The sequence below is a fragment of the Pseudoduganella sp. jia 9 genome, from assembly GCF_055502615.1.
Window position 1 is genome coordinate 57,672 of record NZ_JBUPWE010000008.1, and the last position, 57,671, is coordinate 115,342.

The window sequence follows — 57,671 nt, forward strand, 5'->3', positions numbered from 1 at the left end:
TCTTCCGCCGTTTCTTCGGTGGCCAGATGCCCACCCCGCGCCGGGAAGGCCAGCAACCGCGCGGGCGGCAGCAACCGCAAGCGCCGGTGGAGCGCGAAGTGCAGCGCGGCGTCGGCTCCGGCTTCATCATCTCCGCCGACGGCTACGTGCTGACCAATGCCCACGTGGTGGCCGGCGCCGATGAAGTTTACGTAACGCTGACGGACAAACGCGAATTCAAGGCCAAGGTGCTGGGCTCCGATGCCCGCACCGACGTGGCCGTGCTGAAGGTCGATGGCGCGAGCCTGCCCGTACTGAAGATGGGCGATTCGAACAAGATCCGTGTCGGCGAATGGGTGGTTGCCATCGGCTCGCCATTCAACCTGGAAAACTCGGTCACGGCCGGCATCATTTCCGCCAAGTCGCGCGATACCGGCGAATACCTGCCGCTGATCCAGAGCGACGTGGCGGTCAACCCCGGCAACTCGGGCGGCCCCCTGATCAATATGCGTGGCGAAGTCATCGGTATCAACTCGCAGATCGCCACCCTGAGCGGCGCCTACAACGGCATTTCGTTCGCCGTGCCGATCGACGAGGCGATGCGCGTGGCCGACCAGCTGAAGGCTACCGGCAAGGTCACGCGCGGCCGCATCGGCGTGCAGATCGGCCCGGTCACGCGCGACGTGGCCGAGTCGCTGGGCCTGAAGGAGGCGCGCGGCGCCGAGGTGTCGATGGTCGAAGAGGGCGGCCCGGCCGCCAAGGCGGGCCTGCGTGCCGGCGATATCGTCATCAAGTTCAACGGCACCGACATCTCCGGCTCGAGCGACCTGCCGCGCCTGGTCGGCAACACCAAGCCGAACTCCCGTGCCACGATCACCGTCTGGCGCCAGGGCAAGGCCGTCGACCTGCCGATCACCGTGGCCGAGCTGGAATCCGACCAGTCCGCCAAGGGCGCGCGAGGCGAGCGCAGCAAGCCGAAGGTCGAGGGTGCCAGCAACGCGCTGGGCTTGAAGGTGTCCGACCTGGACGCCGCCGAGAAGAAGGAACTGGGCGTGCCGGGCGGTGTCAAGGTGGATGCGGCCGAGGGTGTGGCCGCCAGCGCGGGCATCCGGCCGGATGACGTGCTGCTGCAGCTGAACAATGCGCCGATCACCGATGCAAAACAGTTCGCCGCGCTGGTATCGAAGCTCGATCCGAAGCGCGATGCGGCCGTGCTGGTGCGCCGTGGCGACGTGGCGCGCTTCCTCATCCTGCGCCCGGCACCGGCTCCGGCGCCGAAGTAAGCGGGCAGGGCAGCGGTACGGGTACCTGGCAACGACCGGTTGCCAGGTACCCGGCATGCCGCCGCCCGCCCTGCCACGGCACTTTATCCCGCCATGCACTTCATCCTCTATTCGCGCGGCTATTGCCACCTGTGCCAGGACATGCTCGATGCGCTCCTGGCATTGCGCACGCCCGCGCGGCCGTTCACCGTCGACGTGATCGACGTGGATGCCGACCCCGCCCTAGTCGCCCGCTTCGACGAGCTGGTGCCGGTACTGTTTGCCGGAGAGGAGCAGCTGTGCCATTACTTCCTCGACGAGCCGAAGGTGCTGGCCGCGCTCGGCGGCGCCAGCAAGCCAGGCAACAGCCAGCCAATAGCCACCCAATAAGGGCTTATTAAGCCACTTCCATCGCCCGGAACGTGGAATTCGGGCTTTCCCCTCTGAAATCCGGTAAAATGCGAGGGGTTTTTCCTTGCACGTTTTCTCGAAAGGCGCTCGGCAGGGCTTTCCGCCCAGGGCGCTTTTTTGTATTGGCGGCTTATTTGACAACTCGGTTGCCATCTCGGTTGTCAACCAGGTTGCTGGCCTTCGCGCCGTGCATTTGCCGCGCTGTGCTTTTCGCTGTATTGATCGCTGTATTTTTCGCCGTTTTATAAATGAACAACATTCGCAATTTTTCCATCATCGCCCACATCGACCATGGCAAATCCACGCTGGCGGATCGCATCATCCAGCTGTGCGGCGGCCTGTCGGACCGCGAGATGGAAGCCCAGGTGCTCGATTCGATGGACCTCGAGCGCGAACGCGGCATCACCATCAAGGCCCAGACGGCGGCGCTGAAGTACAAGGCGCGCGATGGCGAAATCTACAACCTGAACCTGATCGACACGCCGGGCCACGTCGACTTCTCGTATGAAGTCTCCCGCTCGCTGTCGGCCTGCGAAGGCGCGCTGCTGGTCGTCGACGCCTCGCAGGGTGTCGAGGCGCAGACGGTGGCGAACTGCTACACCGCGCTGGACCTGGGCGTGGAAGTGGTGCCGGTGCTGAACAAGATCGACCTGCCGAACGCCGATCCGCCCTCGGCGATTGCCGAGATCGAAGACGTGATCGGCATCGAAGCCGGCGACGCGGTGCACTGCTCGGCCAAGACCGGCCTGGGCGTCGAAGACGTGCTCGAATCGATCATCGCCAAGGTGCCGCCGCCGAAGGGCGATCCGGAAGCGCCGCTGCAGGCGCTGATCATCGACTCGTGGTACGACCCGTATGTCGGTGTCGTCATGCTGGTGCGCGTGGTCAACGGCACGCTGAAGCCGAAGGAAAAGATCCGCCTGATGGCCACCGATTCGGTGCAGCTGGTGGAAGACATCGGCATCTTCTCGCCCCGTTCCGTGTCGCTGCCGCAGCTGTCGGCCGGCCAGGTGGGCTTCGTGATCGCCGGTATCAAGGAACTGAAGGTTGCCCGCGTGGGCGACACCATCACCACCGCCGTCAAGCCGGCCGAGGCGCCGCTGCCGGGCTTCAAGGAAGTGCAGCCGCAGGTGTTCGCCGGCCTGTTCCCGGTCGAGGCGAACCAGTACGACGCGCTGCGCGACTCGCTGGAAAAGCTGAAACTGAACGACGCCGCGCTGATGTACGAGCCGGAAGTGTCGCAGGCGCTGGGCTTCGGCTTCCGCTGCGGCTTCCTGGGCCTGCTGCACATGGAAATCGTGCAGGAACGCCTCGAGCGCGAATTCGACATGGACCTGATCACCACGGCGCCGACCGTGGTGTACGAAGTCGAGCAGCGCGACGGCTCCATCCTGAAGGTGGACAATCCCTCGCGCATGCCGGATCCGTCGCACATCAACGACGTGCGCGAGCCAATCGTCACCGTCAACCTGTACATGCCGCAGGAATATGTCGGCTCCGTCATCACGCTGTGCATCGCCAAGCGCGGCGTCCAGCTGGACATGGCCTACCACGGCCGCCAGGTGAAGCTGGTGTATGAAATGCCGATGGCCGAGATCGTGCTGGACTTCTTCGACAAGCTGAAATCCACGTCGCGCGGCTATGCGTCGATGGATTACGAGTTCAAGGAATACCGCTCGGCCGACGTGGTCAAGGTCGACATGCTGATCAACAGCGAAAAGGTCGATGCGCTGGCCATCATCGTGCACCGCGCCAATGCGCCATACCGCGGCCGCCAGGTGGCGGCGAAGATGCGCGAACTGATCCCGCGGCAGATGTTCGACGTGGCGATCCAGGCGGCCATCGGCTCCAACATCATCTCGCGCGAGAACGTCAAGGCACTGCGCAAGAACGTGCTGGCCAAGTGCTACGGCGGCGACATCTCGCGGAAGAAGAAGCTGCTGGAAAAGCAGAAGGCCGGCAAGAAGCGCATGAAGCAGGTCGGCTCGGTTGAGATCCCGCAAGAAGCATTCCTGGCAATCCTCCAAGTGGAAGAGAAATGACATTGCAAAGCATCCTCGGTAACTTCGCGCTGATCCTGTTCGTACTGATGGTGGTAACCGGGATCGTCTGGGTCCTGGACGTGTTCTACCTGGCGAAAGGCCGCCGTGCCGCCGCCGACAAGGCGCTGGCCGAATACGATGCCCGCACCGCCAAGCTGACGGCCGACGGCATCAAGGTCGACAGCAATGCGCAGACCCGTGCCCAGATCGAGCAGGGCCTGCTGAAGCAGCCCACCTGGGTCGAGTACTCCGGCAGTTTCTTCCCGGTGATCGCCCTGGTGTTCGTGCTGCGCTCGTTCCTGTTCGAGCCGTTCAAGATCCCGTCGTCGTCGATGGTGCCGACCTTGCTCGTAGGCGACCTGATCCTCGTGAACAAGTTCACGTATGGCATCCGCCTGCCGATCGTCAACCAGAAAATCATCCAGCTGAACGATCCGCAGCGCGGCGACGTGATGGTGTTCAAGTACCCGATGGACATGAGCCAGGATTACATCAAGCGCGTCGTCGGCGTGCCGGGTGATAAGATCACTTATGAAAACAAGCGTCTGACCGTCAACGGCAAGCCGATCAGTTATGCACCGCTGGAAGACTATCTCGAAGACGAGACCCTGAATTACAAGAAGCAATTCACGGAAAACCTGTCCGGCACCGAGCACCGCATCCTGAACGACGACCGTGCCGCCACGCTGAACCTGTCGGATGTGCGCGATTTCCCGAACAAGGAAGCGTGCACGTACACGTACGAAGGATTTACCTGCACGGTGCCGGCCGGAAACTACTTCATGATGGGCGACAACCGCGACAACAGTGCGGACAGCCGCTACTGGGGTTTCGTGCCGGACCGTAACATCGTCGGCAAGGCGGTGGCGGTATGGATGAACCTGTCCAACCTGCGCCGTATCGGCGGTATCCAGTAAGCCGCCTTGTACCAGGCAAGCGGCAAGGGAAACGAGGGAGCATCGATGCGGGGAGTGCATTTTCCGGCCAGCAGGCAGCAGGGCATCTCGCTGACCGGCCTGATCGTGGTGCTGGCACTGGTCGGCATGGTCGGCGTGCTGGCGATGAAGATACTGCCCACGTACACCGAATACCGCTCGGTCGGCGCGGCGATCGCCAAGGCCAAGGCCGCCGGCGGCACGCCGCAGGAAATACGCGCCTCGTTCGACCGCAGCGCCGAGGTAAACTACATCAGCTCGATCAGTGGCCGCGACCTCACGATCGAGCGTATCGATGGCGAACTGGAAGTTTCGTTTGCCTACGACAAGAAAATCCACCTGGCCGGACCGGCCAGCGTGCTGCTCGAATACAGCGGCTCGACCGCCAAGGCCGGGGCCGCCACCAACAAGCCCGAGTGACACGACAGAGAGGACAGACAGGACGATGAATCTACAGTTATTGCAAACCAAGCTGGGCCACACGTTCGGGGATGCTGGATTGCTGCAGCAGGCCCTGACGCATCGCAGCCACAGCAGTTTGCATAACGAACGCCTGGAATTCCTCGGCGATTCGATCCTGAACTGCGTCGTGGCCTCGATCCTGTACGACCGCTACCTGCAGATCGACGAGGGCGACCTGTCGCGCCTGCGGGCCAACCTGGTCAAGCAGCAATCGCTGTACGAGATCGCCCAGAAGCTCGAACTGTCGCAATTCCTGCGGCTCGGCGAAGGCGAACTGAAGTCGGGCGGTTTCCGCCGCCCGTCGATCCTCGCCGACACGCTGGAAGCGCTGCTGGGCGCAATCTTCCTGGATGCCGGTTTCGATGCGGCGGCCAAGGTGGTGCGCTCGTTCTATATCCCGATCCTCGACACGGTCGACCCGCGCACCCTGGGCAAGGATGCCAAGACGCTGCTGCAGGAATTCTTGCAGAGCAAAAAGATTTCGCTGCCGCTGTACAACGTGGTGGCCACGCACGGCGCCGCGCACAGCCAGGAATTCGAGATCGAATGCCTGGTGCCCAAGCTGGGCATCCAGGTCTACGGCCGGGGCGGCAGCCGCCGCGCCGGCGAACAGGCAGCCGCCAAGCTGGCGCTGGAAGTGGCCGAGCAGGCCATGCAGAAGGCGCCGGCCGCCGCGCGCCGGGCCAGGCCGCGCGCCGCGCAGCTGAAGCTGGCGGGCATCGCCACCGTCCAGGGCGACGAACTGGCGGAAAAAAAGCTCGCCAACAAATAACCGAGAAACATCATGACCGACCCCACCACGCCCGCGGATTTTCGCTGCGGCTACATTGCCATCGTCGGCCGCCCCAACGTGGGCAAGTCGACGCTGATGAACACGCTGATCGGCGCCAAGGTCAGCATCACGTCGCGCAAGGCACAGACCACGCGTCACCGCATCACCGGCATCCAGACGCTGGCCGATGCGCAATTCATCTATGTCGATACGCCGGGCTTCCAGACGCGCCACTCGAACGCGCTGAACAAGACGCTGAACAAGACCGTCACCGGCACGCTCGATTCGTCGGACGTGATCCTGTTCCTGGTCGAAGCCGGCACCTTCGGCGAGGCCGACCAGCAGGTGATCGACCTGCTGCCGAAAAACGTCCCCGTGGTGCTGGTGATTAACAAGTCCGACCGCGTCAAGGACAAGGCCGTGCTGCTGCCGTTCGCGCAGCAGGTCGCGTCGAAATTCGACTTTGCCGCCGTGGTACCGGTCTCGGCCAAGCTGCGCTTCCAGCTCGACGGCCTGCAGAACGAAATCAAGCGCCTGCTGCCGGAAAACCCGCCGGTCTTCGGCGAAGACGACATCACCGACCGCAGCGAGAAGTTCCTCGCCTCCGAGATCGTCCGCGAAAAACTGTTCCGCTTCGTCGGCGACGAGCTGCCATACACGAGCACCGTGCTGATCGAAAAGTTCGAACAGGAAGGCAATCTGCGCCGAATCTTCGCGGCCATCCTGGTCGAACGCGATGGCCACAAATCCATGATCATCGGCAACAAGGGCGCCCGCCTGAAGGAAGTTTCCACCCAGGCCCGCCTGGACATGGAAAAACTGTTCGGCGGCCCCGTGTACCTGGAGATCTGGGTGAAGGTCAAGTCCGGCTGGGCCGACAACGAAGCCGGCCTGCGCGCATACGGTTACGAATAAGCGGATTATGGCTAAACGCCAACCCGCGGCCGAGCCCGTGTCCATCCCCATGGACACGGGCTCGGCCGCAAGCGCTTCCGATACCGCTACCGCGGAGCCCGCGCCGGCGACGGAGCCGGGCGCGCCACTGGCTGTGCGCGACAACGCGGTGGCCTATCTGCTGACACCCCCCGCGGTCGTCCCGCCCCCGCAGCAAGTCCGCAAGCGCACCGCGCCGCGCACGGTCGGCACCCGCGTCACCGAGCAGCCCGCCTTCGTGCTGCACAGCTATCCGTACAAGGAAACCAGCCTGATCGTCGAGCTGCTGACGCGCGATTTCGGCCGCGTCGCGCTGATCGCAAAAGGGGCGAAGCGGCCGCACTCGCAGTTGCGCGGCGTGCTGCAGACGTTCCAGCCGCTGTCGGCGGGCTGGACCGGCAAGAACGAACTGCGCACGCTGACCGATGCCGACTGGGTCGGCGGCCTGCTGCCGCTGGAGAAAACCGCGCTGCTGTGCGGCTTCTACCTGAACGAACTGCTGGTCAAGCTGCTGGCGCGCGACGATGCGCACCCGGCCCTGTTCGACCATTACGTGTCGACGCTGAACCAGCTGGCCCACAACGAACCGCCGCCGATCGTCTTGCGAAAGTTCGAAACGGCCTTACTTAAAGAGACCGGAGTGGCCGCGGACCTGGCACGTTGCGCGGACAGCCGCGGCAGGGTCAAGCCCGGCATCTCGTACGTGGTGGACCCCGAGCGCGGTCCGCGCCCCGCCCGCGACGACGACACGGCGCCGCGCGTGGCCGGCAAGACGCTGCTCGACATGGAGCGCGAAGACTACGCCGACCCGGCCACGCAGGTGCAGAGCAAGCAGCTGATGCGCTTCCTGCTGGCCCATCAGCTGAACGGCGCCCCGCTGAACACGCGGCAGATTTTGATCGACCTGATGCAACTGTAAAAGCAACCGAAAAAGAACAGACCATGAGCTTCCTGCACCCCTCCGGCACGATGATCGACCTGGGCGTCAACATCGACCACGTGGCCACGCTGCGCAACGCGCGCGGCACCAAGTACCCCGACCCGATCCGCGCCGCGCTGCTGGCCGAACAGGCCGGCGCCGACTGCATCACGCTGCACCTGCGCGAGGACCGCCGCCACATCAAGGATGAAGACGTGATCCGTCTGGCGCCGCAGCTGATCACGCGGATGAACCTGGAAGCGGCGGTGACGCCGGAAATGATCGACTTCGCCTGCCGCATCAAGCCGGCGGACGTGTGCCTGGTGCCGGAAAAGCGCACCGAAATCACCACCGAGGGTGGGCTGGACGTGGTGCGCTTCCACAAGGAAGTGGCCGCCGCGGTGAAACAGCTGCAGGGCGAGAACATTCGCGTCAGCCTGTTCATCGATGCCGATGAAGCGCAGATCCAGGCCGCCGCCGACGTCGGCGCATCCGTCATCGAACTGCACACCGGCGCCTACGCCGATGCCGAAGGCGAGGAGCAGCAGCGCGAACTCGAGCGCGTGCGCAACGGCGTGCAGTGGGGCGTGCGGCATGGCCTGAAGGTCAATGCCGGCCACGGCCTGCACTACACGAACGTGCAGGCGATCGCCGCCATCCCGCAGATCGAGGAGCTGAACATCGGCCACGCGATCGTCGCGCATTCGGTGTTCGTCGGCTGGGAGAACGCCGTGCGCGAGATGAAGGCCATCATGGTCTCCACCCGCCTGGGAGCACGATGATCCACGGGATCGGCACCGACATCTGCAAGGTTCCCCGCATCGGCGAAGCGCTGGCCCGCTCGGGCGAACGCTTCGCGCGCCGCGTGCTCGGTCCCGACGAAATGGCCGTGTTCCGCGAACGCAGCGAGCGCAACAGCGTGCGCGGCGTGCGCTATCTGGCCACCCGCTTCGCCGCCAAGGAAGCGTTCTCGAAGGCGCTGGGCCTGGGCCTGCGCCCGCCGATGACATGGCCCGCCGCGCAGCTGCTCAACGATGCGCTGGGCAAGCCGTGCATCGTCTGCAGCGGCGATCTGAAACAATACATGGAGCAGCACCGGCTGGCGGCGCAGGTGTCGGTCAGCGATGAAGAGGAATACGCGGTCGCTTTCGTGATCGTGGAGAAGCTTGATGAGTGAAATGAGCGAGGAAAAGACGGCGGAAGCAGTGGCGCGAACGACGGCGCAGCCAGCGGCACAAACCGCGGCGGATACGGCGGCGGATACGGCGGCGGGCATGCCGACGCCGACGGCGCGCGAGCAGGTACTGGCGACAGTCGCCAAGCTGCCCAACCTGCCGGGCGTGTACCGCTACTTCGACGCCGAGGACAAGGTTCTCTACGTCGGCAAGGCGCGCGACCTGAAAAAGCGCGTGTCGAACTACTTCCAGAAGAACCTGTCCAGCCCGCGCATCGCGATGATGGTCGAGCGCATCGCCAGGCTGGAGACGACCGTCACGCGCAGCGAAGCCGAAGCGCTGATCCTCGAGAACAACCTGATCAAGACGCTCCAGCCGCGCTTCAACATCCTGTTCCGCGACGATAAATCGTATCCCTACCTGAAGCTGACCGGCGACGCGGTGCCGCGCATGGTGTATTACCGGGGCGCGGTCGACAAGAAGAACCAGTACTTCGGGCCGTTCCCGTCGGCGTGGGCGGTGAAGGAGTCGATGCAGATCCTGCAGCGCGTGTTCATGCTGCGCACCTGCGAGGACAGCGTCTACCAGAACCGCACGCGCCCGTGCCTGCTGAACCAGATCGGCCGCTGCAGCGCGCCGTGCGTGGGCGCGATCAGCGCCGAGGATTACCGCGTCGACGTGAACAACGCCGCGCGCTTCCTGCGCGGCCGCACCACCGAGGTGATGGAGGAGCTGGAGCAGAAGATGCACGGCTACGCATCCGACCTGAAGTTCGAGCAGGCCGCGGCGGTGCGCAACCAGATCCAGTCGCTGTCGAAAGTGCTGCACCAGCAGAGCATGGAAACGTCGGATTCGGACGTCGACATCATCGCCGTGGTGGTGCAGGGCGGCCGCGCCTGCGTCAACCTCGCCATGGTGCGCGGCGGCCGCCACCTGGGCGACCGCGCCTACTTCCCCACCCACGTGATGGATGCGGAAGCGGTGGCCGAACAGCCGATGGATGTCGAGGTGCTGTCGGCCTTCCTGGTCCAGCACTACACGGAAAAGACCATTCCCGGTGTGCTGATCCTGAACATCGAGTTCGACCAGCCGGAATTGATCCTGGCCTTGCAGGAGCAGTGCGGCCACCGCATCAACCTGCTGTTCCAGCCGCAGGGCCAGCGCCGCCAGTGGCTCGAGCTGGCGCAGAAGGGCGCCGAGATCGCGCTGGCGCGGCTGCTGTCCGAACAGGGCTCGCAGCAATCGCGCACGCGCGCGCTGGCCGACGTGCTGGGCCTGGAGAACGACGACCTGGAAACGCTGCGCGTCGAATGCTTCGACATCAGCCATACGATGGGCGAAGCCACGCAGGCCTCGTGCGTGGTGTTCCACCACCACCAGATGCAGAACGGCGAATACCGCCGCTACAACATCAACGACATCACGCCCGGCGACGATTACGCGGCGATGCGCCAGGTGCTGATGCGCCGCTACGAGAAAGTGGCCAACGGCGACGGCGTGATGCCCGACGTGGTGCTGATCGACGGCGGCAAGGGCCAGGTGGAAATGGCGCGCCAGGTGTTCGTCGAACTGGGCCTCGACATCGGCCTGATCGTCGGCGTGGCGAAAGGCGAGGGGAGAAGAGTCGGCCTGGAAACGCTGATGTTCGTCGACGGCCGCCCGGCGCAGGAACTGGGCAAGGAATCGGCGGCGCTGATGCTCGTGGCGATGATCCGCGACGAGGCCCACCGCTTCGCCATCACCGGCATGCGCGCCAAGCGAGCGAAGACACGCCAGACGTCCACGCTGGAGGAAATCGAAGGCATTGGTGCCAAGCGGCGCCAGCGGCTGCTGGCGCGCTTCGGCGGCCTACGCGGCGTGACGAATGCGAGCATCGACGACCTGAAATCAGTCGAGGGGATTTCGGCCAAACTTGCCGAAGAAATCTACCGCCGCCTGCATTAACACTCAGAGAACCCGGTACTCATCCGTCCTGCTGAACTGTGCTTGCTGGCATTACCCCGGTCGGCAAGGTAGACTAGCGGCGCGTTATTACAATTCCTACAGCCGCCGTCCAATTTAGCTTTATGCCATTCAACATACCGATCCTGCTGACCTGGCTGCGCGTTGCGCTGATTCCCCTGGTCGTGGGCGTGTTCTACCTTCCTCCCTCGTGGCTGCCGCTGCAGGACCGCAACCTGGCCGCCACCGTCGTCTTCATCGTCGCCGCCATCACCGACTGGTTCGACGGCTTCCTGGCCCGCCGCTGGAACCAGACCTCGGCTTTCGGCGCCTTCCTCGATCCCGTCGCGGACAAGCTGATGGTCGCCGGCGCACTGCTGGTGCTGGTGCAGCTGGACCGCTGCAACGCGATCCTCGCGTTCATCATCATCGGCCGCGAGATCACGATTTCCGCGCTGCGCGAATGGATGGCGCAGATCGGCGCATCGAAATCGGTGGCGGTCAATTCGATCGGCAAGATCAAGACCGCCGCGCAGATGACGGCGCTGCCGGCCCTGCTGTACTACGACGTGATCTTCGGCGCCATCGACACCCGCTTCTGGGGCGAAAAGCTGCTGTGGCTGGCCAGCGTGCTGACGGTCTGGTCGATGTTCTACTACCTGAAGAAGGCGTGGCCGCTGATCAAGGAACGCTCGGGCAGTTTGAGCTAAACAGTATTTTTAGTTTCTCCCTTGACAGTCCGATTCGATCCTCTATAATGCTGGCCTGTTGTTGATGACGACGCAGCAGCAAGTACGAAGCGGGAGTAGCTCAGTTGGTAGAGCGCAACCTTGCCAAGGTTGAGGTCGAGAGTTCGAGACTCTTCTCCCGCTCCAAATGTACTGAAAGCGTCTGGTGTTGAGTCAACAATTCGCTGGGCATCGTTTGATGTTTCTGCGATAATGCGGTTCCTGAAATGCGGGAGTAGCTCAGTTGGTAGAGCGCAACCTTGCCAAGGTTGAGGTCGAGAGTTCGAGACTCTTCTCCCGCTCCAGTCGAAAGACTCGGGGCAGCAGTAAATGATGTAACTCCATGCGGGAGTAGCTCAGTTGGTAGAGCGCAACCTTGCCAAGGTTGAGGTCGAGAGTTCGAGACTCTTCTCCCGCTCCAGTTTCCAGGATTTCAGTCAATAACCCGCTGAGGTCTGTAAGGCAAGTCTCCTCAGGCGAGGTAGCAAAGCGGTTATGCAGCGGCCTGCAAAGCCGTCTAGACGGGTTCGACTCCCGTCCTCGCCTCCAAATAAATCAAGGACTTAGCGCGTTTTTCGCTACCTTGCACGCCGCTTCTACCACGCGAAAAGTGTGGTGTACCACACCGGTTTACGGCCTGATCGCCGTTGACATTAAGGTCTCCTGCACTACGCTGCAGTGCATGGCCTCCTTCAAGAAAACCCCGAATGGCGCGACGCAATTGTGCGTCCGCAACAAGCTTCTGCCGAAGCCGCTCTATGCGACTTTCGATACGGAAGAGCAGGCACATGCCTATGCCGCACAGCTCGAAGCGTTGCTGGCACAAGGCATCGTCCCTGCGGCCCTCCTCGAGCGCACCACGCCGTCACGCGAGATCTGGACGGTCAGCCGCTGCATTGCGGAGTACATTCGCGCGAACGCCGTCCCGGTCTCGGAAATCAAGCTCCTGGATACGCTGCGTCCCAAGCTGGCGACGCTCAGCACTGGCTACCTGAACTATGACTGGGCGGAAGGCTGGATCCAGTCGATGAAGTGGGACGACAATCTGGCCCCGGGCACGATCCGGCACCGTCACGGTGCGCTGGCACGTTGCTTTGACTGGATGCTTCGCAAGCACCCGGACATCATGGCGCAGACCCTTTGCGTTTGCTGAAGCGCGGATTCGCCAGCTATACGCCCGAAGACGAGCGCAAGCTGGCGGCAACTGGCAGGTCACCGAAGGTTGATGACGAGCGCTGCCGGCGTCTGGATGACGTGGAGCACGACCTTATCAAGGCTACGCTGGCCAGCCATCCCGAAGAGCAAACGTTCTTTGAACTGGCGCTGGAGACCGCCATGCGCATGCGTGAATGCTATACGCTGGACGTGACGCAAGTGGACCTGTCGCGGCGAACGATCAGCCTCGACCGCAGCAAGAACGGTGACCGCCGCCAGGTGCCGTTATCGACGACGGTCGTGGCCACGCTGCGGGACTATCTGTCCGGGCAAAAGGAAGACATCGCCCAGCGGGAAGGGCGCCTGTTTTCATACTGGAATGGTGACCGGTCCGTGGAAGCGCTCGATGAGACGACAAGGTATGTGTCGCGCCGCTTCTCGATGGTCTTCAGTGCTGCCGGCGTGGAAGGCCTGCATTTTCATGACCTGCGGCATGAGGCCACCTGCCGTCTGTACGAGAAAACTTCCCTGTCCGATGTGCTGATTTCGCGCATCACCGGTCATCGCGACATACGGATGCTCAAGCGGTATGCCAGCTTGCGCGGGTCGGATCTTGCACAGCATCTTTGGTGAGGGAGCGTTGCGGCGCGGCGCTGATTGGCCCGGCTGTCTGATCTGTGAAGGGGTACGCCTGGCCGGCTTGGTCGGGCCGTGCTACTCGGTGCAATCGTCCGTAAGCAAGCGCTGGCGTTTCGTCGTCGATTGCCCTTGAGTGTGCTGCGCGCTCTCGCCTTGCGGCATGGGTAATGCCGGCAGCACGGGAGGCTGACGCCGCTGTCGCGATGGCCGCGGCATCAGCACGGCGTCGGGCACGACTGGCTGCTTGCGCTGGCCCGTCTCCGCACGGACCCTGCCGCGCAGGAATTCGATTACATCTTCACGCAGGAACACCCAGCTCTTGCCGACCTTGGCGCCGGGCAGTTCGCCGCTGCGGGCCAGGATCAGGATCGTTTCGATGTCGGCAAAGAGCATGCCAGCGGCCTGTGCGGCATTCAGCGTATCGGGCGCGATGATATGAGTGGGCATCACGGAACTCCGCTTGCAAGTTGTCTGCTCCGTCCTCGCGCCAGCAAGCTGGCTGAACACGTTAGCCAGCTTTGAGGGAAGGAGGGGTTTCTTCACTGCGGGGGACGCTCCCGCGCTGCACGCCCTTCGACGCCCATTCGATCGTAGAGCAAGCGCTTGGTACGGCGGGCGCGTTCTGCTCTGGATGTGACTTGCATCAGGCAGATTCACGAAACTTCTGACAGCATCGTGATCCGCGTTAAACCCGGTGATATCCAGCCGTGTCTGGCAACGTTCAGCAAGGTTCGGCGCCCATCCTTGCTACGATTCTTGTACCAGCGCGCGGGAACTTTTAGATGTGCGGTCAGTCCACCGCGTAGGAACAAGCGGAGGCCATATGAGCGAACACGCGCGATTATCCGTCGAGGCTGCCGAGGCGATGGCCGAGGTGCTGCTGGCGGATGCGATGCAAGACCGAAAAGCCAGGCTCGCCACCATAGCGACCATTCGGCGGTGGCTAACGCCACGGTGGTTCGGCCCAGCCTGGTACGGCCCGCCGTGGGTAAGACCCTACTTGTTGGGACTCCATGGCTTGACCGGCATGCTGTCCGACGACCTGCACGTACCAGGGGCGACACTGTCAGTCCGGCCTGCTAACTCTGGTGGTGATTCCCAACACTATGTAAGTTCTGTCCAGCAGCCCGACTACGGCTGCCCATCGAATCACTGGAATCATCAACACGATTCGCCGTTGTGTTCTCCAGCCGGAGATCACGATCATTCCGCAGTAGCCGATTCGTCATGCGGATCTTTTGCAGAGCCGGATTTCTCGACGATGAATAATCCTTGTGACTGGAATGGTGACGGATAGGGGATAGCGATTTTGGGCTCAGTAGTGAATCACTGATGATGTCGGAAAGTCCGGGATCGCTTTGCGGCAGTGACGCGGGTAAGTCCTGCATGCGGTGAGTCTTGTTCGATAATGTGTCGTGCCGCGCTTCACCTTCTTCACGCGGCGATTGCGCGGGGCCGCAGACAGCGTGCCATGGGAGCCAGCACTGTCTGCTGTGCCTGACTGTCAGATGCCGCTGGCTTCCAGTTGCTGGAAAATGTCATCGCGGATCATTTTCAGACGCTGGCGCGGCATGATGCCGAATCGTTCCGACGCGAGGGTCTCGGCGAACGTCAGCTTTTTCTCCAGCATCAGTTCCAGATCCTTGCCGAAGGTATCGGCGTTCCCCCGACTGATGCGGATGACTCCGCGAATCCGGTCCTGATACCGCTCATAAAGCTGGGATTCCGTGAACTCGATGCCGTCTTTCTGCACCGGGCCGAAGTACTCGTTGATCCATACGACTACCGGCGCGTCGTGCGTCTCCAGCAGGCTTTTGAGCCCGCTGCGCGTATCGTCCAGGGCCTGACCTCCAGTCAGGACGGAATGAAGCAACACGCGCCGTCCTGCATCGTGCAGCATCTCGATCACGTGGTTCTCGACCAGGTAGGCCATCATCGGAACGAAGGTCGATGCGCCGTTATCGATGACGGCGATTTTATTCTCCGCGAGCAGCGAAGCAACCAGGTCGTCGAAGGCACGCGCATTGATATTGTTGTCGCTGCCGAGGATGTTGATGCGCTGGGCCGCGAATACCTCGTACTGTCGGAAGGTGTCGTTGACCGGGTCCGTGTCGTAGCAACTGACCGGCACACCGCGGTGCATCAGGTACTGCGCCAGCAGTGCGGCGCTGAACGACATCCCGACACCGCCGCGGCCCTGCAGCACGAAGTTGATCGTGTTCGTTTCCATTTTTATCTTCTACCAGGTTGAATCGCTTGGTTTGTCGGGCTTCCATTCGAACTTCGGCAACCCGCTTTTGACTTTCGCGGGTTGGCACTCCTCGGCTGAGGGGCGCTGAGGGCCACCAGCGATAAAACGTTGACGCCCGCAGCGGTGCATGTATCGGCGAACTTCCCTGGGATCGGCAGTGACGCCGTTCTCGGCGAGGAAGAGGCACACCTGGCGATAGGACGCACCACCTTTCAGTAGTCCGACAATGTCGGGTTGCCAGGTCGCGAGCTTGCCAGGACGCCGGGGATATCGGGACAGGAATTCAATGTGATCGGACATGGGCACTCCCCTTTGCTAGCTGCACTTTAGGGGGCGATTAAGGCACCGGATTGATCGAGGTCAACTGTTGGGGAAGAAGTGCGATAGCAAAGGAACTATCCGCTTGTGCACGCTGAGCGGAGACTATTTGGGGTACGAACCTGAAATACGGGGATTTGAAACGTCTGCAGTGAGCCGGTCGACACGTCATTCGCGACCGGCCAGGGACAAATTGGGGATGTGTCCCGCCCTTGTGGCTCCCTACCCGTTGGCGATCTCGCCTATACGCTCCATTCTCCGTCCTAAACTTATTCAGCAAAGTTCTGGTGGCGCAGTCTCAGGCTCATAACATCAGAATCGAACTTCCTGTTGAGCTGAGCCAGACGTCTGCCAAAGAAGACGTTGATCGCCTTTAGGTGGGGGCGTTTCGTGGACGATCTGTGACCCTGCGTGTACTGGAAGTGGTCGGGTTGGGCGATAACGTGGCCTCGGAAAGCCGGTTCTGAGTACGGGAGAGGAGACCTCCGTGAACGTTTTGCGGAGCTGCAACGAAAGTAGTGCTTGCGTTAATCAAATTTCCGAAGCTGTATTGCTCTAATGTATCGCGGGGATCCCCCGCAGCCCCGAGGGCGGTCTCACACATCACGCAACCTGCGGTTGCCGAATATGCCTTTCGGCAGACTGAGAAAACGTGACACGCTATGTTGCACATAGGGGGATTGAGTATCGATTCGCCGCTGGCGAGAATCAGTAACTATTGCGATGTCGTCCAGTAAAGTCGGCGATCTACTGCTTACTTCTGCAGTAACACCGCGACTGCAAGCTATCCAACCTCTTGAACCTTTTTTACCGCGGTAGATCTTTCGTTGTGCGTATGTACACTCGTACATCACCGTAGAAATTAAGCGCTGCCATGAGTGTAGGTACGAACAGCGATAGCTCGAGTGGCGGTAGCATTCCTGCAATAATCCTTCATTGCGCTGGCTGGGGCAAAGCATACCGTGCGCCACGACCGATACGTGTCCGTGGTTGACATAAGGCTCCCACATTCCGCCTTCCGCCAAGACCCGCCACGCAATTTAGATGGAGTGCTTCGCGCCGTATCGACACGAACCTTATCAAGCCAAGTCGCTTCATCCTGAATACGGCAGCCCAACGTAGTCTTCCAGATCGTGTCTCAACCGATGAAACTATCTCCGTAGCACGATGTGACTGGGCAAATAGTGCATACAACTTGCAACTTTCTTGGCATCTCAGGATATGATGTACGCTTCATCTAGCCGAGTGCAGCCATGACAAGTTCTCTAGAAAATATTGCTGAATTTATATCTGTTCGTGCAGAGCACTACGAGCGCTGTATCGATGCCGTTGAACATGATTTTGTACTTGAGGAGATCGACGGCTCAATACGGTTTCACGTGTTGAAGTGCGATGGAAATGGTAGGCCGATGGTTAGAGCATTAGCCGAGATGCTTTATGACTACATCATTGACTACTGCATCGCATCCAAAAACCGAAATGGCGAATTAAGTCCAGCACAGTATACGCGACTTACCAAAGAGGCTCGCATGTTATTTCGCCATCCCGATATTTCAAGCGGGAAGAATGATCGAACTGGCGAGGCGGGAGAAACGTTACTTTTTTTTCTCACGGAAGCCGTCCTTAAAGCACCGCAAATTGTCGCAAAAATGGAGCTGAAAACTAATCGTAGAGACGAGATTAAGGGATCAGACGGGATTCATGCGCGATGGAATGCGGAGGATAATCTAGTGGATTTCTACTTTGGCGAGTCTAAGCTTTACGATAATGTAACGGCTGCTATAAGCGCGGCACTGAAGAGTATCTCGGATTTTCATGATAACGAAATGTATAAGCATGAATTTTCCGTCGTTACGAGACATTTTAAATACGCTGACCAGAACGTTAAAGAAGAACTAGTAAAGTTAATAGTTTCTGGTGAGCCTTCTGAAAATGCTAGGCTCAATCATTCGTGTCTGATCGGCTACGATTGGAAATCCTACCTGCTATTGAAACCTACGGAAGTGCGAAGCAAGATTAAATCGATGTTGTTAATGGATGCTGAAAGGATAGTGGCAAATTTAAACAGAAATCTTGCCAATTTTGATAAAAAGTTTTTGCGGTTTGATATATTTTTTATCCCGTTTCCATCAGTTGATGAGTTTCGGAACGCCTTTAATTCTGCGTTGGATTAATATGAAAATCGATAACTCGGATGAGTACTATGAGCGGCTCGTTCAATTAACGGCAAGGCAGTACGTAATTATCAAAGCGAACTTGCTGCACTTGACTAGCGCAGAGATATCCCAGCTCCTGATACTGGCTTCTTCACTATCGCTTTCTGATGATGCGCAGGATCTGTCGTATAGTTACGATATTTGTAGCCGCGTTGTAGAGCTATATGGCGATAGAGTTGGCGCAGCTGCAAACATAGCCGACCTTATCCTCTCTCGTCTAGGAAACTTCCCAGGGAGAACACTGCTGCGTGAACAATTTGATTTCTCAGGCGCATGGAAGATACCATATCCCTTAGCATTGGAGCGCTTGGCAAGAGAAGCTGAGAATAGTATTGAAGACGCTTCGCTTCTGACGGATTTCCAATTTAAGCTTTATTCTGCGCTTGAGGAAGAGAGAGCACTCAGCGTATCTGCACCCACGTCTGCGGGAAAGTCATTTGTGCTCAGCTTAGACCTCGTTAGAAGACTGACGAGTGAACCTAACCCCTTCATTATTTACGTTGTCCCTACACGAGCTCTCGTAACCGAGGTGGTTCTCAGAGTAAGAAAATCTATTAGGGAGAAGGGGATTGAAGGCATTGCTATCCGGAGTGCTCCATTTCCGATCGAGGATACTCAGAAGAACCGGGGTGCGGTCTACATACTTACTCAAGAGAGGCTGCTGAGGCTAATTTCATGGGTAGGCCATGAATTCCCTCCTACAGCGCTGATCGTTGACGAAGCGCATGAATTGCAAAAGGGAAAGCGCGGAATTCTTCTTCAGAATTCAGTGGAGATGATGGTGAAGAGGTTTCCTCGGCTAGCTGTGCTATTTGCCTGTCCTCTTATAAAGAATCCAGGCTATTTGTTGCATGTCTTTGGCTTGAACTCTGCTGGTCGATACTTTGTAGAAGAAGTTTCACCAGTTGCGCAGAACATTATGCTTGTTTCTCCTATTGATGGGAAGCCAAAAAGCTGTCTTGTTCAGCAACTAAATAACAATCGGCCAGTAAATATCGGCGTTGCAGATTTGTCTTTCAAATTTCGAGGTGCTGTATCCACGCAGAAAGCTGATTTCGCGCACTATGTATGTCGAGAAGAAGAATCGGTAATCGTCTTTTGTGACGACCCGGATGATGCGGAGTCTACTGCGCTCGCCTTGGCTAAAAATATGACAAACTACCAGCCTGCGCCAGAGTTGCTGTCATTTGCTAAGTTCATAGCAACAGAAATTCATCCAGAACATCCGCTTGTCGCGGCAGTAAAAAGTGGAGTGGCGATTCATTACGGCCACATGCCGTCTATAGTACGCAATGAGGTCGAAAGGTTATTTAAGCAAGGAAAGCTACAGTATTTGTGTAGCACAAGCACTTTACTGCAAGGCGTCAATCTTCCTGCAAAACATATTGTCATACTTAACCCTCATCTGGGCGGCGAAGCTATGTCGCGGGCCGATTTCCGAAATTTGGCCGGGCGCGCAGGCCGCTTGTTGGAAGAGTTCCATGGCCATGTCTGGTGCTTAAGACCTGGAGACTGGGATGCTGATTCGTACCAGGGCGAAAACCTGCAAGTTATCCAAGGCGCCATGGATGCGGTAATGCAGGGTGGAGGTGCCTTGATTGGGTCAGTGCTTGACGGAGTGAATGTTGGCACTAATTCTGAATTGGCTGATGCCGCCCTTAGTAGATTATTTTACCAGATAAAAGAATTGGGTCCAGATGCTACATTTCATAGTTACGTAAATGAGCAAAATACAGAAATTCTACGGAGTAATATAGCCCAGCTTGATAACATGAAAGTTGACTTGCCCGCTGAAATCCTTGGCCTTCATCGTTCGCTACGTCCTGATCAGTTGCAAAAGCTGCTAATTTTAGTGATCGGGCGCCCGGATCTTGAAAATTTGCTGCTTATTAACCCACATGAGGCAGGTGCGAAGGTTAGGATGCAACTTGCATTATCTTTGATTAATCAGGCATTTGAAATGGATATGCCGGACAGATATTTCAATTGGGTAAGTACTACCGCACACCGATGGATTTGGGGGGCGCCTATCGGTGAGCTTCTACAAGAGCGAGTTTCCTACGTTCGAAAGAAAAATCCTGACGCTAAGGCATCTCCGGAAATTCGCAAAATTTTGAGGTTGATTGAAACCGAAATAAGATATAAACTCGTTAAGTATTTTGCTGCCTTTGAAGATATATTGCGGTTTGTCTTTGTTAGTAGGAAATTTCTAGAACCAAGTATTGCGCCTTATCACGTGTACTTAGAATTCGGCGCTTCTGATCCAGGGGCACTCAACTTAATGGCGTTAGGGCTATCTAGGTTCACGGCACTAAAGCTGGGGAACGTCGTGCCCTGGACAGCTAATCGGACACCAGATGAGTATTTAAACCTAGTTGTGCGTCATGCTAGCGTTCGCTTCCTGCCTGAGCCCTGTAAGCAAGAAATTAAGGAGCTCATGGGTACTTTACTTGATTGACTCAAGGCATTTTCTCCATGAGATGTCTTCGTCCGTATCATCAATGCGATGGATATGAAGGTAACGTTGATTGTAGTTGTCATCGAACCTAACCTGTACAGCATTAATACCCCGCCCAAATTTTCGTTCACGATTAGGATGATACTTAAAAAGTTCTAGGCAAAGCTTTTGGTCAACTTCGTTCAGAAAATCCATCAATGCGTATGACGCTACCATGGATTGAATACGCGTTTGTAAATCCTTTTTTGTTCTGAAGAATTCATTGCCTAAAGTTACAGATATTCCTCGAGCCATATTGTCTCCTGATTAAACCGCAGATTGTTTCCTAAGTTGATTCTAGTACTCACAGTTTCTAGCAGTGCATTCTTGGACTTAGTCATCAATGCTCAAGCACCTATCTCGGCAGTGTGCTAAGTATTATCCGCGTTTCCACAAATGGGCTCAAGATGTCGTATGCATGCCCCCAAAATTCGAGCATTGCGAGAATAAATCGGCCCGCGTCAATGCTGGGGAAAAATTTTCGAACACCGTGAGGGAAGCGTTTCCTTACTTTGAGCTTGCTCTGGTAACCAGTTGAACTCTTCAGGAAAACGCTAAGGAACAAAAGTATTGTATATGCGTAAAGTAGATGGCAGCCAAGATCGGATTTTTCAGTCCGCAGTCAGCAGTTTTCCTTTCAGTTCATCACGCAAGTCGGCTAGTTTCCCGGTGGTTACGCCATTGCTGACGAAAAAGAGGAAATCGGGTTTTAGTTCTTCTTTAACCGCGTACACTAGATTACCGTTCATGGGGTGCGAAGACAAACACATCCGCTTGAAAGTTTCGACGATTAAGTTCTTGTGAACAGAGTGGCCAATCAACCCGCGGGACAGATTTCTCTCTTCGATATTCTTAAATCCGCTCGTTTCACGAGGGAGAAAGCGCCTGATGAGGCAATCCAAGTCAGCACTAAGGTTCGGGTCGAGATATTGTCGCTCTCCGGCAGAGATCATTTCCGCCTCAATCAGTCGGCGGGACTCGTCGTCAAAGGTATTAGAGGGGCCGAACCTCACTAATCCGAACTGCTCACAGTTCTTCATTCGGAGGTCAGTAAAGTGGCAGTTTGTGAAGGTTGTATTTTGACCAAATCGACAGTTGGCAAATGTAACAGTATCAAAATGGCAGTTTGAAATTGCCAACCCACGGAGATCTAGACTGCTCATTGTTCCGATAAATTGAACACCAACTAGTTCGCCTGCCGGCAGCAAATTGAGGAGGGCAGTCGTTCGTTCTGTCCGGTTCGCTCCTTTCGTGTGCACTCGACTAGCAGCAAGTAACGCAATTGTCCCGGCAAATTGGTGACAGCCTGTCGGCGCTGCTGCAAAGATTTTCTGGCCGGCTTGTGAGATTGTGCTAATTATCTTCTGACAACTCTCAAGTGCTGTCGCCTCATTCTCCAGAGCAAATATTTGCTGAATCATTGCAGTCGCCACTTCAGTGTGCAAGCTCTTTGTAAAATCCTCGCCATTGAGTAAAGCCTGCAACTCAGGATATGCCTCCTTCTGGCTACAGAGTTCGAGTACCCGCTCGGCCAGCAAGAAGTACTCGATCTGATCTTGAGTGAACAACCAAATTCCCTTTTCTGATTTAATCAACGGGTGATCTTTAAGCTTTGCAGGCGATTTGATTAATTCGTCGATCTGTTGGTTGGTAAGATTTACTGCTGTGCTTAGAACGAGGCGCAATGTTGACGAATCGCGAGGCTCCCCACGCGCAACTAGGGCCGCAAATTCTTTTAGAACGACCAACTGGGCGTTTGCATCCAATGGAAGCGTTTGGCGTACCTGTTCGCGCTGACATAAAGCGTCCATTATCCACTGGAGACGGGTGCGATTCGCGATAGCTCCGACTTGAACATTAACACCGCGATCAACCAAATCGGCGATCAGCGAGAGGAAAAAGCCGCGGCCAACAAAACCGCTTGCGCCACCTGAGCTATCTTCCGACAGTTGCTGGAAGAGACGCACAGCATGTCCTACCGAAGGCGAATTCTCACCGAAACGCTTATCGAAATAGTTCTTCGCATGATTTTCGTCAAAAGGCAAAATGAGATACTCAAGAAGCTCCTTTTTGTCTTCACCTCCGGTCTCTTCTACGATCTCTGCGCGATAGAAAGAAGTGCGTGATGTAATGCACAGCGGAGTGCCGGTATCTTCTGCTAAGTTGAGTAATTCCTGTAGACTCTCGCGGGCATCTATCGTCCCCCGGTTGCGAAGGATGAACTCGTCAAACCCATCAAAGATGAGCCGGAAAATTCCTAACTTCAGGGAAACGCGAATAAAATCCCGCTCGACGCCTTCAGCCCAGCCAATAGGTGCATCGAAATACCTGAAAGAGGCCACGATCGTCTTCCATATAGACGACAGGTCCTCTAGCTGCATTTTGGTCCACTGCTCGGAATGAACGTACACTGGGATACGTCGAAGTTTTGTCAGCTCGACGGCCAAGAACTTCGACATGTGTGTTTTGCCTTGCCCAGGTTCGCCCAAAAGTACAGCAATATTTCCTCCCGCGCTTGAGGACGATAGAAACCCCAACACTGGGTTCGGGGATTTACGTGGCACGCCTAGTGGCACGCGAATTTGTGGTTCAATATAATTATGATAGGTGAGTTCTTTTATTTTTCCGATGTAAGTTTCAGTCTGCTGCTGCATGAATGAAGCGAAAAAGTCTGCGAGAGACATACAGTCGATCTGCCGCGAGCGAAACTCCTCAACGATGCTAGCCGTAACGGAAGGCGCGTATACAACCTTCACCTTGGACTTATCCTGTTGCCGGCTCAGCCACGAATATGCGCTTTTAATACCATCCTTCGTTGCGTCAGCAAAAATGTAGAGAATGTCAAATATAAACGAGAAACCGGAGCTAGAAACAGTACCCCCATACACAGCGTATTGGTCGGGGTGACTAACTTTTGGTGTCTCAACGTTAATACGAGTTCCCGAGATGCGGTTGACTAGGCTAACAACCTCTCTAAACGATACAGATTCCAAATATTTCTCCAAAGAAAGTTTACCCAAGGAACCGATGGTTTTCGGAGTAACCCTTAGTAATGTTTCATGGTAGCACTGTTTCTGCTCCGGCGTCATCTTCTTCCAAAGGCGTTTTGAGGGCCAAGAATAGAGACGATTGACGTTAACCACACCGCTGGGAAGCAGAGTCTAGCCGACCAGTTGGTGGGTAAGTTCTAGGTCAGCAAATCGTCAACGCTTCATGGGATAGCGATATGAGTCAGTAAACGGCGCGACCAAACTTCCGGGCGATACTGGTCAGACGGCCCGTTCCGATCATCCGTACATGTCTGCGGCGCGTTCGCCGCCGCTGTCCGCGCAGCGGCAACAACTCAATGCTTTTTGCCCGTGTAAAGTTATCGTAATCAAGAGCGGAATCCGGAGATGGCGTTGAAAGGGTGCTATGACATGAGATCCTGAGTGTACACATAACCCAATTTCAGGAGGAATCCATGAAGAGCGACGCCGCTGTACTGGCATGCAGCCGGTTGGTTATTCCCACCAACTGACATCCCGTTCCGCCTGTTCCCACTGCAGGCAAGATCTGGCCAGGTGTCAAGGTGCTGACACGCAGCGCCCGGGAATACGCTCATGCGAAACTAGAGCAAGGCATTTCAGAAGGAGGGCAGACTCGAACTTCGAACTTAGATTGGCGTAAGCTCTGGCTGAGCTGCGCCATCCGCTGGTACCGACGAATGTCCCGTATTTCACGGTACATAAAGCAGAATTCCAAGTCCTGACACGGCGCGCTAGATCATGGACTGTACATCGAAGACCGCGGGGATGGAATAAGCCGTGTCTATCGATTTCCAATCCTTTTTCCTGCCGACATTTGGCCGTTGGTGATGCCCCATGATCTAGTCTGCTGGGTGCGACGGGCAGAATAAGTATTTGCGCCAGTATGCTCGCGATGGTTTCACCCGCGTATGCAAGCGTTATGCGCCGCTGCCGCACCACCAGAGTGCGCACAAGCCCGTGCACTGCTGCAGAAGCGACGCACGCAGCTAGTGCGATTGGTAGAATGTGCGATTGAGAGTGGTAGCGAACGCGATGCATCACGTTATAAGCATTCGTGCTGGATTACAACTGGCATCACTCGCGTTAATGAACTAGTTGTCCTCGTCTCGAATCAAGGCAATTGACTCGGAATTTTCTGATTCAGGTTTCAATGCAACGGTGCTGCAAGCCGTTGCACCGCGAGAAATATATTAAACGGTAATCTTGACGGATGAGCCGAATACTATATCGATACGTGTTGTATTAGATGCCATAAATTTGGCAATTTTCGGGGTTTTTCAGGAACCTGTTGATTCCTACGGATGAGTTAAGTCCTGCAAAGCCGTCTAGACGGGTTCGACTCCCGTCCTCGCCTCCAGTCAAATCAAGTAGCTGGTACAAGCTTGAATTCAATGTGGCCGACCATGCGTTTGCGTGGTCGGCCGCACTTGTTTACGGCCCCGTCATTATCGGTTCCCGGCCTCGTGCCCTACGTCGCATGACATGGCGTCTTCATGAAAACCAGAATGGCACGACGCAATCATAAGGAAGGTTTGGAAAGTTCTCCCTTGATGATCGAAGATTCCTTGGGCGGTCACTGTTGATGCGGCAGGCGCCAGCCCAACTTCACCAGCACCAGCCACGCCCGCGTTCAGAGTCTGTAGTACTGTTCCCAGTCCTTTCGCGGCGCAGGGCCCGCCAGTAATGCATTGGCTTCTTGATGGTTGGTGATCTGCTTGCTCGCGGCATCGAAAGCCAGCTTGGCATTGACCCTTTGGGCAATGACGCCCAAGGCCATTGCCTGGCATAGCGGACCGGCCACTGCGAAGTTCGAACGACAGACTTCCTCCCCTTTGCAGGCCTTGAGGAAATTGGCGAAATGGTTCGACGGGCTTTTCGGCACCGCTGGCAAGGCGATATCTTTCGCCGCGGCGCCAATGATGCTCAATTGGCTGCCGTGCGTACCTCCCTTGAAATTGAGTCCATCACCGTAGATGACTTTGCCAGGCGGCAGCTTCACCGGGTTATTGCTCCCTTTTGACGGAGGCGGAATATTCGGATCGACGATAGCTGCGCCATAATCCGCCGGTAAGGGCGGCACGTTACTCAGGCCGTCGTACCAGGTTAATTCGACGGGCGGCAGGGTACCGCGCTGCGGGAAGCGGAAGGCCAGGGTCGATGCCTGCGGGAAGATGAAACGGCTATGCCCATCCAGCCGTACTGCTTCGACCTCTGCCGGCAGTCCAAGGTGGAGAAATTCGTGCGCCGTATCGAAAATGTGCGCGCCCCAGTCTCCCAATGCGCCATTGCCATAGTCGAACCAGGAACGCCAGTCGCCGTTGATATAACCCGGATTGTACGGATGTGGGACTGCCGTGGATGTCCAGCCATCCCAATCCAGCGTCGCTGGTATCGGCCGTTTCGGCAGATAGTCGGCCACCGTCATCCCATGCCAGCGGCGCGGGTTGTTCATGTGGGCCGTGATGGCCCGGACGTTCTTGATGAGTCCCGCGTCGACCCATGATTTGAACTGGAAGTAATTCGCCTCGGAATGGCCCTGATTGCCCATTTGCGCCGCTACCTTGTACTTGCGTTCCGCAGCCATCATGAGTTCGATCTGGCGGAAGCTCTGGCCCATCGGCTTCTCACAGTAGATGTGCTTGCCTTGTGACATGGCCAGCATGGCGATCGGAAAGTGTGAAAAATCCGGCGTGCCAATGCTCACGGCATCGATGCCCTTGCCCATCTTGTCGAACATCTGACGGAAGTCCTGGAAGCGTGGGACATCCGGAAACATCTTCAGTATTTCAAGCGTGTGGGGCGCGCCGATGTCCGTGTCGCACAATGCGACGATATTGGCCAGGCCCGTGGCGTGCAGTTCCTTGATGATCTGTGCCGCCCGGTTGCCGATACCGCAGCAGGCCAGATTGACCTTGTCACCCTGCGTTCGTGCAAAAGCCAGTTGCGGAACAGCAAGCGTGGCCAAGGCACCCTTGACGAATTGTCGACGGCGCGTCGAGGCGAGAGTGTGCGGCATATTGTCTCCATTGATTGTGGTGGTTGTTATTGGTAATCACCCGGCCATAATATTTCGCCTCCCTGGTCCATTGCTGCCTGCCCCATCAGCACGGCGATAGCGGAACGGTAGGCGTGGTCGATCATCTGCGGGCTCTTCTGGTTCAAGCGAATAGCGTTGACGAATGCCGCCATCGAAATGGCGGTTCCGTCATCGCCGCCCAGGTCACGCCGCAAGTCTTGCCCAGGCGACGCGACCTTTGTGTCCGGCTTCCAGGTCGGTCCGCCGATCGGAATCGTCTCCATCGTGGATTTTCCGATCTGATCGATAAGCCGCGCGATGCCGGGTGCGGGGGGCGGCTGTTCGGAATAGACCTTTCCGCTCTCGCCTTCGATCGTTCCCTTTGGGCCCATGATCTGGATTTCCAGCCCATGGTGGCGATTGCTGGTCAGCGAGTCGTACACCAGCGTGACGCCGTCCCGGTAGCGGAACAACACGTTCACGTTGTCGTGCACTTCGCGTGCGTCCTTCCAGTGATTGATGCTGCCGTACCCGACACAGGAAAGCGGCGCGGCGTCGAGAAACCAGTTGGCAACCTGCAAGTGGTGGGAAGCCAGCTCCGCCAGCAGGCCCGCCGAGCTGGCGCGGTACAAGCGCCAGTTCAGCTTGCGTTCGAGCTCGGGGCGTGGCACCGGCCGGCGCCAGTCGTTGTTGCGGTGCCAGCTGGCACGAATCTGCGTGATCGTGCCAATCTGGCCAGACGCCACCATGTCATGTGCGTGCAGGAAAGAGGCGCTGAACAGGCGCTGGTGGCCGATCTGGAACACGCGGGGGCTGGCCGTGGCCGCTCGCGACACTGCCTTGCACTCCTCCACGGTCAATGCCAGGCTTTTTTCACAGAACACATGCTTGTCCGCGGCGAATGCATCAAGGCACATCGGTGCATGCTCGTGCAACGGCGTCGCGATCAGTACGCCGTCGAGCCCTTTCATCTCGAGCAGCTTGCGGTAATCCGTGAAAGCCTTCGGCCGGTCGCCTGCCAGGCCCATGGCGGCCTGCAGGTGTGGTGGATAATCGTCGCACAATGCGGCGATTTCCACTCCGGGCGTCCGTAGCAGGTGCTTCAGCAACAGGGTGCCGCGCGATCCGGTGCCGATCACCGCAACGCGTACGCGGTCCGACGGCGCGTGGCCGACTGGCTGCGCGCGTAACGGCGTCATCCATGGAAGCGAACTCAGCAACGTCGATCCCGCCACCACTCCGGCCAGCCGCGCAAGGAAACGGCGGCGCTCCGCGAGGTCGTCGCCCGCATTGTCGGTATCTGCGGGGTATTCATTCTTCATATTGCCATTCCTTTTCTCCAGCCCAGCTTCCGTCGCGCTGCCGGTAAACGATATGCACCGCCTGCACGCCGGCATAATTCTGCAGGACGGCAGCACGCCGCGAAGCAGGAAGTACCAGCAGTGCCGTCGACAGCACCTCGGCATCGATTGCGCAGGCGCAGGCGACGGACAGGGTCTGGCATCCCGTTACAGGCTCGCCAGTGGATGGATCGATGACGTGTTCCTGCCCTTCACGGTTGCCCGAAGTCGACATCGACGCGTCTCGCAAGTCGAAACGGTGCAACGAGTGGCCGGCCCGGAAGAGATCTTCCACGCCGACCGGCCAGCAGTCGCCGGCCGGATGGGTGCCAATCACGCTGACCGAACTTTCCCCAAAGCTCAGAAACGCATGGCGGACATCCCGATCGAGCAGGTGCTGCCTGACCTTTCCCAGTGCGATGCCTTTGCCGATTCCCCCCAGGTCCAGGCGCATCCCGGGAGCGGCGAATTGCAGCGTGCGCGCTGCCGGATCGAAGCGCACCTGGTCCATTCCGTGGCGCCCCCCGCGCGAACCCTGGGCGATGTCGAACGCGCCTTCGGTCAACCCGTGATGCCGCTTGCAAGCGAGGAGGATATCCCAAAGCCCGTCAGGAACCGGCACCGGCCCGCCACAAGCATGCCGATTCACTGTCGCAAGGTCTCCATGCGCGATGAAACGGCTCATCATCCGCTCCTGCTCGACGAGTAAGGCTTCGGTATCGCGTGCGAGTCGCACGCCGTCGCGCGCGTCAGTGTCCGGCAGGACCATGCTGAAGCGCGTATTCATCGCTGCAAAGGTGTGATGGAACACGCCGCGTGCGGGCTTATCTAGGGCTCAGCTCGCGAATGCGTATATTGCGGAACGATACCTGGTCGCCATGATCCTGCAACAGGATGTGGCCGTCGGCCCATTCGCCGAAGCCGGGGATGTTCTGGAATTTGCTGCCGGCGACGGCAGCGCGGAATGCGTCGGAACCGCGTTCGAATTCCACGGTCTTGTTGCCGTTCAGCCAGAATGTGACCTGTTTTCCACGCGACACGATGCGTACCTGGTTCCACTTCCCGACCGGAGAAGGGGTCTTGCTCTTCGCTGCGGGGATCAAGTCATACAGGGAACCGATGGTGCGGTTATTGTCGCGTCCGAGTTTCGCATCGGGATGGCGCTCGTCGTCCAGCACCTGGAACTCCAGGCCGATCGCGGAACCTACCGCTGCCGGCTTGCCGGTCAGCCGGTCGATCGGTTTCAGGTCTGGCTGCGTGAAGATCTTGATGCCGCTGTTGGCGCCGGGCGCGATCCTGGCGTCGAGTTCGAGCTCGAAGTCGCGGTATCGTTTGCGGGTAATGATGTCTCCGCCGCTGCGCGATTCCTCGCCGCCTTTGCCCATCACTGTCAGGATCCCATCGCACGTTTGCCAGCCCTGTGCGGGAAACGCGTCAGAAGTGACGCTGCGCCATGCGGCCGTGGAGGATCCATCCCACAACATCGTCCAGCCCTGGTTTTTCTCTTCGGTGGTAAGTGGCTTGACTGATGACGTGCTCTCAGTGCCACAGGGCACCGAAGCAGCCGCCGCAAACGGTAGCGCTAACAAAGCCGTAGCGAAAAGTGTTTCCGTGAAAAAGGCGCGATAGGTCATGCAGTCTCCGTCTGGTTGTTTTATGGATCAAGCTCTTCCCCGGCGACTGGCAGCGGCTCGGTACCCGGTAGAATGGGATCGCACCGTATGCGAGCGCTGCCGTGCCGCGCAAGCAAGACCGCTCGGCGCGAAGGCAATCGCGTCTGTGCCGACGAGAAATTGAACGTTATTTCCTCAGTCTGATGCCCGACACCTTTTTTCAAGCAATTCGCAGGTATACGGCACAGCTAATGTAATTCATCGGATTATTCTGCACCAATGCAAATTTCGCATCGCGTGATTCAATAATTGAATTGCGGGACGGCTTGCGACGATACGGGGCGTATCCGGCAGCCTGGCTCCGGCTGCCGGACCCTTCTAGAGGCCGTGCATCAACCGGACATCCCCCCAGGTCGCCACAACGGGCGCGGCGGCGTCCGATGTCGCCCCCCGCACCACCAGTTCGATGACTTTCACGCCCCGCACGTCCGCCTTCAACTGGTGCGCCCCGGCGCCAAAGGCCACCGGCGCGCTTTCGGCCAGCAGTTTTCCATCCCCATACACGTAGAAGCGCACGGGCTGCTTTGTATTCTCGGTCGAATCGTCGACGCCGACCGAGGCCGTCAGCAGTGCATGGCCGGCATCGTTCTTCACCTGGAGCCGCGAGTTGGACAGGATGCCGATGCCCGAATCGAACGCCTGCTCGGCCACCTGCAAGGTTTGCCCGAACGGCGTCGTATCGGCCTGCGCACCGCCCCAGCCCGCATACTGCGGCCGCGAGCCGCCGGAGCGGGTGTTCGACCATGGGTCGATCATGCGGTGGATGGTCGGATCGGGTTGCGCATGCCGCGTGCCGTCGACGGCGACGTTGATCGACCCGGGGATCTCGGAAAGGTACACTCCGTTCTCCAGTTGCCGCTTGCCGCTCGCCTCGAACACCAGCGTCTCGTGCGGCGCGAGCATGAATTCCTTCTCGCCGGTGAACGTCGAGCTTTTCTTCGACCACAGGTCGCGCAGCGTGACGGGTGCACTGTCCGACAGTTTCAGGTGCCTGGCCAGCAGGGTCACCGGGGCCGGCGACGCGCCGCGGTTGAACAGCGCTACGGCCTTGCGCTGGCCGTCGCCCAGCGTCTTGACGATGATCTGGGCATCGTCGGAATCGTAGGTCACCACGCCCTGGTGCCCGGCCTTGTCCTGGTTCAGGCGCACCACGTCCGCGTTGCCCAGAACCTCGAGGAAAGATGCCGGGCCGTTGCGCAGGTCGTAGCTGACCAGCATCGGCGCATTGATCATCGCCCACAGCGAGAAGTGCGAACGCACCTGGACCGGGTGGGCGGCATCGAAGTCGCCATGGCCGATGTGCAGGATGTCGGGATCGTTCCAGTGGCCGGGGCCCGCATACAGCGGGCGCTTCGCCGCGCTGTCGAAGTTGTGCAGCATGCTCGTCCAGCTGGGCGTGATGTCGGCGCTGGTGCGCCACAGGTTGCCGACTTCCTTGCCCCAGGTGCGCACGTTCGCCATGCCCCAGGCGCAGATCGACAGCACGTAGTCGTTAGCCGGCCGGGCCGCTTTCAGCGCCGCGGCGACGGCTTCGTAGCGGGCCCGCACCGCGCCGATATCGGTGCGGTTGATCGAGCCGCGCTCGATCAACGGTGCCATCGCGCGGTAGTCCTGCTTCTTTACCAGCTCGGAACCCGGCACGAAGTCGGCCAGCCCGCAGGCGTCAATCTTGATGTAGTCGAAGCCCCATTCCTTGAAGTACAGGTTGATGTCCTGCGTGACGTGGCCATCCAGGCCCACCTCGCGCTCGGCGGTCGTGCCTTGCGGCAGGTTGGGCGAGTGCAGGTCGTAGGCTTGCGAACAGGCGTTGCGGCCGATGTCCGTGTAGATGCCGGCTTTCAGTCCCATGCTGTGGAGCTTGTCGGTAAAGGGCCTGAAGCTGGTGCCGTCCGGCCCGCCGGTGGCCGCCGAGGGAAAGATGCCGGTGCGGATCTGCAGGCGGCCATCGCTGGTGCGGCGCTTCAGCCACCAGCCGTCGTCGAGGTTGACCTGGGTGTAGCCGAGTTTCGCGAGCCCGCTGTCGACCAGCACCCGCGCGGCACCCATCACCTTGTCCTCGTCGACTTCCGTGCGGAACGCGTTCCAGCTGTTCCAGCCCATCGGCGGCGTGCTGGCGCTGCCGGCCGTACTGCCTTCCCAGCGGCCCGCCGGCGCCAGCGGGTCGGCCGCCGGCCTGGCGTACGCCTGCGCGGCCAGCAAGGCCATGGTTGTAACGAACACGCTGCGCAGCACTGTGCGGTGCCGTTGTTGACTCATCCTGGACCAGCGTTCTTTCATGCGCATCTCCTGTTTGTCGTGCAAGGTCGCTTCGATCGGCATTGGCTCACTCACGGAGGCTTTCGGCGTAGTCATCTTGCGACGGACGTAGCGAAAGAATCGAAAGTCCAGGTGTCAGCCGACAAAGCAAGCCGGAGGAAGCCCTGGGACTCCTTTCCGAGAGGTATGGGAGCCTGATTCGTGATGATAATCGAAAGAATTCGAAAACAAAAGTCAATTTAACTGCCAGCAAACAACAAGCAAACGAAAATAATTTGAAAGTTCTTTGCGTTTCGTTCGATAATTAACTACTATCGGAACGGCTCGCAACGCAAACAAACAAGACCATGCCGTCGTAGCAGAGGAAGAATCAACGATGAAACGCAAAATCAGCAATGGAATCCCGCAGCGCGGGGCCGCGATTGCAGCCGTGATTGTGCCAGCCAGTACGGTGCCGGCACAGGACGTGCCAGCGAGCGTGACGTTGTGAAGGCCGCCATGGAGACGACGACCACGATGCCGCATGAACGAAACCCTGCCGCCGCGCGTAGGCCGCGCTGGCTCGGCTACGCGCTGGCCACGGCGCTGCTGTGGGGCGTATGGGGCGCCTTTGCGGGCCTGCCCAGCCAGCACGGCTTTCCTGAAACGCTGGTGTATGTCGTGTGGGCACTGACCATGGTGCCGCCGGCGCTGTTCGTGCTGGCGCGCTCGGGCTGGCGCGTGCGCCGGGACCGCACCGCGGTGGCTTACGGCCTGGCGATCGGCCTGCTCGGCGCCGGTGGCCAGATGGTGCTGTTCTATGCGGTGAAGGAGGGGCCGGCCTACCTGATCTTCCCGCTCATTTCGCTGTCCCCGGTCATCACGATCGTGCTGTCGTTCGTGTTCCTGCACGAACGCACCGGCCGCATGGGCATGGCCGGCATCGTGCTGGCCATCTGCGCGCTGCCGCTGTTCGACTTCAACCCGGGCGGCGCGCCGCAGCAGTACGGCTTGTGGTTCGTGCTGGCGCTGGCGGTGCTGGCCGCCTGGGGCCTGCAGGCGTACTTCATCAAGCTGGCCAATACGCGCATGGATGCCGAGAGCATCTTCTTCTATATGACCGCGAGTGCGCTGCTGTGCATTCCGGCGGCGCTGGCGATGACCGACTTTTCGCAGCCGATCAACTACGGCCTTTCCGGTCCGTGGCTTGCCGCCGCCACGCAGATCCTGAATGCGGTCGGCGCACTGACGCTGGTGTACGCCTTCCGGCACGGCAAGGCGCTGACGGTGTCGCCGCTGGTGAATGCCGGCGCGCCGCTGCTGACCACTGTCATCGCGATGGCGCTGGCCGCGACGGTGCCGGGCGGCTACCGGCTGGCCGGCATCGGCCTGTCGCTGGCGGCCGCGCTGTTCCTCGCGCTGCAGCCGGAAGACGGCGCCGCATCCCCCGAATCTACCGAAGGAGTCTGACAATGGAATACATGTTGAATCTGGTGCGCCGCCACAAGGCCGGCGAGCCGGTCGGCATCCACGCGGTGTGCTCGGCGCATCCGCTGGTGATCGAGGCGGCGATGGAAGTCGCGGCAGCGGCCGGGCCGGACCAGCCGGTGCTGATCGAGGCCACGTCGAACCAGGTGAACCAGGATGGCGGCTACACCGGCATGACGCCGGCCGCCTTCCGCGATTTCGTGCACGGCATTGCCGACCGCACGGGCCTGGCGCGCGAGCGCGTGCTGCTTGGCGGCGACCACCTGGGGCCCAATGCCTGGCAAGGCGAGAGCGCCGACGCCGCCATGGCGAAGGCCGAGGTGCTGATCGACCAGTACGTCGCGGCGGGCTTTCGCAAGATCCACCTGGACTGCTCGATGTCGTGCGCCGGCGACCCGGTACCGCTGCAGGACGACGTGGTGGCCGCGCGTGCCGCGCTGCTGTGCGCGGTCGCCGAGCGGGCATGGCAGGCCGCCGGCGGCGAGGCGCCCGTCTACGTGGTCGGCACCGAGGTGCCGGTGCCCGGCGGCGCGCACGAGGACCTGGCGGAACTGAGCGTCACGACGCCCGCCGCCGCGGCGCAGACGATCGAATCGCATCGCGCCGCATTTGCCGCCGCGGGGGTGGATGCCGCGTGGCCGCGGGTGGTCGGCCTGGTGGTGCAGCCCGGCGTCGAATTCGACCACCACAAGGTAATCGACTTCCGGCCCGAGCTTGCCGTGGACCTCAGCCGCATGATCGAGGACGTGCCCACGCTGGTCTACGAAGCCCATTCGACCGATTACCAGACGCCGGCCAACCTGGCCGCCCTGGTGGCAGGCCACTTCGCGATATTGAAGGTGGGCCCCGGCGCGACCTTTGCATTGCGCGAAACGCTGTGGGCCCTGGCCGATATCGATGCGGCGATGGCCGGCGACGGCAAGGGTTCAGGCTTCAAGGACACGGTGCTGGAAGTCATGCGCGCCGAACCGGAATACTGGCGTAAATACTATGGTGGCGATCCGCGCAGTGCGCGCTTCGACCAGCAGTACAGCCTGAGCGACCGGATCCGCTACTACTGGCCGCATCCGGCGATACAGGCGGCGCAGGCGCGCCTGCTGGCCGGCCTGGAACGGGAAACACCGCCGCTGACGCTGCTGAGCCAGTACCTGCCGGCCCAGTACGAAGCGGTGCGCGAGGGAAGGATACCCAATCGTCCGGCCGATCTGCTGAAAGAGGGCGTGGCCAGGGTGCTGCGCCAGTATCTGCAAGCTTGTACCGGGGAAGCTTGTAACACGAACGCTGGTAACAGGGACGCCTGCACGGCAGGCGCCGCAACAAAGGAGTTGGAAGCATGCTAGTCGCAGACAGCAACAAGAACATGGAAATCCTCGGCATCGGCACGGAGCGGCTCGACGCCGCCGGCGCCGGCCTTACCGCGCGGGAAATCGCGCAGCAACCGGCCATCTGGCCAGAGATCGAGGCACTGGTCGCGGACCAGCGCGCCGCGCTCGACGCGTTCCTCGGCCCGCTGCTGTCGCGCGCCGACCTGCGCATCGTGCTGACGGGCGCCGGCACCTCGGCCTTCATCGGCGAATGCCTGGCGCCGGCCATGCTCGGCGGCGGCTGGCGCGTGGAAGCCGTGCCCACCACCGATCTGGTCTCCGGCCCGCAGCAGTTCCTGCAGCCGAAGGTGCCGACGCTGCTGGTGTCGTTCGGCCGCTCGGGCAGCAGCCCGGAAAGCGTGGCCGCCGTGACGCTGGCCGACCAGCTGGTCGACGAGGTGTATCACCTGGTCATCACCTGCAATGCCGACGGTGCCCTGTGCCAGATGGCGCAAGAACGCGGCAACGCCTACGCGATCCTGCTGCCGGACGCCACGCACGACCGCGGCTTCGCGATGACCACCAGTTTCACATCGATGCTGCTGGCCGCCGCCATGGCGTTCCGCGTGCTGCCGCCGGGGGCCACCGCCGAGCCGTCGGCCGCGGCCGCGGGCGTACTGGACACGACGCTGCCGCTGCTGCGCACGCTGGTTGCGCGCCGCTTCCGCCGCGTGGTCTACCTCGGCAGCAACGCGCTGCGCGGGCTGGCCCGCGAAGCCTCGCTCAAGCTGCTGGAACTGACCGACGGCCAGGTGGTGGCGCTGTTCGATTCCCCGCTGGGCTTCCGCCACGGTCCGAAGACCATCGTCGATGCCGACACGCTCGTCGTGGTGATGCTGTCGAACGACGCGCAGGCCCGCCGCTATGACCTGGACCTGCTGCGCGAATTGCGCAACGATGGCCGCGCCGGCCGCGTGCTGGCGCTGAGCGGGCGCGACGAACCGGAACTGGGCGACGACTGCGTGACGCTGCACGGTGCCGGCCTGTCCGCCGACCTGGCGCTGGCACTGCCCTACATCCTGTTCTGCCAGGCCTTCGCACTGCTGCAGTCGCTGGCACTGGGGCTGCGCCCGGATACGCCGAGCGTGTCCGGCACGGTCAACCGCGTGGTGCGCGGCGTGACCATTTATCCACTGACGGGAGATGGCCATGTTCCTCGGGGTTGACGGCGGCGGTACCAAGACGGCGTTCGCGCTGGTCGACCGGCAGGGGCATGTGCTGGCGCGCCACGAAGAGAGCAGCGCCTACTACCTCGAAGTGGGCATGGATGGCGCGGCCGACGTGCTGGCGCGCGGCTGCGCGGCGCTGTTCGCCGCCGCCGGCGTCACCGCGGGCGATGTCGCATTCGCCTTCTTCGGCCTGCCGGCCTACGGCGAGGACCGCGACGTGCAGCCCCTGCTCGATGCGCTGCCGCGCGCCGTGCTGGGCCACGGGCGCTACCTGTGCGGTAACGACATGGTGTGCAGCTGGGCCGGATCGCTGGCCTGTGCCGACGGCATCAGCGTCATCGCCGGCACCGGTTCGATGGCGTATGGCGAAATCGGCGGGCAGCGTGCGCGTGCCGGCGGCTGGGGCGAACTGTTCAGCGACGAAGGCTCGGCCTACTGGATCGCCCGCGCCGGCCTGGCGCTGTTCTCGCGCATGAGCGATGGCCGCGCGCCACGCGGGCCGCTGCATGCGCTGATGCGCACGCGCCTGGCGCTGCGCGACGATATCGACCTGTGTCAGGTGGTCTACGGCGAACTGAAAGGGGAGCGCAGCAAGGTGGCGGCGCTGTCGCGGCTTGTCTCCGAAGCGGCCGCGCAGGGCGACCTGCAGGCGGCGGCGATCCTCGAATCGGCAGCCGTCGAGGTGGCCGCGCTGGTCGATGCGGTACGGGGCCAGCTCGGAGTGGAGCCCGGCACGGAAGTGGCGGTGTCGTATTCCGGCGGCCTGTTCGGCGCGGAAGGCCCGTTGCGCGTGCCGTTCGCGCGGGCGCTGGCTGCCGGCGGAGCGGGAGCGTATCGCCTGGCAACGCCGCGCCTGCCGCCCGTGCTCGGTGCCGCGCTGTATGCGGCGCGCAGCGCCGGTACGCCGCTGGACCCGGCAGCGCTTGAACGCCTGGCGGGTGCGCAGGGCCCCAAGGCGTAGTGCCGGCCCTGCTGCAATCTGGTAAGCTGCTGTTTTAACAAAACTATTCGTCCGACCATGGGACAAACCGGTCAGCGCCGCGACATTATTCTGAAAGCACTTACCGAACACGCTTCGGTACAGGTCAGTGACCTCGTGAAACAGCTCAACGTTTCGGCGGTGACGATCCGCAGCGATCTCAGTGCACTCGAGGCGCAGGGCCTTGCCATCAGGAGCCACGGCGGCGCAACGCTGGCACGCATGCCGCCGACCGAACATACGGTCTCGCAGAAAGACGCGCTCAATCACGAACAGAAGGAGCGCATCGGCGTCCTGGCTGCTAGTCTGGTGAAGCCGGGCGAGAACATCATCATCGATTCCGGCACCACCACGCTGTCGCTGGCCCGCCATCTGCGCGATGCCCATAATGTAACGGTGATGACCAATGGCCTGAATATCGCCTGGGAGCTGGTCAACGCACCCGGCGTCGACCTGATCCTCACGGGCGGCCTGCTGCGCAAGCAGTCGCTGTCGATCCAGGGCCTGCAGGCCGAGGCTTGCCTGCAGGCCTACAGCTTCGACAAGCTGTTCCTCGGCGTCGACGGGCTCGACCTGCAGTTCGGCGTGACCACCCACCACGAGGCCGAGGCAAGCCTGAACCACAAGATGGTGGAACGCGCCAGGAAAGTCATCGTCCTTGCCGATTCGTCGAAGTTCGGCTTCATCAGCCTGCACCGCATCGTCCAGCTCGACCGTGTCAACACGATCATCACCGACTCGGACATCGACCCGCAATACCGCGACGGCCTGCGCGATGCCGGCATCGAACTGCTGATTGCCGATTAGGCGATCGGTTCCGTCTTCCGGAAATCACGGACAGGCCTGTCCGGCCACCAGGTCCGGAACGCATTTCACATCAGGCGAAAATCAGGCAAGGACCGCCAGCAACAGTGGCGGTCCCTGTTCCGCTCAGCGAATGCTCAGCGTCGTTCCAGTACGGAACGCGCCCAGTGTCGCGTCCCATCCCTGCGACCTGGCGGCATCCGCGGCATTGGCGGGGCGCACGCTGTAGCGCACATCGCCCGCCAGCGAGGCGGCGCCGTCCGGGAAGGCAAGCAGCACGTCGTAAACGCCGGCCGGCGTGCCGCCCGGCACCGCAAACCTTGCCTGCACCTTGCTGGAGCCGCCCGGCAGCCAGGTGCGCGGATCGACCGACGCCAGGGCAATCCGCACGACAGCGCCGCTGGCGCGGTGCCGGAGCAGCATCTGTACGCCGCGTGGATTGAAGGCGCGCGCCCAGCCGCTGTTGCGCACCGTCAGCGCGAGCTCCCCCGACTCACCAGCCCTTGCCGCGGCGCTGTGCCGCAGCGTCACCAGCTCGAAGCGGTAGCCCATGCGGCGCCTGACTTCCGCCATGCAGCCTTGCTCCTCCCAGCGCATATGGAAGAGCTTGCGGTAGTAGCTGTGGTTCAGGTAGGTGAGGCCGAAGCGCCGTCCTTCGCGCAGGATGTCGTCGCAGCTCGTGCGCGGCGTCGGCGCGACCGCATCCGCGGGATTGCAGGTTTCAGCGCCGAACGGTGCGACGGTCGAGAGCGAGGCGACGTAATCACGCTCGCGCCGACGGGTCGCCGCATCCTCGCTGTAGGTGCCGACATCGGTGCTTGAGGCCAGGAAGCAGTCGTTGTGGACACCGATGCGCGAGGCGGCCGACTCGTCGCGCCAGCGCGGCGGCCGCGGCGCCCACGCCATCAGGTAAGGTGGGTAGCGCAACTGCAGGAACCTGTCGGGCGGTAGGGCGCCGAGAAGCGCGTCGCGGATCTGTGCCCGCGATGCGGGCGCGGTAAGGTCGTTCGATGAGGTGTGCCATTCGCCCCAGGCGCCGACGAAGCCGGCCTGCAGGTAGGCAATGACATCCGCGTTGGCGGCCAGCAGCGGCTTGAGCTGCCCGATGTGCCCGAGTACGCGGCCGAGAGGCGCGTCCTGCGCCGCCCGGTACGCGGTCTCGCCCGACGGGTAGTTGTACAGGAAACGAGGAATGACTTTCAGGCCCGCGCGCCGCGCCGTGGCAAAGCCATCGGAAATCCCGGCCAGCACGCTTTCCGGCAGCGCGGTGCCGGCATGATCGTCCAGCCGCACCGGCACATAGACGAGGCGATAGCCGGCCGCGAACTGGGCATCGGCTTGCGCCTGCGTCCATGCGGCCAGGCTGTCCGCCGCCCACACGTACATGCCGCGCTCGGGATTGGCGATCTCGTCGCCACTTGCGCGGAACGACGTGCCAGCCACTGCGCCCGCACGCAGCGCGGGCGGTTCGGCACGCTGCGGCAAGGGTCCGGCGTGGGCCTGCGCCGGGAATGCCGCGAGCAGGGCACAGGCTCCAAGCGTTCGCAGGCCTTGCCTCGTCATGCCGCGGTCAGCAGGCGTCCGAAGGCGGCCGGGACGTGGAAGTCGGGCGTGCCGCTGCCACTCTTTCCGGTCGGGCTCCACGCGGAATGGATGCGCTGCTGGCCGGCGCCTTCCTGGCCTTCGACGCGGAACAGGTTCAGGCGCCAGCCATCCCGATCGCCCGCGCCACGCATCGGCACGGCCAGTTCGGCCGTCCAGACCTTGTGTTCCGCATCGATATGCGCCCTGGCGCGGCTTTCGCCGGCAATGCGCTTCTTGCCCGACACCTCGACGGCGATCTCCTGCAGCAGCCCGTTGGGCGCCACCTGCACTTCGCGGTAGCTCTTCAGCCCCGCGCGTTCCGGCGCCTGCAGGAAGACCTCGACGACGTCGCGCTCCCACAGCGGCCAGATGCCGGTCGCCGACCTGGCCTGGTCGAAGGTGCTCAACGCCTCGAACTTGCAGATGAAGCGCAGGTAGAGGTGGGCGGCGCCGCGCAGCAGCTGCACGCGGGTCGATTGCGGGCCGGCGAGCGGCTTGCCTTGCCAGTCATGCCGGAAGAAGGTCGCGGGCGCATCGGCCCATTGCGATGCGCGTGGGAAGCCGTCGGCCGCCACCTCCGCGATCCTGCCGGCGAAGGCGACCGGCAGCGCGTCGGGCGTTTCGGGTCGCGCTTCGATCAGCAGGCTGTGGGTGAAGCGCACGGGCAGGGTGGGTTTGTCGGCGGTCACCTTGCCCAGTTCCTTGCCGGTGAGCGAGTCGCGCAGCGTCCAGGCGCCCGGGCCGAGGCCGCGCAATGCGACCGTGCCGTCCCACCGGTCGGCATAGAACGCGTAGTGCAGGGCGCCGCCCTGTTCCACGACGTGGGTCTCCGGCTTGTCGAAGCCCAGGTCGTACAGCTCGCCGCGGTAGCGGCCTTCGGCGAGGCGCTGCCTGTTGTACAGGTCCACCCACTGGCGCCAGTGCGCCTCGCGCTCGGGTGTCAGCAGGAAGGAGTCCTTGGGCTTGGGATCCACCGGCCATGTGAACTTGGTTGCCACCACCGCGCCGATGCCCACGCTGGAGGCGAAGTCCTGGCCGCCGGTGCTCAGCTCCACGTGGTCGCCCGCGTAGGCGGACCACGGGCCCATCAGCGCTTTCAGCGTCTTGCCCTTGTGGCGCACCTGCCAGCTCGACAGCGGGTCGGACGCCGGCGCCTGGTCCATGAACGGCATGTTGTGGAAGGCGTAGCTGGTGCCGCAGGGGCACACTTCCACCACCGCCTCGGGGTTGGCCGCATGCGCCACGTCGTGCATGACCTTGTAGAAGGCCGAAACCGCCTCGACCGATTCCTCCGGCCGCTCGTGCCGGTGCTTCGGATTGAAACACGGCGCCACGCCGTTGAGGTGCTGGCCGTCGACCTTCAGGCCGTCGAAGCCCCAGTCGCCGATGATCATCCGGATCGTCTCGGCCAGGCGCTCCTGCGTCTTGCCGTAGGCTGGGCAGACATAGAAGCAGTTCCACCACGTCACGTCCTGCGGCGCGCCGTCCTTGTCGAGGAGCAGCAGGTCGGTGTGGTCATGCAGCTCGTCGCTGCCGGGGGCCACGGCGAGCGGCGCGATCCACAGCCGCGCCTTCATGCCGCGTGCGTGAATGTCGGCAACCAGCGCCTTCATGTCGGCGGCGCCGCGCGGGAACTTGGCCAGGTCGGGCGTCCAGTCCCCGGTCTTCACCTGCCAGCCGTCGTCCAGCACGGCCCACTTGAAGCCCAGTTCCTGCACCTTGGGCAGCGTGGCGCGCACGTAGTCGAGCGAGAAGTCGCGCTCGTAGCCCCAGGCGCACCACTGCGCCTCGTAGGCGCTTTGCGGCGGCTCGGGGGCCGCGAGGCCCTGCGCCGCCATCAGGCGCCGGTAGCGGTCCAGCGGCACGTAGAAGTCGCCACGGTGCACGGCAAGGAAGGTGGGCGGCGTGGCGAAGGTTGCGCCTGGCGCCAGTGTCTGCGGCTCGTCGCCGCGCAGCGAAACGTCGACCCGGTCGCCAACCGCCTTCACGGGCAGCGAGACCAGCAGCGGTTGCAGGGCCAGGTGGCCGACGGCCAGGCCGACGTCGCGGCGCCAGACATCGACGACCGGCGTGCCGCCGCCGTAGTCCGAGGCGTTCATGCCGAGGAAGTTGCCCTGCTTGAAGCCGCGCTTGACGGGCTGCACCCAGTCGCGCCGGTTGGCGTAGCTGGCGCCGGAATACGACCAGTAGCCGCCCGCGTGGCGCGGCGTGGCGGCCAGCCGGTGCGCGCCGTTCACCCACGCGTCGATGGCCAGCGGCTTGCTGCCCGTGTTGACGTAGCTGACGTCGAGCAGGGCGACGCCGGGATGCTCGTCGAGCAGCGTCACGGTGACGCGCTTCTCGATGCCTTCCAGCGAGCGGCCGGCGAGGCGCAGCGCCTGTCCGGCACCGAACGGCGTCGCGACCCGGGCCGGTTCCGCCTTCTGCATCGTGAAGCGGCCGAGCTGCCTGCCGCCCACGACCAGGTGCTCGCTGGTGTCGTAGCCGGTCAGCGCGACGGGCTGCCTGCCCGCCAGGCTGACGATGCGGCAACGCATCTGCTCATCGAATTGCAGCGACACGGCGGCGTCCTGCACGCGCACCTGGCCCTTGCCTTCGGCGGCGTTGGCGAACGGGATCTGCGTGGCCAGCGGCGCGGCGCCGAGCCATTGGAGGAATGCGCGGCGGGCGGTCATTGCTGGCCTCCCCATGCGCCGGGGAAGGCGCGCTGGGCATTCGTGCGGTAGAGCTTGTCGACTACCTGGCGCGGCAGCGCGAGGCCCTGGATGGGGGCGTCGAGATCGGCCACCTTGAACGACTCGGCGGTGTTGAAGTAGCGCCAGTGCATGCGCCACACCTCTTCGGCTTCGCGGCCCAGCGCGGCGCCATCCTGGCCGGGCGTCTGCGCCATGTCGCTGCCGTACAGGATGCGGTCCTGGTACTTGATGAAGAAGCGGCGCACGCGCTCGCGGTCCTTCTGGCTCTGGTACTGTACCTGGCCGATGCGCGCGGCGATGTCCACCACGGCGGTCGGGAACCTGTCGAGGAATGCGGCCAGTTCGTCGACGTCGCGTTCCAGCGATGCGAGGTGCACGCCGATGAAGCGCAGCTTCGGGTGCGCCGCCACCATGCGGTCGCGCGCGGCCATCTGTGCTTCCCAGCTTGGCATCTCGGGGTGCAGGTGCATGTGGTACTGCGGGTGGGCCTTGAAGTACTCGCGGTCGTTATTGACCGTCATTTTCTCGAGCGGCAGCCAGCAGTTGTGCGGTTCGCCCTGGTGGCCCAGCAAGGGGATGCCCTGCCGGGCGAAGTCCTCGAACAGCGGCGCGAAGCGGGCATCGTCGATCATGACCAGGTGCTGGTTCCTGTCGCGCAGGCTCATGCCGATGTTCTTCCATACCTTCACGCCCACGGCGCCAGCCTGCATCGCGGCGGCGATGCGCTGGCGCGTGGCAGGCAGCCAGGTGGGCTGGTCGGAGCCGTCGACGGAGAAGCTGGCGATCCACGCCACGTCCTGGGGGAACTGTTTTTTCAGCGCGATGGCCACGCGCTGCTGGTCGTCGAGCGGCGGGAAGTCGGGGTAGTCGACGTTGATCGTCAGTACCTTGAAGTTCTGGCGTTTCGCCGACTCCATGAAAGCGGGCGCAGGCTCGTGCAGGTGCAGGTGCGCATCGATCTTCACGACGCGCGCGTAGTCGGCCATCGTGTAGCTGGACTCGTCCGCGGCATGCGCGGAGCAAAACACCGCGCTGGAAAGCAGGGCGGCAAAGGCGGTAAGCGTTGTGGAAAGCAGGGGTCGCATTGCAAAAGGTCGCATCGGTATTCCAGTTTTCGGTAGTGCGGGGCCGGCGCATGCCGGCATCGTTGTCCCTTCAGGGGCGGAGCAGGGCGCGTGGTCCCGCTTCCGCCCGTTCCGGCGTCAGAACTTCCAACTCGCACCCAGGGTGATGGAGCGGCCGTAGCGATAATAACCATTGGGCAGGCTGATGGTGCCGTTGGTCAGCGACGGCGCCTGCTCCGCATCGGTGAGATTGTTGCCTTCGATACTGAGGCGCAGCGAATCGTTCACCTCGTAGGCCAGCTGGGCTGTCAGCCACGTCATCGACTTGGCCACTTCGTTCCAGCCGGCACCGATGACATTGGTGGCCGTGACGAACGAATCGGTGTAGTCGGCCGTGGTGCTCATGCTCCATGGGCCACGCTCGTACAGCACGCCCACCGAGGCGGTGGCCGGCGCGATGCCCTCCAGCGGGCGCTCGACGCCGTTCACCCAGCTGCTCGACAGGTTGCGCGTGTACTGCGCACGCACGCCGAAGCCGTTCTCGAACAGGTGCTGCAGGCCGATCTCCATGCCGCGCGCCTTGGCGCTGTCGCCGTTGATGGGCCGCTGCACATTGAACAGCCGGCCGCCGGGTGCGCCGATGTCCTGGCCGGTCAGCCATTCGTTGGTGATCTGGTTCTTGATGTTCTTCTGGTAGACGGCAAAGGTCAGCGCGGAGCCCTTGGCGTAATACCACTCCAGCGAGGCGTCGGCCTGGCGCGCGGTGTACGGCTTGAGATTGGCATTGCCGCCGTAGATCTGCGTGAAGTCGCCCCAGGAGATGCTGGCGGTGGTGCTGGACGGCGCGAGCTTGTCCACGGAGGGGCGCGCCATCGTCTTGGCGGCGCCCAGCCGCAGCTGCAGGGTGTCCGTGATCTCGTAGGTGAAATTGAACGACGGCAGCCCGAACGTGTAGCTGGCATCCTGCCGCACCGCGGACGGATCGGCATACACGGCCGTGAAGTTGAACGCGCCGTTCTGCAGGATGTCGTTGATCTTCGCGTCCCAGGCCTGCGCACCGGTCTTGGTGCGTACGAGGCGCACGCCGACGTCGGCGTTCCACCTGTCGCCGGCCAGGTCGGCCTGTACGAAGGCTGCCGTGGTCTTCTCGCTCACGCGGTAGCTTTCCAGTGGATTCCAGGCGGGCGCCGACAGGGTCGAGCTGTAGACGCCGCCATCCGGCCGTGGCTTGCCGTCATAGCCGGCCAGCGCCTGCGCGTAGCTGTCGACGTCGAAACCCAGGAAGCTGCGCGGGAAGTTGCCGCTCACGCCCGACAGGAAGCTGCCCGGGCTTAACGTCTGGTTGATGACGTTGCCGCCCAGGTTCCCCACGTTGATCGCGTTCGCGCCGGAGTAGTGATCCTGGCCCGCGTTGAACGCGTTGTTGATCATGTCGCGCGACTTCTTGCGGTTGGTCTGGCCCAGGCCGAACTTCAGGCGCTCGACATTGAAGCGATCGACCTTCCATTCGCCAGCCACGTTGGCGCCGCGGATGTTGTCGTCGATGTTGTCGCCCGTGCGGCTGTAGAAGTGGGTATTGAAATCGCCGGCGTTGAACAGGCCCTGGGCCAGGCCGCTCTGCAGGTCGCGGCCGTCGGCGAACGTGGTCGTCACGTCGGGCACGGCGGCGCCGGTGAGGCGGATGCGCGTCACGTTGGGCTGGTTCATGCGCAGCACGACATAGGTATCCTTGCCGCCGGAATTGCGCTTCGATGTGGACTCGTAGATGTCGCCGGTCAGTTTCAGGGTCGGCGACATCTTCCATTCCGCATTGGCGCCGTACATCGCGGTATCCACCACGCGGAACTCGGTCTTGTTCAGCACCTCGGGGTTGAGCCGCAGCTCCGGGTCGTCGCTGGACAGCGTCAGGTCGGTCACCACGCCGTTGGTCACCTGCATGTTCGACCAGCGGCCCGGCGCGTACAGCGGGTAGAACGACAGCTGGTAGCCGACCTGCGGCGAATCCAGCCGGGTCTTGAAACCGTCGACGATGACTTTCAGGTCGCGGCTGGGGCGCCACTCCACCTTGCCCGAGAGTGCCAGGCGTTCCTTCTTCTCCATAATGGAACCAAAGCGGAACTGCCCCGGCGCGACGAGGCCTTCCTCGTTCGCGTCGAGTACGCCGTTGCCGTTCGGGTCGATGGCGCCGCCCCAGGTGTTGCCCGACTCCCAGAACTGGCTCGGGTCGCTCGGGACGGCGTTGCGCGACCAGCCGCCGTCGTTGCCGGCCGTGTCGGTGCGCACGTCGCGCTTGGCGTAGACGACGCCGAGCAGCACGCCGATCGTGTCACCGAAGGTGTTGCTGTACGTGCCCGACAGCTTCTTGCCGTTCAGGTCGCTCATCTGGTTGCGGTCCGCCTCCACGCGCAGCAGGCCGCGCTGGCCTTTCTGCTCGAACGGGCTGGCCGAGCGCAGGTTCACCAGGCCGCCGATGGCGCCTTCGATCAGCTGCGCCTGGGTCGACTTGACGACGTCGGCGCCATTGATGACGTCCGCCGGCAGCACGTCGTACGCGAAGTAGCGGCCCGCGCTGTCGGTGCCCAGCAGGCGGCCGTTGAAGGTGGTGATCGTGTAGTCGGGGCCCAGGCCGCGGATGCTGACCCGCTGGCCTTCGCCGCCCGCCGTACGGGAGATCGACACGCCGGTGATATGGCTGAGCGAGTCGGCCACGTTGTTGTCGGGGAAGCGGCCGAGCTCGGTCGCACTGATGCTGTCCTGCACCACAGCGGAATTGCGCTTGAGCGCCAGCGACTGCTGCAGGCTGGCACGGGTGCCGGTCACGATGACCTGCTCGAGCTTGTCGGCGGCGGGCGTGGCGGCATCTTCCTGGGCGGCGGCTGGCGCCGCGAAAGTGGCCAGCGCGACCAGGCACGCGGAAGTTAAGGGATTCAGCACAAGGCGAGGATGACTGTCGGCGTGCGGGCGGCGGTGCAGGTGAGAACTCATGAAACGCTTCCTTGTATAAGTTGTTGGAGCAGCGCAGGCGGACGCTGGTAAACGGAAGGCTGTCCGGTCGCGGTCACCAGGGCTGCCAGCCGGGGCCTGGCCAGCTGGTGGGGGTGCCTTTGTACTTTCGTTTGATTTCGTATGACGTTCATCCGCACTTGATGAGGTTTCGGTTTCGATATAACGAAAGTGGTTGGCTTTTCGCTTACGGGTACAGTGCTATTGAGTCTATAGCGAAAATGAACGTAACACAAAACTTCTTACGTTTTTTCGAATTGCCTGTTGTATTTGTGTTTTTCGCACTTAAGCTTTCGTTCGAAAGCAGTTTGTTTTCCTGTGTCACAGCCTGCTTTTTTCCTACTGGCGAGTAGGATATTCTGGGATTTTTCTTGTGGAGGGTGGATGATGGAGATGATGTTGCGCGCGGTGTTGACGGTGCTGTTCTGGAGCGCCGGGGTTTTTGGATTGTTCAACTATTCCGCGGTGGTCGGGGAAGTACGTGCGGTGGGCCTTCCGTTTGAACGAGTGATCGCCGCCGCCACGATTTTCGTGCAACTGGGTGGCTCATTGCTGGTCATCGCCAATGTCGGCAACCGCGGCTGGATGGGCGCCGTGGCGCTGGCGATATTCACCTTGCTGACGATTCCTTTCGGTCATGCATTCTGGAATTTTCCGGAGCCGCGGCGCACGGCCGAGCTGCACATCGCGCTGGAGCACCTGACCGTCGTCGGCGGGCTGCTGCTGGCCGCTTATTACCTGAAGCGCGCGTGACGGAGCCGAGGCGCGGCAGGGGTCGCCCCCGCAAGCTGGAGTGCAGGGAAACCCTGATGGAAGCCGGCAGGGACCTGTTGCTCAGCCACGGCCTGCGCATGACCGTCGATGCCGTCGCGCTCCGCGCCAAGGTGGCCAAGACGACCTTCTATACCTATTTCAAGGACAAGGAGGCCTTCATCGAGGCGGTGATGCTGCGCGAGTCTGCCAGGACGATGAGCGACGAGGAGTATCGCGCCGCCATCGGTGGCGATCCGCGCGAGCTGCTGGTCCGCTTTGGCGTGCGCTATCTGTCGTTCGCCAACGAAAACCGCCTGGCCGCGTGGGATCGGGTCATCACGTCGGCGAACGACTTCTACCCGGAACTGGCATCGCGGCTGTATGAAGCGGGACCGGGGCGTGTCTACACGATGCTGGCCGATATCCTTCGGCAGGCCGCGCAAGGCGGCAGCCTGCGCATTCCGGATCCGATGGCGGCGGCGGAAGAGCTGGCAGGGCTCTGGTACGGACACACGATCCTGCGGGTCAACCTGAAGATCCGCTGTCCCTTGAGCGCCGACGAAATCCGCCAGCGCGCCGAGCGGGGTGTCGATCTGCTGTATCGCCTGTATGGTTGAACCATGCCGCGGCTGCGGGGCGGCTGCGGGTTGGCAGTGCGACCTGCCGCCTGCTTCATAGCGTGGTCGCCGCGATGCAGGCCCGCGTCTTATCCGGCGAGCCGTGCAAACGCCGCCCTGAAGGCATCGCCCGCCGCCTGCGCGCGCGGCGCCCCGACATCGAAGCTGCAATGCCGCAGCAACGGCGCGGCGGCCAGGCCGGCCGCGGCCAGCAGGTGTTCGGCGCGCAGGGCGCCCAGCATCCCGTCCAGCATGACCTGCTGCATGTCGAGCGCGGCGTTGTCGGTATGCCCGGCGTCCAGCACGCTGGGCGCGAACGCCATCGAGCCGGCACCGCGGCGGATCGCTTCGCGCATCGCCACCCGGGTCGCCTGCCGCAGCACGTCGCCATGCAGCGCCGCCGGGTCGCCGAGGCCGATGACGAGCACGGCGCGCGGCGGCAGGCCTGGCGGCGGCGTGGTGACCAGCAATGTCTCCATCGGCTGGGCGCGAAACGCGCCGGCTGCCCGCAGCTGTCCCAGCTGGCCGCCGAGCGCCCGGTCGAGTGCCAGCAGTCCGCCGCGCATGCCCGCACCCCCCATTTCATGCTCGAACATGCAGGCCACGCTGAGGTCGACGTCGGCCTGCGCCGGACCCCAGGCGACGACGTCGAAGGTTACGCCGCCGGCGCTGCCGATCGGCAGGCGGATGGCGGCGCCGCAATCGCCGGTATCGGTCATGGTGGTCCTTCGTCTCGTTGATCGGCGCCCGGTGCGGGCGGCCGGGGCATGCTACCGCCGCTGGCCGCCGCTGCATATCGGCCGAAAGGGGGGGCCACGTGACTTGCCCCGGCAACGGGCACTTCATCCGGCCCGGGCTCATGCCCCCATGCGGTCTTCCATCCGCAGGAGACCGCGTAGCGCCTCCGCGCCACGCACCACGACGGATTGGCGCATGCGTTGCTGATCCACAACGCGCACTGTACCCCTCACTCAAGTTTGTGAGCATTGGCATCGCCACCATGGCAAGCGCAAGCCAAATCGCTATGCTGGCCTCACTAAAATACTAGTGTATCTGCGCACGCCGAGCTCTTGCCGGCAGCGTGGCGACACCTTCAACCGGAGGAGAACCGATGCGTTACAAGATGATGCTGGCGACCTTGCTGCCGATGGCGGCGCACATTTCCACGGCGTTCGCGCAGCAGCCTGCCACGGCGCCAGCCCAGCCGGCGTCGCAGGAGCGCGCAGCGCAAGCACCAGAGGCGAGGGCAGCGCAGGCAGTGCAGCCGCCCGCGGCGGACCCGGCACCGGTGGAGACCGTCGTGGTCACCGGTTTTCGTTCCAGCCTGGAGCGGGCGCTGAACCTGAAACAGGCCGCCGTGGGCGTGCGCGACTCGATCGTCGCCGAGGATATCGGCAAGTTCCCGGAAGCGAACGTGGCCGAGTCGCTGCAGCGCATTCCAGGCGTCTATCTGACGCGCGACCCGGCATCCGGCGAAGGCCAGCGCGTCAATATCCGCGGCCTCGGTCCGCAGTACGCCGTGACCACCTTCAACGGCGCACCGGTGCAGACCACGTCGTCGGCGAATGCCGGCTCGGCGGTGCGCGATTTTAACTATGACGTGTTTCCGTCCGAGCTGTTCGGGCGGGTCGATTTCTACAAGACGCCGCTGGCGGAACTGACCGAAGGGGGGATCGGCGGCAACGTCGACCTGCAGCCGCTGCGTCCGTTCGACCGCAAGGGGCGCACCATCCGCTACGCGGTGTCCGCCGTGTACAACGACGCATCGCAGCAGACCGATCCCCGCTATTCCCTGGTACTGAGCAATACCTGGGGCAACTTCGGCGCGCTGGTCGGCTATGCGCATTCCGGCACGCAGAACCAGCGCTCGGGATTCCAGACCACCAACCAGTACAACACCAGTGCCCTGGGCGCGCAGAACCGCGGCCCGTTCACGTTCGGTCTCGACTACGACGATCCGCGCGCGAACCTGGGCGGACTGACCCGCGACCAGGTGGACAACGCCTTCCTGCCGCGCTTTGCACGCGCGTATGCCGCCAGGAACGAGCGCTCGCGCGATGGCCTGGTGACGTCGCTGCAGTACAAGACCCCCGACCTGGAACTGGCCTTCGACGGCGTGTTCGCGCGGCTGAGCGACGAGCGTGACGAGAACACCTTCGGCCTGGCGATACGCAACAGCCGGACCACGAACCGCAACGTTGCCGAAGGTGCCCCCGGGCGCACCGGGATGATCCCCACCAATGTCTTCATCGACGAGTACAACAACCTGCAAGGTACCTTTGCCAATACGACCTACAGCAACGAAAACTACTTCTACGATTCAAGGACGAAGTTCGACAGCGGAGCCCTGAACCTGAAATACCGCTTCAGCGACCGGCTGCGCCTGTCCGGCCAGGTCGCCACGTCGAACAGCGCCGCCGACTTCTCGGCGAATCGCATCTATACGAGCCTGTACGGCGTGACATCGACGCTCGACACGACGAAGAACCTGATGTACCCGACACTGACGTCCAGCGTCGACATCGACAATGGATCGCTGTATCGCGACCCGTTGCTGGGCTATGCCTGGGCGCGCGAAAAGGATAGCGCGGACACGTTCCGCATCGTCGCCGAATACGACTACGAGCTGCCGTTCGGCTTTGCCGGCAAGCTGAAATCGGGCCTGTCGCGCGACCGTGTCGGCAAGGAAGTGGAAAAACGCAATGGCACCGCGATCGGTACCAGCCAGCCGCTGTCGGTGGGTGGCACGGTGGCATCGCGCGGCAGCAGCCTGTCGGAGTACATGGTGTCCGGCTCGCCATTCGAGAACTATGCGGCCGATGCGCCATCGACGTTCCCCACCAGTTGGGCGTACTTCACGCGCGACTTCATGGAAAACGTGCTGGACCCGAACAGGGCGAATGCCGCCGCGCCGGTCGACACGGCGCAAAGCTTCCGCACGGTGGAAGACGTGAAGGCATTCTTCGTGCAGTCCGACTTCACGGGGGAGGTGGCGGGCCGCGAGCTGCGCGTGAACGCCGGCGTGCGCTATGTCCGCACCAATACCTATATCGACAACTATATCCAGTCGCCCGTGCGCGATGCCGGCGGCAATCCGACCGGGCGCCTGGAGTACGTGCCGAATCGACGCGAAGGGAGCTACAACAACCTGCTGCCGATGCTCAGCGCCGCATACGACATCCTGCCCGACGTGGTGATCCGGGCATCGGCGGGCAAGACGCTGACGCGGGCACCGCTGAGCATCATCGCGGCCAATACCGTGATCCCGGAGGCGTCGCGCACCAATGCCACGTCTGGCAACCCCGACCTGAAGCCGCAGCTTGCCACGCAGTTCGACGTGACCGGCGAGTGGTACTTCCGCCGCGGCAGCCTGTTCAGCGTTGGCCTGTTCACGAAAAAGCTCAAGGACACCACCGTTGCCCAGGTGACGACGGTGCCATTCAGCTCGCTGGGCCTGCCGGACAGCGCGCTGGCGCCGAACCTGTGGGATCCGGCGCTGGGCCGGCCGAATCCGAACCTGCCGATCAGCCTGTCCACCTACTTCAACTCCGGCGAGCGCCGCATCCGCGGCGTGGAACTGGCCTACCAGCAGGCATTCAACTTCCTGCCGGCGCCGTTCGACGGCCTCGGCACGATCCTCAGCTATACGCGCGTCGATGCGCCGATCGACCCGTGGCTGGCGCCGGACGGGCGCAAGCACGAGATCTGGGAGATTCCGCGCTATTCGTACAGCGCCACCGTCTACTACGAGAAAGGCAAGTGGGCCCTGCGTTCCTCGTATAACTACAAGGACCGCTCCATCACCAACGTGGTGCCGACGGCGCACGGCCTGCAGAACTGGCTCGATGCGCGCGGCTACCTCGATGCGTCGATCAGCTACCAGATCAGCGACAAGCTCGAAGTGCGCCTCGATGGCCTGAACCTGAACGATGGCGACAACCGCCAGTACTTCCGCGATCCGTCGGGACGGTACGGCGACGGCCGCTCGCGCGCCGAGAACCTGATCAAGGATGGCCGCGTGATCATGCTTGGCCTGCGTGGCAAGTATTGAGTCATTTGCCGCGCGGCGGCTTGCCGTACCGGCCGGCCCGGTGCAGTAACGCTATGGGGCCGGCATCGGAACCCCGGCGGCATGACCGGAGCCGCCTGCCAGGCCGCGCGGCAGCCTGTCGAGCGTGATCACCAGCGGATGATGGTAGACCCTGCGCTTGTGCGCATTGGTGTTGTAGTACTCGCCGGTCCAGAAATTCTCTTTCGCGGTCACGCCGGCCGGCGTGTCGCGGTCGTTCCAGGTCATGAACCACAGCCACCACGCGCCGTCGGCGGCGATCTTGTCCGGATCGGGAATGTAGCCGTTCTCGCTGAGCGCGACCGGCTTGTTGTCCGCGGTGGTCCTGCGCGCCTGCAGGTAGGCCGGCAACTGCGAGCCGTAGGTCTTGTTGTCGCTCTCGTCGTAGATGTCCTGGCTGATGATGTCGACGACATCGTCGCCGGGATACCAGGCCGGGTCCTGGCCATTCCAGACCCAGATCAGGTTGTGGATGCCGTGCACGTTGACGAGCCGGTCGTACATATGGCGCCACAACAGGATGTTGGCATGGGCTTGCGGCACCCCGTCGGTGCGGGTGCGGCCCCACCAGAACCAGCCGTCGCCATCCTTGCCCGATGCCTCGTGCAGGGGGCGCCACAGCACCGGCACGCCGGCGCCGGCGAGCTTCTTCAGTTCGGCCGCGACCAGGTCGATGCCGTCGTCGATCTGCCGCATGGCCGGACTTGCCCTGTCCAGAGCACCGCCGGCAACCGGGATGGTGAACGAGGTGTTCTTGCCAGGGTTCTCGTCGCGCACATAGAAGTTGGCCTTGTTGACCGACGGCGTGCGCAGCAGCGCCGGGTCGCGCCAGTGCCAGGTGAAGGCGACCAGCCCGCCGCGCCGGGCCCAGGCGATGGCTTCCTCGGTCTGCCGCAGGCCGCTGGTGGAACCGGCCGGCATCCCGTAGTTCATGAAGTCGTAGCCCATCAGCGCCGGATACCTGCCCGTGTCGGCATGCACCCGTTCAGCCATGTCGATCCCATCCTGCCACGTCAGATCGGACTGGCCCGACAGGATGGCCTTCCCCCAGCTACCGCGCAGGTAGCTGAAAAGACCGCGGGTGGCCGGCGTTGCCTGCGCATCGACCGGGGCATCGCGCCCAGGCCCCGCCGGCAGGCTGCCGCGGGCATCCGGGCAGAAGCTGCGCGCGATGCAGTAGCGGCCTTCCTCGAAGCCCCAGCCGTCGCCTTTGGCGCACAGGGGCCAGGCATTGGCATTGACGAGGCAGGTCTGCGCCACGGCGGGCGGTGCGCCGGCACACCCCGCCAGCGCCAGGATGGCGAGCGAGGCGAGCAGCTTCAGGGCTGCCGGGCGGGAATGCGGCGGGGCGCCTGGCGGCAGGGGGCGGACACCGCCCGGCGGGCTGGTCATGGTCATCTTGTCTCCGATGCTGTTTCGATGTGTGCGCAATGTAGGCGGACGGGTAGCCGGCGGCAAGCCGGGCAAGCGAAACAGTGCCGTGTTTAGCCCTGTTTAGTGATGCAGGCGGGCGCCCGGGGGGCGATCCATGTGTCAGATCGATAGGCGCTGTTCGCCTTGAATTGTCGTACTGGGCAGGCGGGCGGCACGCAGGATCATGCCGCCCGAACCGAATCAACCCGCCAGGAAGCCGCCCAGGCGGGCCAGGTCGATATTGCCGCCGCTGACGAGGATGCCGATGCGCTTGCCGCGCAACGTCTCCTTCATCCGCCGCGCCGCCGCAAAGCCGAGGCATCCGGTCGGCTCGACCACCAGCTTCATGCGCCCGGCAAGGAAGCGCATGCACTGCACCAGTTCGTCGTCCGATACGGTCAGCACGTCGTCGACATCGCGGCGGATGATGGGGAAGGTGTGCCGGCCGAGGTGCTGGGTCTGCGCGCCATCGGCGATGGTTTTCGGCGTGTCGATGTGGACGATGGCGCCGGAGCGGAACGATTGCTGGCCGTCGTTGCCGGCTTCCGGCTCCACGCCATACAGCCGGCACTGCGGCGCCAGCGCCCGGGTCGACAGTGCCGATCCGGCCAGCAGGCCGCCGCCGCCGAGGCAGACGAAGAAGGCATCGAGCGGCCCGGTTTCCTCGAACAGCTCTTTGGCGGCGGTGCCCTGGCCGGCAATGACGTCAGGATGGTCGTAAGGTGGAATCAGGGTCAGCCCGTGTTTCTCGGCCAGGTCGCGGCCGATCTGCTCGCGGTCTTCCGTGTAACGGTCGTAGACGACGACATTGCCGCCGTAGCCGCGGGTCGCCGCCACCTTCGCCGCGGGGGCATCGTGCGGCATCACGATCGTGGCCGGCATGTCCAGCAGCTTCGCAGCCAGTGCGACGGCCTGTGCATGGTTGCCCGACGAGAAAGCAACGACACCCGCCTTGCGCTGCTCCGCGCTGAACTTCGACAGCGCGTTGTACGCGCCCCGGAACTTGAATGCGCCGGTACGCTGCATGTTCTCGCACTTGAAGAAGACCTGGGCGCCGAACTCCTCGTCGACGGTGCGCGAGGTGAGCACGGGAGTCCGGTTGGCGGCGCCGGCAATGCGCGCCGCCGCGCCGACCACGTCGTCGTAGGTGGGCAGTTGAAGCATGTTCATGGTGTGTTCCTCCTTTGATGGATGTCGTTGCGGGGCGTGGCGGGTGGCGCTTCGTCGTTCATGGATGGCCTGGCGCTTCCAGGTAGTTGTCCTTGACCCGCACGTAGTGCTCGGCCGAATAACGCAGCCAGGCGATTTCAGCGTCGGTCAGGGGCCGCACTTTCCTGGCCGGGCGGCCCACGTACAGGAAACCGCTCTGCAGCGTCTTGCCCGGCGGGACCAGGCTTCCCGCACCGATCATGACCCGGTCCGCAATGACCACGTCGTCCATGACGATGCTGCCCATGCCGACCAGGCATTCGTCACCGATGCTGCAGCCATGCAGCAGCACCGAATGGCCCACGGTGACGTAATTGCCGATGACGAGCGGCGAGCCCTGCGGCTTTTGCGGCGTCTTGTGGGAGACGTGGCCCATCGTGAAGTCCTGGATGTTGGAGCAGCGGCCGATGACGATGTCGTTGACATCGCCGCGCAGCACGGCATTGCACCATACCGAACTGTCGGCACCGATGCGCACGTTGCCGATCACCTGGGCCGATGCGTGCAGGTAGACACGCTCGGCCAGATGCGGCGCGGCGTCGAGGTAAGTAGAGAGTGGCATGAGAATAAGACGTTTTGTCTGATATTGGACATTGTGCCAAATACGCGTGCGCAGCACAACAGGTTTCGACATGGCCTGGAAGGCGGTCGGCCCGGCTTCGATGCGAAGCCCGAAGCCGGCCGTGGCGGTCAGCCTACCGTATGGCGAGCGCGATGCGCCGGCCGGCAATGCTGCGCACGATGTCGCTGTCATGCGTCACCAGCAGCATCGCGCACCCGCTGGCGCGCACGTGCTCCAGCAGCAGGGCGAACACTTCCTGTTGCGTGACCGGGTCGAGGCGCGAGGTCGGCTCGTCCGCGAAGATCAGCGCGGGCTTCATCAGCAGCACGCGCGCCAGCGCGATGCGTTGCAGTTCTCCGCCCGAGACCTGGTGCGGCAGGCGGTCGAGCAGGGCGGGGGCGATCCGCATGCGCGTCAGCAGGCCGTCCAGCACGGCCCAGTCCAGCCGGTGCAGTTTCACCAGGTCGCGCAGCGACTGGCGCAACGCGACGCGTGGCGCGAAGGCGGCGCCAGGGTCCTGCTGGATCTTCTGGAACGCGGTCGGCGCCAGGCCCGCGCCGCGCCGCACCTCGCCGCTGTCGGCTCGCGCCAGGCCCAGCACGATATTGCCGAACGTCGTCTTGCCCGAGCCGCTCGGACCGCTGACGGCGACGATCTCGCCGGCGCGGATTTGCGCATCGATGCCCGCGAACAGCACCTGGCGGCCAAACGATTTGCCGATGCCGCGCACCGTGGCGACAACCGGGGCCTCGGCATCGGCATCATCGGACGAGGCGGCGGCGGCCGCCGGCCAGCTGGCCGGATCCGCCGCCAGCAGGCGCCGGGTGTAGTCGTGCCGGGGCGCGGCCAGCACCTCGGCGGCGTCTCCCTGCTCGATCATTGCGCCTTCCAGCATCACGGCCAGCTGGCCGCCCAGTGCGCGCGCCAGCCAGATGTCGTGCGTGATGCACAGCAGGCTCATGCCCTGCGCCCGGGCCGTGCGCAGCAGCTCGAGCACGTCGCCGCGCCGGTCGGCGTCGAGGCCCTTGGTCGGCTCGTCGACGATCATCACCGGCGCGCCGGCGGCGTGCGTGGCCAGGAAGGCGATCCGCTGCGCCATGCCGCCCGAGACCATGAACGGATACTTGTGCGCGGCATCCTCCAGGCCGAGGCTGGCCAGCGCCCGGTCGGCCAGCGTGCGGGCGTTGGCTTTCGCGGCGCGCTGGCTGTCCTCGTGATGGTCGGCCGCGGGATGGGCAACCAGCTCGTAGGTTTCCGCCACCTGCGCATGCACCTTCATCGTCGGATCGAGCGCGGCCCACGGCTCCTGCGGCAGCAGCGCCAGGCGGCGCCCCCAGCCGGCGTGGCGGTCGCGCTGGTCGGCGGCGTCGGTGCGCTCGCCGCCGATGGACACGGTGCCGGTGCAGCGCAGCGTGGCGGGCAGGTTGCCCATGATGGCCTGCGCCAGCAGCGACTTGCCGGAACCGCTTTCTCCCAGCAGCGTCAGTACGCCGCCGGCCGGAATCTCGAACGCGATATCGCGTACCAGCGCGGTGCCGCCATGGACCACGGCCAGTCCCTCGACCGCCAGCGCGGGCATCGTGGACCCGGCGTTCATGCGGCCTCCTTCATGCGATTTCCCCTCGCGGCGACAGCAGCAGCAGGCCGAGCAGCGTGAGGAACAGCACCAGCACCGGCGCGCCCACCAGCCACGGCGCCTCGCCATAGTAGGGCAGAAGTTCGATCATCATCACACCCAGTTCCGGGGTCGGCGGCTGCAGCCCGACCCCGACGAAGCCCAGCGCCGACATCGCCAGCACCGCGCCGGCAAAGCCGAAGCGCATCAGCGTGAACAGCCGCGGCAGCAGTTCCGGCAGCAGGTGGCGGCGCGCGATGTACAGCGGGCCGAAGCCCAGCAGCCGCGAGGCTTCCACGTGGGGGCTGGCCAGCAGGATGCGGCTGGCCGCGCGCACCACGCGGAAATATTCGACCCACAGCGCCAGCGAGATGCCGACGTACAGCGGCCAGAATCCGCCCGGCGTGAACGCCGCCAGTAGCAGCACCAGCAGCAGCCCGGGCAGGGCCAGCACGGCATCGGCAAGGGCCGCCAGCGTGCGTTCGAGCCAGCCGCCGCGCCACGCGGCCAGCAGGCCGACCAGCGTGCCGGGAACGGCCGCCGACAGCACGCTGATGAAGGCCAGCGACAGCGACAGCCGCGTGCCGTGGGCGAGCCGGGCCAGCATGCTGCGGCCCAGCTGGTCGAAGCCCAGCGGCTGCGCCAGCGACGGCGCCTCGAGGTAGCGGTCGAGCTGCTGGCTGGCCGGATCGATGCCGATCAGGCCCGGGCCGAACAGCGCGAAGGCGCCGATGACGGCCAGCAGCGCGATGCCGGCTGCCTGGCCGGCGGAAGGACGCCAGCGTGCCGGCGCCGCGTCGGGATGGTATTCGGAAGGAATGGAAGTCATATTCATGTCTTGCTCATGCTCGGCGGCGGGGATCGATGAAGGCGCAGGCCGCGTCGACCAGTGCGTTGAACAGCACGAACATCAGGCCCAGCACCAGCGCGGTGCCCTGGATCATCGGCACGTCGCGGCCGAAGATCGCATGCACCAGCGCATGGCCGATGCCGGGCCAGGCGAAAATGGTTTCCACCAGCACCACGCCTTCGACGAGATACACGAGCTGCACACCCAGGTAGGCGACGACCGGCGCGGCCACGTTGCGCAGGCCATGACGCAGCAGGGCCTGGTGCAAGGTCAGGCCCTTGGTCAGCGCAAAGGCGAAGTATGCCGAGCCGCGTACCTGCACCATTGCATCGCGCGCCACCCGGCACGACACGGCCGCCATGCCCAGCGCCAGCGTCAGCGCGGGCAGCATGATGCTGCCGTGATCGTGGTGCCCGGCCGCCGGCAGCACGCCCAGCTGCACGGAGAAAACCAGTACCAGCACGAGACCCAGCAGGAAGGACGGCAGCGCCCGCAGCAGCACCG

46 protein-coding genes and 4 tRNA genes (2 of these 50 cut by a window edge) are annotated in these 57,671 nt (G+C 62.4%); 29 read left to right on the forward strand and 21 right to left on the reverse strand.

The genetic code is table 11. The annotated features are described in order from the left end of the window. The 18 genes from ACY34H_RS11515 to ACY34H_RS11600 form a co-directional block, all read left to right on the forward strand. On the forward strand, positions 1 to 1,262 hold the 3' portion of the coding sequence (locus ACY34H_RS11515; RefSeq protein WP_464977633.1) for a DegQ family serine endoprotease. The gene continues 250 nt to the left of window position 1, outside the view; the window shows 1,262 of its 1,512 coding nt (coding positions 251–1,512); its start codon lies beyond the left edge, outside the window; it ends in the stop codon at positions 1,260 to 1,262. A gap of 93 nt (positions 1,263 to 1,355) precedes the next feature. Next, positions 1,356 to 1,631: a glutaredoxin family protein gene (locus ACY34H_RS11520; RefSeq protein WP_464977634.1), complete on the forward strand. Its 276-nt coding sequence runs from the start codon at positions 1,356 to 1,358 to the stop codon at positions 1,629 to 1,631. A 269-nt stretch (positions 1,632 to 1,900) separates the two neighbouring features. After that, on the forward strand, positions 1,901 to 3,694 hold the full coding sequence (gene lepA, locus ACY34H_RS11525) for a translation elongation factor 4 (RefSeq protein ID WP_464977635.1): 1,794 nt from the start codon (positions 1,901 to 1,903) through the stop codon (positions 3,692 to 3,694). Next, positions 3,691 to 4,611 (forward strand): signal peptidase I, encoded by a 921-nt coding sequence (lepB, locus tag ACY34H_RS11530; protein ID WP_464977636.1) that lies wholly within the window; start codon positions 3,691 to 3,693, stop codon positions 4,609 to 4,611. The genes lepA and lepB overlap by 4 nt, the downstream gene beginning before the upstream one ends. Before the next feature lie 45 nt (positions 4,612 to 4,656). After that, positions 4,657 to 5,049 (forward strand): DUF4845 domain-containing protein, encoded by a 393-nt coding sequence (locus ACY34H_RS11535; protein ID WP_464977637.1) that lies wholly within the window; start codon positions 4,657 to 4,659, stop codon positions 5,047 to 5,049. Positions 5,050 to 5,074: 25 nt separating this feature from the next. After that, on the forward strand, positions 5,075 to 5,863 hold the full coding sequence (gene rnc, locus ACY34H_RS11540; RefSeq protein ID WP_464977638.1) for a ribonuclease III: 789 nt from the start codon (positions 5,075 to 5,077) through the stop codon (positions 5,861 to 5,863). Between the two features lie 12 nt (positions 5,864 to 5,875). Then, positions 5,876 to 6,778, forward strand: a complete 903-nt coding sequence (era, locus tag ACY34H_RS11545; protein WP_464977639.1) for a GTPase Era — start codon at positions 5,876 to 5,878, stop codon at positions 6,776 to 6,778. Between the two features lie 49 nt (positions 6,779 to 6,827). After that, the gene (gene recO / locus ACY34H_RS11550; protein WP_464977816.1) at positions 6,828 to 7,715 is read left to right on the forward strand and encodes a DNA repair protein RecO; all 888 of its coding nucleotides are present in this window, start codon (positions 6,828 to 6,830) and stop codon (positions 7,713 to 7,715) included. Between the two features lie 23 nt (positions 7,716 to 7,738). After that, positions 7,739 to 8,497 (forward strand): pyridoxine 5'-phosphate synthase, encoded by a 759-nt coding sequence (pdxJ, locus tag ACY34H_RS11555; RefSeq protein ID WP_464977640.1) that lies wholly within the window; start codon positions 7,739 to 7,741, stop codon positions 8,495 to 8,497. Beyond that, positions 8,494 to 8,892, forward strand: coding sequence for a holo-ACP synthase (gene acpS / locus ACY34H_RS11560; RefSeq protein WP_464977641.1), 399 nt, complete (start codon positions 8,494 to 8,496; stop codon positions 8,890 to 8,892). The genes pdxJ and acpS overlap by 4 nt, the downstream gene beginning before the upstream one ends. Before the next feature lie 97 nt (positions 8,893 to 8,989). Continuing rightward, entirely contained in the window at positions 8,990 to 10,834 is a 1,845-nt protein-coding gene (uvrC, locus tag ACY34H_RS11565; protein ID WP_464977817.1) for an excinuclease ABC subunit UvrC, read from the forward strand. Between the two features lie 122 nt (positions 10,835 to 10,956). After that, a complete protein-coding gene (gene pgsA, locus ACY34H_RS11570) occupies positions 10,957 to 11,541 on the forward strand; it encodes a CDP-diacylglycerol--glycerol-3-phosphate 3-phosphatidyltransferase (RefSeq protein ID WP_464977642.1) in 585 nt (194 codons plus the stop codon). An 89-nt stretch (positions 11,542 to 11,630) separates the two neighbouring features. Continuing rightward, positions 11,631 to 11,706, forward strand: a tRNA-Gly gene (locus tag ACY34H_RS11575). Between the two features lie 82 nt (positions 11,707 to 11,788). Further along, a tRNA-Gly gene (locus ACY34H_RS11580) sits at positions 11,789 to 11,864 on the forward strand. 40 nt (positions 11,865 to 11,904) lie between these two features. Then, a tRNA-Gly gene (locus ACY34H_RS11585) sits at positions 11,905 to 11,980 on the forward strand. A 54-nt stretch (positions 11,981 to 12,034) separates the two neighbouring features. Further along, positions 12,035 to 12,108: transfer RNA gene (locus ACY34H_RS11590), tRNA-Cys, on the forward strand. Positions 12,109 to 12,241: 133 nt separating this feature from the next. Next, positions 12,242 to 12,712: a hypothetical protein gene (locus tag ACY34H_RS11595; protein WP_464977643.1), complete on the forward strand. Its 471-nt coding sequence runs from the start codon at positions 12,242 to 12,244 to the stop codon at positions 12,710 to 12,712. Next, complete coding sequence (locus tag ACY34H_RS11600) at positions 12,700 to 13,347, forward strand: site-specific integrase (RefSeq protein WP_464977644.1); 648 nt, start codon at positions 12,700 to 12,702, stop codon at positions 13,345 to 13,347. The genes ACY34H_RS11595 and ACY34H_RS11600 overlap by 13 nt, the downstream gene beginning before the upstream one ends. Positions 13,348 to 13,428: 81 nt before the next feature. Here ACY34H_RS11600 and ACY34H_RS11605 read toward each other — a convergent pair whose 3' ends face one another. Continuing rightward, a complete protein-coding gene (locus ACY34H_RS11605; protein WP_464977645.1) occupies positions 13,429 to 13,800 on the reverse strand; it encodes a helix-turn-helix domain-containing protein in 372 nt (123 codons plus the stop codon). Positions 13,801 to 14,176: 376 nt separating this feature from the next. On the opposite strand from ACY34H_RS11605, the gene ACY34H_RS11610 reads away from it, so the two are divergent. Continuing rightward, positions 14,177 to 14,650, forward strand: a complete 474-nt coding sequence (locus tag ACY34H_RS11610; RefSeq protein WP_464977646.1) for a hypothetical protein — start codon at positions 14,177 to 14,179, stop codon at positions 14,648 to 14,650. A gap of 207 nt (positions 14,651 to 14,857) precedes the next feature. On the opposite strand, the gene ACY34H_RS11615 is transcribed toward ACY34H_RS11610, so the two are convergent. Together ACY34H_RS11615 and ACY34H_RS11620 are read right to left on the reverse strand one after the other, a co-directional pair. After that, positions 14,858 to 15,583 (reverse strand): P-loop NTPase family protein, encoded by a 726-nt coding sequence (locus ACY34H_RS11615; RefSeq protein WP_464977647.1) that lies wholly within the window; start codon positions 15,581 to 15,583, stop codon positions 14,858 to 14,860. A 9-nt stretch (positions 15,584 to 15,592) separates the two neighbouring features. Then, positions 15,593 to 15,904, reverse strand: a complete 312-nt coding sequence (locus ACY34H_RS11620; protein ID WP_464977648.1) for a hypothetical protein — start codon at positions 15,902 to 15,904, stop codon at positions 15,593 to 15,595. A gap of 1,271 nt (positions 15,905 to 17,175) precedes the next feature. On the opposite strand from ACY34H_RS11620, the gene ACY34H_RS11625 reads away from it, so the two are divergent. Together ACY34H_RS11625 and ACY34H_RS11630 are read left to right on the forward strand one after the other, a co-directional pair. Next, the gene (locus ACY34H_RS11625) at positions 17,176 to 18,096 is read left to right on the forward strand and encodes a HamA C-terminal domain-containing protein (RefSeq protein ID WP_464977649.1); all 921 of its coding nucleotides are present in this window, start codon (positions 17,176 to 17,178) and stop codon (positions 18,094 to 18,096) included. A 1-nt stretch (position 18,097) separates the two neighbouring features. Beyond that, positions 18,098 to 20,596, forward strand: coding sequence for a DEAD/DEAH box helicase (locus tag ACY34H_RS11630; RefSeq protein WP_464977650.1), 2,499 nt, complete (start codon positions 18,098 to 18,100; stop codon positions 20,594 to 20,596). On the opposite strand, the gene ACY34H_RS11635 is transcribed toward ACY34H_RS11630, so the two are convergent. The 7 genes from ACY34H_RS11635 to ACY34H_RS11665 all read right to left on the reverse strand — a co-directional run bounded on the left by ACY34H_RS11635 (position 20,585) and on the right by ACY34H_RS11665 (position 31,970). Then, entirely contained in the window at positions 20,585 to 20,890 is a 306-nt protein-coding gene (locus tag ACY34H_RS11635) for a DUF3223 domain-containing protein (protein ID WP_464977651.1), read from the reverse strand. The genes ACY34H_RS11630 and ACY34H_RS11635 overlap by 12 nt on opposite strands. 356 nt (positions 20,891 to 21,246) lie before the next feature. Then, entirely contained in the window at positions 21,247 to 23,724 is a 2,478-nt protein-coding gene (locus ACY34H_RS11640; RefSeq protein ID WP_464977652.1) for an NACHT domain-containing protein, read from the reverse strand. 1,570 nt (positions 23,725 to 25,294) lie between these two features. Then, positions 25,295 to 26,680 carry a Gfo/Idh/MocA family oxidoreductase gene (locus tag ACY34H_RS11645; protein ID WP_464977653.1) on the reverse strand — a complete coding sequence of 462 codons (1,386 nt, stop codon included), beginning with the start codon at positions 26,678 to 26,680 and terminating at the stop codon, positions 25,295 to 25,297. A gap of 26 nt (positions 26,681 to 26,706) precedes the next feature. After that, positions 26,707 to 28,002, reverse strand: a complete 1,296-nt coding sequence (locus ACY34H_RS11650) for a Gfo/Idh/MocA family protein (RefSeq protein ID WP_464977654.1) — start codon at positions 28,000 to 28,002, stop codon at positions 26,707 to 26,709. Further along, complete coding sequence (locus ACY34H_RS11655) at positions 27,992 to 28,831, reverse strand: FAD:protein FMN transferase (RefSeq protein ID WP_464977655.1); 840 nt, start codon at positions 28,829 to 28,831, stop codon at positions 27,992 to 27,994. Before ACY34H_RS11655 ends, ACY34H_RS11650 begins: the two co-directional genes overlap by 11 nt. Positions 28,832 to 28,844: 13 nt before the next feature. Further along, positions 28,845 to 29,654 carry a 3-keto-disaccharide hydrolase gene (locus tag ACY34H_RS11660; protein ID WP_464977656.1) on the reverse strand — a complete coding sequence of 270 codons (810 nt, stop codon included), beginning with the start codon at positions 29,652 to 29,654 and terminating at the stop codon, positions 28,845 to 28,847. A gap of 357 nt (positions 29,655 to 30,011) precedes the next feature. After that, positions 30,012 to 31,970 carry an NPCBM/NEW2 domain-containing protein gene (locus ACY34H_RS11665; RefSeq protein ID WP_464977657.1) on the reverse strand — a complete coding sequence of 653 codons (1,959 nt, stop codon included), beginning with the start codon at positions 31,968 to 31,970 and terminating at the stop codon, positions 30,012 to 30,014. Positions 31,971 to 32,447: 477 nt separating this feature from the next. Here ACY34H_RS11665 and ACY34H_RS11670 point away from each other — a divergent pair, with 477 nt between their 5' ends. From ACY34H_RS11670 to agaR, 5 genes are read left to right on the forward strand one after another with little or no spacing between them, the layout of a single operon-like run. Then, positions 32,448 to 33,398 carry an EamA family transporter gene (locus tag ACY34H_RS11670; protein ID WP_464977658.1) on the forward strand — a complete coding sequence of 317 codons (951 nt, stop codon included), beginning with the start codon at positions 32,448 to 32,450 and terminating at the stop codon, positions 33,396 to 33,398. 2 nt (positions 33,399 to 33,400) lie between these two features. After that, the gene (locus ACY34H_RS11675) at positions 33,401 to 34,756 is read left to right on the forward strand and encodes a D-tagatose-bisphosphate aldolase, class II, non-catalytic subunit (RefSeq protein WP_464977659.1); all 1,356 of its coding nucleotides are present in this window, start codon (positions 33,401 to 33,403) and stop codon (positions 34,754 to 34,756) included. Continuing rightward, positions 34,750 to 35,946, forward strand: a complete 1,197-nt coding sequence (locus ACY34H_RS11680; RefSeq protein ID WP_464977660.1) for an SIS domain-containing protein — start codon at positions 34,750 to 34,752, stop codon at positions 35,944 to 35,946. Before ACY34H_RS11675 ends, ACY34H_RS11680 begins: the two co-directional genes overlap by 7 nt. Beyond that, the gene (locus tag ACY34H_RS11685; protein WP_464977661.1) at positions 35,930 to 36,910 is read left to right on the forward strand and encodes an N-acetylglucosamine kinase; all 981 of its coding nucleotides are present in this window, start codon (positions 35,930 to 35,932) and stop codon (positions 36,908 to 36,910) included. The genes ACY34H_RS11680 and ACY34H_RS11685 overlap by 17 nt, the downstream gene beginning before the upstream one ends. Before the next feature lie 57 nt (positions 36,911 to 36,967). After that, entirely contained in the window at positions 36,968 to 37,735 is a 768-nt protein-coding gene (gene agaR, locus ACY34H_RS11690; protein ID WP_464977662.1) for a transcriptional repressor AgaR, read from the forward strand. A gap of 123 nt (positions 37,736 to 37,858) precedes the next feature. On the opposite strand, the gene ACY34H_RS11695 is transcribed toward agaR, so the two are convergent. The 4 genes from ACY34H_RS11695 to ACY34H_RS11710 all read right to left on the reverse strand — a co-directional run bounded on the left by ACY34H_RS11695 (position 37,859) and on the right by ACY34H_RS11710 (position 46,061). Further along, positions 37,859 to 39,295 (reverse strand): DUF4832 domain-containing protein, encoded by a 1,437-nt coding sequence (locus tag ACY34H_RS11695; RefSeq protein ID WP_464977663.1) that lies wholly within the window; start codon positions 39,293 to 39,295, stop codon positions 37,859 to 37,861. After that, complete coding sequence (locus tag ACY34H_RS11700; RefSeq protein WP_464977664.1) at positions 39,292 to 41,991, reverse strand: alpha-galactosidase; 2,700 nt, start codon at positions 41,989 to 41,991, stop codon at positions 39,292 to 39,294. The genes ACY34H_RS11695 and ACY34H_RS11700 overlap by 4 nt, the downstream gene beginning before the upstream one ends. Beyond that, positions 41,988 to 43,097, reverse strand: coding sequence for an amidohydrolase family protein (locus tag ACY34H_RS11705; protein ID WP_464977665.1), 1,110 nt, complete (start codon positions 43,095 to 43,097; stop codon positions 41,988 to 41,990). Before ACY34H_RS11705 ends, ACY34H_RS11700 begins: the two co-directional genes overlap by 4 nt. A 117-nt stretch (positions 43,098 to 43,214) precedes the next feature. Next, positions 43,215 to 46,061, reverse strand: coding sequence for a TonB-dependent receptor (locus tag ACY34H_RS11710; RefSeq protein WP_464977666.1), 2,847 nt, complete (start codon positions 46,059 to 46,061; stop codon positions 43,215 to 43,217). Positions 46,062 to 46,463: 402 nt separating this feature from the next. Here ACY34H_RS11710 and ACY34H_RS11715 point away from each other — a divergent pair, with 402 nt between their 5' ends. Together ACY34H_RS11715 and ACY34H_RS11720 are read left to right on the forward strand one after the other, a co-directional pair. Then, positions 46,464 to 46,832: a DoxX family protein gene (locus tag ACY34H_RS11715; RefSeq protein ID WP_464977667.1), complete on the forward strand. Its 369-nt coding sequence runs from the start codon at positions 46,464 to 46,466 to the stop codon at positions 46,830 to 46,832. Positions 46,833 to 46,888: 56 nt separating this feature from the next. Further along, positions 46,889 to 47,449, forward strand: coding sequence for a TetR/AcrR family transcriptional regulator (locus ACY34H_RS11720; RefSeq protein ID WP_464977668.1), 561 nt, complete (start codon positions 46,889 to 46,891; stop codon positions 47,447 to 47,449). A gap of 89 nt (positions 47,450 to 47,538) precedes the next feature. Here ACY34H_RS11720 and ACY34H_RS11725 read toward each other — a convergent pair whose 3' ends face one another. Continuing rightward, positions 47,539 to 48,168, reverse strand: a complete 630-nt coding sequence (locus tag ACY34H_RS11725; protein ID WP_464977669.1) for a M17 family peptidase N-terminal domain-containing protein — start codon at positions 48,166 to 48,168, stop codon at positions 47,539 to 47,541. Positions 48,169 to 48,560: 392 nt separating this feature from the next. Here ACY34H_RS11725 and ACY34H_RS11730 point away from each other — a divergent pair, with 392 nt between their 5' ends. Further along, positions 48,561 to 51,500, forward strand: coding sequence for a TonB-dependent receptor (locus tag ACY34H_RS11730; RefSeq protein WP_464977670.1), 2,940 nt, complete (start codon positions 48,561 to 48,563; stop codon positions 51,498 to 51,500). Positions 51,501 to 51,551: 51 nt separating this feature from the next. Here the strand turns inward: ACY34H_RS11730 and ACY34H_RS11735 are convergent, their stop codons facing one another. The 6 genes from ACY34H_RS11735 to ACY34H_RS11760 all read right to left on the reverse strand — a co-directional run. Next, positions 51,552 to 52,916, reverse strand: a complete 1,365-nt coding sequence (locus ACY34H_RS11735) for a glycosyl hydrolase (protein ID WP_464977671.1) — start codon at positions 52,914 to 52,916, stop codon at positions 51,552 to 51,554. A 216-nt stretch (positions 52,917 to 53,132) separates the two neighbouring features. After that, complete coding sequence (locus ACY34H_RS11740) at positions 53,133 to 54,101, reverse strand: threo-3-hydroxy-L-aspartate ammonia-lyase (RefSeq protein WP_464977672.1); 969 nt, start codon at positions 54,099 to 54,101, stop codon at positions 53,133 to 53,135. 58 nt (positions 54,102 to 54,159) lie between these two features. Then, complete coding sequence (locus ACY34H_RS11745) at positions 54,160 to 54,702, reverse strand: gamma carbonic anhydrase family protein (RefSeq protein WP_464977673.1); 543 nt, start codon at positions 54,700 to 54,702, stop codon at positions 54,160 to 54,162. Between the two features lie 133 nt (positions 54,703 to 54,835). Continuing rightward, positions 54,836 to 56,299, reverse strand: coding sequence for an ABC transporter ATP-binding protein (locus tag ACY34H_RS11750; protein WP_464977674.1), 1,464 nt, complete (start codon positions 56,297 to 56,299; stop codon positions 54,836 to 54,838). Between the two features lie 10 nt (positions 56,300 to 56,309). Continuing rightward, entirely contained in the window at positions 56,310 to 57,146 is an 837-nt protein-coding gene (locus ACY34H_RS11755) for an ABC transporter permease (protein ID WP_464977818.1), read from the reverse strand. A gap of 13 nt (positions 57,147 to 57,159) precedes the next feature. Then, positions 57,160 to 57,671, reverse strand: the 3' portion of a protein-coding gene (locus ACY34H_RS11760; RefSeq protein WP_464977675.1) for an ABC transporter permease. It continues 460 nt past the right edge of the window; the window shows 512 of its 972 coding nt (coding positions 461–972); its start codon lies off the right edge, out of view; the stop codon is at positions 57,160 to 57,162.

Coding starts and splice junctions, on each gene's coding strand:
- ACY34H_RS11520 (WP_464977634.1), top strand. CDS start 1,356: ATGCACTTCATCCTCTATTCGCGCGGCTATTGCCACCTGTGCCAGGAC.
- ACY34H_RS11615 (WP_464977647.1), bottom strand. CDS start 15,583: ATGGAAACGAACACGATCAACTTCGTGCTGCAGGGCCGCGGCGGTGTC.
- ACY34H_RS11625 (WP_464977649.1), top strand. CDS start 17,176: ATGACAAGTTCTCTAGAAAATATTGCTGAATTTATATCTGTTCGTGCA.
- ACY34H_RS11535 (WP_464977637.1), top strand. CDS start 4,657: ATGCGGGGAGTGCATTTTCCGGCCAGCAGGCAGCAGGGCATCTCGCTG.
- ACY34H_RS11685 (WP_464977661.1), top strand. CDS start 35,930: ATGTTCCTCGGGGTTGACGGCGGCGGTACCAAGACGGCGTTCGCGCTG.
- ACY34H_RS11645 (WP_464977653.1), bottom strand. CDS start 26,680: ATGCCGCACACTCTCGCCTCGACGCGCCGTCGACAATTCGTCAAGGGT.
- ACY34H_RS11750 (WP_464977674.1), bottom strand. CDS start 56,299: ATGAACGCCGGGTCCACGATGCCCGCGCTGGCGGTCGAGGGACTGGCC.
- ACY34H_RS11665 (WP_464977657.1), bottom strand. CDS start 31,970: ATGAAAGAACGCTGGTCCAGGATGAGTCAACAACGGCACCGCACAGTG.
- ACY34H_RS11680 (WP_464977660.1), top strand. CDS start 34,750: ATGCTAGTCGCAGACAGCAACAAGAACATGGAAATCCTCGGCATCGGC.
- ACY34H_RS11675 (WP_464977659.1), top strand. CDS start 33,401: ATGGAATACATGTTGAATCTGGTGCGCCGCCACAAGGCCGGCGAGCCG.
- ACY34H_RS11620 (WP_464977648.1), bottom strand. CDS start 15,904: ATGTCCGATCACATTGAATTCCTGTCCCGATATCCCCGGCGTCCTGGC.
- pgsA (WP_464977642.1), top strand. CDS start 10,957: ATGCCATTCAACATACCGATCCTGCTGACCTGGCTGCGCGTTGCGCTG.
- lepA (WP_464977635.1), top strand. CDS start 1,901: ATGAACAACATTCGCAATTTTTCCATCATCGCCCACATCGACCATGGC.
- ACY34H_RS11745 (WP_464977673.1), bottom strand. CDS start 54,702: ATGCCACTCTCTACTTACCTCGACGCCGCGCCGCATCTGGCCGAGCGT.
- ACY34H_RS11755 (WP_464977818.1), bottom strand. CDS start 57,146: ATGACTTCCATTCCTTCCGAATACCATCCCGACGCGGCGCCGGCACGC.
- ACY34H_RS11660 (WP_464977656.1), bottom strand. CDS start 29,654: ATGACCTATCGCGCCTTTTTCACGGAAACACTTTTCGCTACGGCTTTG.
- ACY34H_RS11610 (WP_464977646.1), top strand. CDS start 14,177: ATGAGCGAACACGCGCGATTATCCGTCGAGGCTGCCGAGGCGATGGCC.
- ACY34H_RS11630 (WP_464977650.1), top strand. CDS start 18,098: ATGAAAATCGATAACTCGGATGAGTACTATGAGCGGCTCGTTCAATTA.
- ACY34H_RS11700 (WP_464977664.1), bottom strand. CDS start 41,991: ATGACCGCCCGCCGCGCATTCCTCCAATGGCTCGGCGCCGCGCCGCTG.
- ACY34H_RS11605 (WP_464977645.1), bottom strand. CDS start 13,800: ATGCCCACTCATATCATCGCGCCCGATACGCTGAATGCCGCACAGGCC.
- ACY34H_RS11710 (WP_464977666.1), bottom strand. CDS start 46,061: ATGAGTTCTCACCTGCACCGCCGCCCGCACGCCGACAGTCATCCTCGC.
- rnc (WP_464977638.1), top strand. CDS start 5,075: ATGAATCTACAGTTATTGCAAACCAAGCTGGGCCACACGTTCGGGGAT.
- ACY34H_RS11595 (WP_464977643.1), top strand. CDS start 12,242: ATGGCCTCCTTCAAGAAAACCCCGAATGGCGCGACGCAATTGTGCGTC.
- recO (WP_464977816.1), top strand. CDS start 6,828: ATGGACACGGGCTCGGCCGCAAGCGCTTCCGATACCGCTACCGCGGAG.
- uvrC (WP_464977817.1), top strand. CDS start 8,990: ATGCCGACGCCGACGGCGCGCGAGCAGGTACTGGCGACAGTCGCCAAG.
- ACY34H_RS11670 (WP_464977658.1), top strand. CDS start 32,448: ATGGAGACGACGACCACGATGCCGCATGAACGAAACCCTGCCGCCGCG.
- ACY34H_RS11725 (WP_464977669.1), bottom strand. CDS start 48,168: ATGACCGATACCGGCGATTGCGGCGCCGCCATCCGCCTGCCGATCGGC.
- ACY34H_RS11695 (WP_464977663.1), bottom strand. CDS start 39,295: ATGACGAGGCAAGGCCTGCGAACGCTTGGAGCCTGTGCCCTGCTCGCG.
- lepB (WP_464977636.1), top strand. CDS start 3,691: ATGACATTGCAAAGCATCCTCGGTAACTTCGCGCTGATCCTGTTCGTA.
- acpS (WP_464977641.1), top strand. CDS start 8,494: ATGATCCACGGGATCGGCACCGACATCTGCAAGGTTCCCCGCATCGGC.
- agaR (WP_464977662.1), top strand. CDS start 36,968: ATGGGACAAACCGGTCAGCGCCGCGACATTATTCTGAAAGCACTTACC.
- era (WP_464977639.1), top strand. CDS start 5,876: ATGACCGACCCCACCACGCCCGCGGATTTTCGCTGCGGCTACATTGCC.
- ACY34H_RS11735 (WP_464977671.1), bottom strand. CDS start 52,916: ATGACCATGACCAGCCCGCCGGGCGGTGTCCGCCCCCTGCCGCCAGGC.
- pdxJ (WP_464977640.1), top strand. CDS start 7,739: ATGAGCTTCCTGCACCCCTCCGGCACGATGATCGACCTGGGCGTCAAC.
- ACY34H_RS11640 (WP_464977652.1), bottom strand. CDS start 23,724: ATGACGCCGGAGCAGAAACAGTGCTACCATGAAACATTACTAAGGGTT.
- ACY34H_RS11740 (WP_464977672.1), bottom strand. CDS start 54,101: ATGAACATGCTTCAACTGCCCACCTACGACGACGTGGTCGGCGCGGCG.
- ACY34H_RS11650 (WP_464977654.1), bottom strand. CDS start 28,002: ATGAAGAATGAATACCCCGCAGATACCGACAATGCGGGCGACGACCTC.
- ACY34H_RS11730 (WP_464977670.1), top strand. CDS start 48,561: ATGCGTTACAAGATGATGCTGGCGACCTTGCTGCCGATGGCGGCGCAC.
- ACY34H_RS11720 (WP_464977668.1), top strand. CDS start 46,889: ATGGAAGCCGGCAGGGACCTGTTGCTCAGCCACGGCCTGCGCATGACC.
- ACY34H_RS11635 (WP_464977651.1), bottom strand. CDS start 20,890: ATGGCTCGAGGAATATCTGTAACTTTAGGCAATGAATTCTTCAGAACA.
- ACY34H_RS11715 (WP_464977667.1), top strand. CDS start 46,464: ATGATGGAGATGATGTTGCGCGCGGTGTTGACGGTGCTGTTCTGGAGC.
- ACY34H_RS11705 (WP_464977665.1), bottom strand. CDS start 43,097: ATGCGACCCCTGCTTTCCACAACGCTTACCGCCTTTGCCGCCCTGCTT.